Source organism: Streptomyces sp. NPDC048275 (assembly GCF_040652275.1).
GTDB lineage: Bacteria > Actinomycetota > Actinomycetes > Streptomycetales > Streptomycetaceae > Streptomyces.
Map to the genome: position 1 here is coordinate 1 of NZ_JBEZLR010000007.1, position 56235 is coordinate 56235.

At 70.9% G+C, this 56235-nt stretch carries 53 protein-coding genes; 41 read left to right on the forward strand and 12 right to left on the reverse strand.

Going from position 1 to position 56235, the window contains the following annotated elements:
* The 14 genes from AB0D57_RS06600 to AB0D57_RS06665 all read left to right on the forward strand — a co-directional run.
* Window positions 1-1430 (forward strand): biotin/lipoyl-containing protein (locus AB0D57_RS06600; protein WP_362067727.1); only part of this gene is annotated, 1430 nt, incomplete at its 5' end.
* Between the two features lie 186 nt (window positions 1431-1616).
* Window positions 1617-1946, forward strand: a complete 330-nt coding sequence (locus AB0D57_RS06605) for a TcmI family type II polyketide cyclase (protein ID WP_362067729.1) — start codon at window positions 1617-1619, stop codon at window positions 1944-1946.
* A complete protein-coding gene (locus tag AB0D57_RS06610) occupies window positions 1943-3214 on the forward strand; it encodes a beta-ketoacyl-[acyl-carrier-protein] synthase family protein (protein ID WP_362067731.1) in 1272 nt (423 codons plus the stop codon). The genes AB0D57_RS06605 and AB0D57_RS06610 overlap by 4 nt, the downstream gene beginning before the upstream one ends.
* Window positions 3211-4425: a ketosynthase chain-length factor gene (locus AB0D57_RS06615; RefSeq protein WP_362067733.1), complete on the forward strand. Its 1215-nt coding sequence runs from the start codon at window positions 3211-3213 to the stop codon at window positions 4423-4425. The genes AB0D57_RS06610 and AB0D57_RS06615 overlap by 4 nt, the downstream gene beginning before the upstream one ends.
* A 43-nt stretch (window positions 4426-4468) precedes the next feature.
* Window positions 4469-4744, forward strand: a complete 276-nt coding sequence (locus tag AB0D57_RS06620; RefSeq protein ID WP_362067735.1) for an acyl carrier protein — start codon at window positions 4469-4471, stop codon at window positions 4742-4744.
* A gap of 130 nt (window positions 4745-4874) precedes the next feature.
* Window positions 4875-5660 carry a 3-oxoacyl-ACP reductase FabG gene (gene fabG, locus AB0D57_RS06625; protein ID WP_362067737.1) on the forward strand — a complete coding sequence of 262 codons (786 nt, stop codon included), beginning with the start codon at window positions 4875-4877 and terminating at the stop codon, window positions 5658-5660.
* A 64-nt stretch (window positions 5661-5724) separates the two neighbouring features.
* A complete protein-coding gene (locus AB0D57_RS06630) occupies window positions 5725-6660 on the forward strand; it encodes an aromatase/cyclase (protein ID WP_362067739.1) in 936 nt (311 codons plus the stop codon).
* A 2-nt stretch (window positions 6661-6662) separates the two neighbouring features.
* Window positions 6663-8246: an FAD-dependent monooxygenase gene (locus AB0D57_RS06635; RefSeq protein WP_362067741.1), complete on the forward strand. Its 1584-nt coding sequence runs from the start codon at window positions 6663-6665 to the stop codon at window positions 8244-8246.
* Between the two features lie 52 nt (window positions 8247-8298).
* A complete protein-coding gene (locus AB0D57_RS06640; protein WP_362067743.1) occupies window positions 8299-9774 on the forward strand; it encodes an FAD-dependent monooxygenase in 1476 nt (491 codons plus the stop codon).
* A 281-nt stretch (window positions 9775-10055) separates the two neighbouring features.
* The gene (locus AB0D57_RS06645) at window positions 10056-10955 is read left to right on the forward strand and encodes an alpha/beta fold hydrolase (RefSeq protein WP_362068108.1); all 900 of its coding nucleotides are present in this window, start codon (window positions 10056-10058) and stop codon (window positions 10953-10955) included.
* Between the two features lie 4 nt (window positions 10956-10959).
* Entirely contained in the window at window positions 10960-12261 is a 1302-nt protein-coding gene (locus AB0D57_RS06650; protein WP_362067745.1) for an MFS transporter, read from the forward strand.
* Window positions 12258-12572, forward strand: coding sequence for an acyl carrier protein (locus tag AB0D57_RS06655; protein WP_362067747.1), 315 nt, complete (start codon window positions 12258-12260; stop codon window positions 12570-12572). Before AB0D57_RS06650 ends, AB0D57_RS06655 begins: the two co-directional genes overlap by 4 nt.
* Window positions 12573-12617: 45 nt before the next feature.
* Window positions 12618-14186, forward strand: a complete 1569-nt coding sequence (locus tag AB0D57_RS06660; protein ID WP_362067749.1) for an acyl-CoA carboxylase subunit beta — start codon at window positions 12618-12620, stop codon at window positions 14184-14186.
* Between the two features lie 29 nt (window positions 14187-14215).
* A complete protein-coding gene (locus tag AB0D57_RS06665; RefSeq protein ID WP_362067751.1) occupies window positions 14216-14452 on the forward strand; it encodes an acyl-CoA carboxylase subunit epsilon in 237 nt (78 codons plus the stop codon).
* 284 nt (window positions 14453-14736) lie between these two features.
* On the opposite strand, the gene AB0D57_RS06670 is transcribed toward AB0D57_RS06665, so the two are convergent.
* The 3 genes from AB0D57_RS06670 to AB0D57_RS06680 form a co-directional block, all read right to left on the reverse strand.
* Entirely contained in the window at window positions 14737-15543 is an 807-nt protein-coding gene (locus AB0D57_RS06670; RefSeq protein WP_362067753.1) for a 4'-phosphopantetheinyl transferase superfamily protein, read from the reverse strand.
* Window positions 15540-16484: an aromatase/cyclase gene (locus AB0D57_RS06675; RefSeq protein ID WP_362067755.1), complete on the reverse strand. Its 945-nt coding sequence runs from the start codon at window positions 16482-16484 to the stop codon at window positions 15540-15542. The genes AB0D57_RS06670 and AB0D57_RS06675 overlap by 4 nt, the downstream gene beginning before the upstream one ends.
* Window positions 16485-16820: 336 nt before the next feature.
* Complete coding sequence (locus AB0D57_RS06680; protein WP_362067757.1) at window positions 16821-17516, reverse strand: antibiotic biosynthesis monooxygenase; 696 nt, start codon at window positions 17514-17516, stop codon at window positions 16821-16823.
* A gap of 213 nt (window positions 17517-17729) precedes the next feature.
* On the opposite strand from AB0D57_RS06680, the gene AB0D57_RS06685 reads away from it, so the two are divergent.
* The 3 genes from AB0D57_RS06685 (at window position 17730) to AB0D57_RS06695 (ending at window position 20122) form a co-directional block, all read left to right on the forward strand.
* Window positions 17730-18176, forward strand: coding sequence for a nuclear transport factor 2 family protein (locus tag AB0D57_RS06685; protein ID WP_362067759.1), 447 nt, complete (start codon window positions 17730-17732; stop codon window positions 18174-18176).
* Window positions 18173-19519, forward strand: a complete 1347-nt coding sequence (locus AB0D57_RS06690; RefSeq protein ID WP_362067761.1) for a cation:proton antiporter — start codon at window positions 18173-18175, stop codon at window positions 19517-19519. Before AB0D57_RS06685 ends, AB0D57_RS06690 begins: the two co-directional genes overlap by 4 nt.
* Before the next feature lie 69 nt (window positions 19520-19588).
* Window positions 19589-20122: a flavin reductase family protein gene (locus AB0D57_RS06695; protein ID WP_362067763.1), complete on the forward strand. Its 534-nt coding sequence runs from the start codon at window positions 19589-19591 to the stop codon at window positions 20120-20122.
* 14 nt (window positions 20123-20136) lie between these two features.
* Here AB0D57_RS06695 and AB0D57_RS06700 read toward each other — a convergent pair whose 3' ends face one another.
* Window positions 20137-20544 (reverse strand): helix-turn-helix domain-containing protein, encoded by a 408-nt coding sequence (locus tag AB0D57_RS06700; RefSeq protein ID WP_362068111.1) that lies wholly within the window; start codon window positions 20542-20544, stop codon window positions 20137-20139.
* A gap of 205 nt (window positions 20545-20749) precedes the next feature.
* Between AB0D57_RS06700 and AB0D57_RS06705 the strand changes: the two genes are divergently transcribed.
* From AB0D57_RS06705 to AB0D57_RS06725, 5 genes are all read left to right on the forward strand, one after another.
* Window positions 20750-22240, forward strand: coding sequence for an MFS transporter (locus AB0D57_RS06705; RefSeq protein ID WP_362067765.1), 1491 nt, complete (start codon window positions 20750-20752; stop codon window positions 22238-22240).
* 53 nt (window positions 22241-22293) lie between these two features.
* The gene (locus AB0D57_RS06710) at window positions 22294-22689 is read left to right on the forward strand and encodes a TIGR03618 family F420-dependent PPOX class oxidoreductase (protein ID WP_362067767.1); all 396 of its coding nucleotides are present in this window, start codon (window positions 22294-22296) and stop codon (window positions 22687-22689) included.
* 209 nt (window positions 22690-22898) lie between these two features.
* Entirely contained in the window at window positions 22899-24365 is a 1467-nt protein-coding gene (locus tag AB0D57_RS06715; protein ID WP_362067769.1) for an FAD-dependent monooxygenase, read from the forward strand.
* An 85-nt stretch (window positions 24366-24450) separates the two neighbouring features.
* A complete protein-coding gene (locus AB0D57_RS06720) occupies window positions 24451-26151 on the forward strand; it encodes an FAD-dependent monooxygenase (protein WP_362067771.1) in 1701 nt (566 codons plus the stop codon).
* A 164-nt stretch (window positions 26152-26315) separates the two neighbouring features.
* On the forward strand, window positions 26316-27827 hold the full coding sequence (locus AB0D57_RS06725; protein ID WP_362067773.1) for an FAD-dependent oxidoreductase: 1512 nt from the start codon (window positions 26316-26318) through the stop codon (window positions 27825-27827).
* Between the two features lie 77 nt (window positions 27828-27904).
* Here the strand turns inward: AB0D57_RS06725 and AB0D57_RS06730 are convergent, their stop codons facing one another.
* Window positions 27905-28492, reverse strand: a complete 588-nt coding sequence (locus tag AB0D57_RS06730; protein ID WP_362067775.1) for a TIGR03086 family metal-binding protein — start codon at window positions 28490-28492, stop codon at window positions 27905-27907.
* A gap of 146 nt (window positions 28493-28638) precedes the next feature.
* On the opposite strand from AB0D57_RS06730, the gene AB0D57_RS06735 reads away from it, so the two are divergent.
* Together AB0D57_RS06735 and AB0D57_RS06740 are read left to right on the forward strand one after the other, a co-directional pair.
* On the forward strand, window positions 28639-29685 hold the full coding sequence (locus AB0D57_RS06735; protein WP_362067777.1) for a YafY family protein: 1047 nt from the start codon (window positions 28639-28641) through the stop codon (window positions 29683-29685).
* A 103-nt stretch (window positions 29686-29788) separates the two neighbouring features.
* Complete coding sequence (locus AB0D57_RS06740; protein ID WP_362067779.1) at window positions 29789-30634, forward strand: NAD(P)H-binding protein; 846 nt, start codon at window positions 29789-29791, stop codon at window positions 30632-30634.
* A 131-nt stretch (window positions 30635-30765) separates the two neighbouring features.
* Here the strand turns inward: AB0D57_RS06740 and AB0D57_RS06745 are convergent, their stop codons facing one another.
* Complete coding sequence (locus AB0D57_RS06745) at window positions 30766-31419, reverse strand: NAD(P)H-dependent oxidoreductase (protein ID WP_362067781.1); 654 nt, start codon at window positions 31417-31419, stop codon at window positions 30766-30768.
* Between the two features lie 137 nt (window positions 31420-31556).
* Between AB0D57_RS06745 and AB0D57_RS06750 the strand changes: the two genes are divergently transcribed.
* From AB0D57_RS06750 to AB0D57_RS06765, 4 genes are all read left to right on the forward strand, one after another.
* Window positions 31557-31943, forward strand: a complete 387-nt coding sequence (locus tag AB0D57_RS06750; RefSeq protein ID WP_362067783.1) for a helix-turn-helix domain-containing protein — start codon at window positions 31557-31559, stop codon at window positions 31941-31943.
* A 140-nt stretch (window positions 31944-32083) separates the two neighbouring features.
* A complete protein-coding gene (locus tag AB0D57_RS06755; protein ID WP_362067785.1) occupies window positions 32084-33562 on the forward strand; it encodes a DUF2252 domain-containing protein in 1479 nt (492 codons plus the stop codon).
* Window positions 33563-33765: 203 nt separating this feature from the next.
* A complete protein-coding gene (locus AB0D57_RS06760) occupies window positions 33766-34572 on the forward strand; it encodes a hypothetical protein (RefSeq protein ID WP_362068114.1) in 807 nt (268 codons plus the stop codon).
* Window positions 34573-34600: 28 nt separating this feature from the next.
* Window positions 34601-34930 (forward strand): rhodanese-like domain-containing protein, encoded by a 330-nt coding sequence (locus AB0D57_RS06765; RefSeq protein WP_362068117.1) that lies wholly within the window; start codon window positions 34601-34603, stop codon window positions 34928-34930.
* 81 nt (window positions 34931-35011) lie between these two features.
* Here the strand turns inward: AB0D57_RS06765 and AB0D57_RS06770 are convergent, their stop codons facing one another.
* Window positions 35012-36157 carry an acyl-CoA dehydrogenase family protein gene (locus AB0D57_RS06770; RefSeq protein ID WP_362067787.1) on the reverse strand — a complete coding sequence of 382 codons (1146 nt, stop codon included), beginning with the start codon at window positions 36155-36157 and terminating at the stop codon, window positions 35012-35014.
* Window positions 36158-36575: 418 nt separating this feature from the next.
* On the opposite strand from AB0D57_RS06770, the gene AB0D57_RS06775 reads away from it, so the two are divergent.
* The 3 genes from AB0D57_RS06775 to AB0D57_RS06785 are packed head-to-tail and all read left to right on the forward strand — an operon-like array spanning window position 36576 to window position 39510.
* Window positions 36576-37412 (forward strand): DUF5819 family protein, encoded by an 837-nt coding sequence (locus tag AB0D57_RS06775; RefSeq protein WP_362067789.1) that lies wholly within the window; start codon window positions 36576-36578, stop codon window positions 37410-37412.
* Window positions 37409-38755, forward strand: a complete 1347-nt coding sequence (locus AB0D57_RS06780) for an HTTM domain-containing protein (RefSeq protein WP_362067791.1) — start codon at window positions 37409-37411, stop codon at window positions 38753-38755. The genes AB0D57_RS06775 and AB0D57_RS06780 overlap by 4 nt, the downstream gene beginning before the upstream one ends.
* Window positions 38752-39510: a TrmH family RNA methyltransferase gene (locus AB0D57_RS06785; RefSeq protein ID WP_362067793.1), complete on the forward strand. Its 759-nt coding sequence runs from the start codon at window positions 38752-38754 to the stop codon at window positions 39508-39510. Before AB0D57_RS06780 ends, AB0D57_RS06785 begins: the two co-directional genes overlap by 4 nt.
* 15 nt (window positions 39511-39525) lie before the next feature.
* On the opposite strand, the gene paaN is transcribed toward AB0D57_RS06785, so the two are convergent.
* Entirely contained in the window at window positions 39526-41226 is a 1701-nt protein-coding gene (gene paaN, locus AB0D57_RS06790; protein ID WP_362067795.1) for a phenylacetic acid degradation protein PaaN, read from the reverse strand.
* A 148-nt stretch (window positions 41227-41374) separates the two neighbouring features.
* Between paaN and AB0D57_RS06795 the strand changes: the two genes are divergently transcribed.
* Together AB0D57_RS06795 and AB0D57_RS06800 are read left to right on the forward strand one after the other, a co-directional pair.
* Window positions 41375-42889: a 3-hydroxyacyl-CoA dehydrogenase gene (locus AB0D57_RS06795; protein ID WP_362067798.1), complete on the forward strand. Its 1515-nt coding sequence runs from the start codon at window positions 41375-41377 to the stop codon at window positions 42887-42889.
* Window positions 42886-43476: a TetR/AcrR family transcriptional regulator gene (locus AB0D57_RS06800; RefSeq protein WP_362067801.1), complete on the forward strand. Its 591-nt coding sequence runs from the start codon at window positions 42886-42888 to the stop codon at window positions 43474-43476. Before AB0D57_RS06795 ends, AB0D57_RS06800 begins: the two co-directional genes overlap by 4 nt.
* Window positions 43477-43503: 27 nt before the next feature.
* Here the strand turns inward: AB0D57_RS06800 and AB0D57_RS06805 are convergent, their stop codons facing one another.
* On the reverse strand, window positions 43504-44013 hold the full coding sequence (locus tag AB0D57_RS06805; RefSeq protein ID WP_362068120.1) for an Lrp/AsnC family transcriptional regulator: 510 nt from the start codon (window positions 44011-44013) through the stop codon (window positions 43504-43506).
* A gap of 189 nt (window positions 44014-44202) precedes the next feature.
* Here AB0D57_RS06805 and pdhA point away from each other — a divergent pair, with 189 nt between their 5' ends.
* The 6 genes from pdhA to AB0D57_RS06835 are packed head-to-tail and all read left to right on the forward strand — an operon-like array spanning window position 44203 to window position 51340.
* On the forward strand, window positions 44203-45348 hold the full coding sequence (gene pdhA, locus AB0D57_RS06810) for a pyruvate dehydrogenase (acetyl-transferring) E1 component subunit alpha (RefSeq protein ID WP_362067804.1): 1146 nt from the start codon (window positions 44203-44205) through the stop codon (window positions 45346-45348).
* The gene (locus AB0D57_RS06815; RefSeq protein ID WP_362067807.1) at window positions 45345-46349 is read left to right on the forward strand and encodes an alpha-ketoacid dehydrogenase subunit beta; all 1005 of its coding nucleotides are present in this window, start codon (window positions 45345-45347) and stop codon (window positions 46347-46349) included. The genes pdhA and AB0D57_RS06815 overlap by 4 nt, the downstream gene beginning before the upstream one ends.
* Complete coding sequence (locus AB0D57_RS06820; RefSeq protein ID WP_362067810.1) at window positions 46349-47908, forward strand: dihydrolipoamide acetyltransferase family protein; 1560 nt, start codon at window positions 46349-46351, stop codon at window positions 47906-47908. The genes AB0D57_RS06815 and AB0D57_RS06820 overlap by 1 nt, the downstream gene beginning before the upstream one ends.
* Window positions 47909-47933: 25 nt before the next feature.
* The gene (locus AB0D57_RS06825; protein WP_362067813.1) at window positions 47934-48869 is read left to right on the forward strand and encodes a DUF6457 domain-containing protein; all 936 of its coding nucleotides are present in this window, start codon (window positions 47934-47936) and stop codon (window positions 48867-48869) included.
* Window positions 48866-50218 (forward strand): molybdopterin molybdotransferase MoeA, encoded by a 1353-nt coding sequence (locus AB0D57_RS06830; RefSeq protein ID WP_362067816.1) that lies wholly within the window; start codon window positions 48866-48868, stop codon window positions 50216-50218. The genes AB0D57_RS06825 and AB0D57_RS06830 overlap by 4 nt, the downstream gene beginning before the upstream one ends.
* A gap of 54 nt (window positions 50219-50272) precedes the next feature.
* Window positions 50273-51340, forward strand: coding sequence for a potassium channel family protein (locus AB0D57_RS06835; RefSeq protein WP_362067819.1), 1068 nt, complete (start codon window positions 50273-50275; stop codon window positions 51338-51340).
* Between the two features lie 30 nt (window positions 51341-51370).
* Here AB0D57_RS06835 and AB0D57_RS06840 read toward each other — a convergent pair whose 3' ends face one another.
* Together AB0D57_RS06840 and AB0D57_RS06845 are read right to left on the reverse strand one after the other, a co-directional pair.
* Window positions 51371-52219: an ABC transporter permease gene (locus AB0D57_RS06840; RefSeq protein WP_362067822.1), complete on the reverse strand. Its 849-nt coding sequence runs from the start codon at window positions 52217-52219 to the stop codon at window positions 51371-51373.
* Window positions 52216-53265, reverse strand: coding sequence for an ATP-binding cassette domain-containing protein (locus tag AB0D57_RS06845; RefSeq protein WP_362067825.1), 1050 nt, complete (start codon window positions 53263-53265; stop codon window positions 52216-52218). The genes AB0D57_RS06840 and AB0D57_RS06845 overlap by 4 nt, the downstream gene beginning before the upstream one ends.
* 215 nt (window positions 53266-53480) lie before the next feature.
* On the opposite strand from AB0D57_RS06845, the gene AB0D57_RS06850 reads away from it, so the two are divergent.
* Window positions 53481-54461, forward strand: a complete 981-nt coding sequence (locus tag AB0D57_RS06850; RefSeq protein WP_362067829.1) for an NAD(P)H-quinone oxidoreductase — start codon at window positions 53481-53483, stop codon at window positions 54459-54461.
* Window positions 54462-54561: 100 nt separating this feature from the next.
* On the opposite strand, the gene AB0D57_RS06855 is transcribed toward AB0D57_RS06850, so the two are convergent.
* Window positions 54562-54981 (reverse strand): hypothetical protein, encoded by a 420-nt coding sequence (locus AB0D57_RS06855; protein ID WP_362067832.1) that lies wholly within the window; start codon window positions 54979-54981, stop codon window positions 54562-54564.
* A gap of 155 nt (window positions 54982-55136) precedes the next feature.
* On the opposite strand from AB0D57_RS06855, the gene AB0D57_RS06860 reads away from it, so the two are divergent.
* A complete protein-coding gene (locus tag AB0D57_RS06860) occupies window positions 55137-55679 on the forward strand; it encodes a bacterial proteasome activator family protein (protein ID WP_362067835.1) in 543 nt (180 codons plus the stop codon).
* The last annotated feature ends 556 nt before the right edge of the window (window positions 55680-56235 follow it).

Genomic DNA, 56235 nt, shown 5'->3' on the forward strand with positions numbered 1-56235 from the left:
TCGCCGCCCGCCACATCGCCCAGCGCGCCGGCGCGCCGCTCGTCGCGGGCACCCCCGACCCGGTCTCCGGCGCGGACGAGGTCGTCGCGTTCGCCAAGGAACACGGCCTGCCGATCGCGATCAAGGCCGCGTTCGGCGGCGGCGGCCGCGGACTGAAGGTCGCCCGCACCCTCGAAGAGGTCCCCGAGCTGTACGAGTCCGCCGTACGTGAGGCGGTCGCCGCCTTCGGACGCGGCGAGTGCTTCGTCGAGCGCTACCTCGACAAGCCCCGGCACGTGGAGACCCAGTGCCTGGCCGACTCCCACGGCAACGTGGTCGTCGTCTCCACCCGTGACTGCTCACTCCAGCGCCGGCACCAGAAGCTGGTCGAGGAGGCCCCGGCACCGTTCCTGTCCCCGGCGCAGGTCGCCGAGCTGTACGCGTCGTCCAAGGCCATCCTCAAGGAGGCCGGGTACGTCGGTGCGGGCACGGTGGAGTTCCTGGTCGGCATGGACGGCACGATCTCCTTCCTGGAGGTCAACACCCGTCTGCAGGTCGAGCACCCGGTCACCGAGGAGGTCGCCGGGATCGACCTGGTCCGGGAGATGTTCCGCATCGCCGACGGCGAGGAACTCGGCTACGGCGACCCGGAACTGCGCGGCCACTCCTTCGAGTTCCGCATCAACGGCGAGGACCCCGGCCGGGGCTTCCTCCCCGCCCCCGGCACCGTCACCACCTTCGCCCCGCCGTCCGGCCCCGGCGTCCGCCTCGACGCGGGCGTCCAGTGCGGCAGCGTCATCGGCCCGGCCTGGGACTCCCTCCTCGCCAAGCTGATCGTCACCGGCCGTACCCGTGAGGAGGCGCTCCAGCGGGCCGCCCGCGCCCTGGACGAGTTCGAGGTCGGCGGGATGGCCACGGCCCTGCCCTTCCACCGCGCGGTCGTACGGGACCTCGCCTTCGCCCCCGAACTGACCGGCTCCACCGACCCGTTCACCATCCACACCCGCTGGATCGAGACCGAGTTCGTCAACACCGTCCCGGCCTTCGCGAGCCCCGCCGACACCGCCGAGGCGGACGACGAGCAGGTCCGCGAGTCCGTCGTGGTCGAGGTCGGCGGCAAGCGCGTGGAGGTCTCGCTCCCGTCCTCGCTGGGCATGTCCCTGGCCCGCACCGGGCTCGCGGCGGGCGCCAAGCCCAAGCGCCGCGCCGCCAAGAAGTCCGGCCCGGTCGCCTCCGGCGACACCCTCGCCTCACCCATGCAGGGCACCATCGTCAAGGTCGCCGTCGAAGAGGGCCAGGAGGTCAACGAGGGCGACCTCATCGTGGTCCTCGAGGCCATGAAGATGGAACAGCCCCTCAACGCCCACCGCTCCGGGACCATCAAGGGCCTCACCGCCGAAGTCGGCGCGTCCGTCACCTCCGGCGCCGCCATGTGCGAAATCACCAACTGATTCATTAGCTGATTCGTGCGGAATGCGCGATGCGTCAGCCGTGGATTCCCGGAATGCCTGCGGAATTCTGACCGGGTCTGACAATTCCCTGACATGGGGAACATTGAAACCGTCCGGACCGCCCCAGATACTGAATATGAGCTTTCGTCAACTGTCGTGTGGTGGGCCTCTAGGAGAGGGAAACGTATGTTCAGCACGCTGATTGTGGCTCGGTTGGAACCCGGGTCGAGCGTCGATGTCGCCAAGCTTTTCGGTGATTTCGACAACACGGAAATGCCGCACCTCATGGGCACCCGTCGGCGCCAGCTCTTCCAGTACCGAGGTCTGTATTTCCACCTTCAGGACTTCGACGCGGACAACGGCGGCGAGCTGATCCAGAGCGCCCGGCACGACCCGCGCTTCATACAGATCAGTGACGACCTGAAGCCGTTCATCGAGGCCTACGACCCGGCGACATGGCGTTCCCCGGCCGACGCGATGGCGAAGCGCTTCTACAACTGGGAGGCGTCCGCGTGAGCCAACGACGAGTTGTCATCACCGGCATAGAGGTGCTGGCCCCCGGCGGTGTCGGGGCCAAGAACTTCTGGAACCTGCTGAGCGAGGGCCGTACGGCCACCCGCCGCATCACCTTCTTCGACCCCGGCCAGTTCCGCTCCCGGGTCGCCGCAGAGATCGACTTCGATCCCGCGGAGCACGGCCTGAGCCCGCAGGAGATCCGCCGGATGGACCGCGCCGCGCAGTTCGCGGTGGTCGCGGCCCGTGGCGCGGTCGCCGACAGCGGCATCGACATGGAGGCCTACGACCCCTACCGCGTCGGCGTCACCATCGGCAGCGCGGTCGGCGCCACCATGGGTCTCGACGAGGAGTACAACGTCGTCAGCGACGGCGGCCGGCTCCACCTCGTGGACCACGCGTACTCGGCCCCGCACCTGTACAACTACCTGGTCCCCAGCTCCTTCGCGGCCGAGGTCGCATGGACCGTGGGCGCGCAGGGCCCCAACACGGTGGTCTCCACGGGCTGTACGTCCGGCATCGACTCGGTCGGCCACGCGGTGGAACTGCTCCGCGACGGCTCCGCCGATGTCATGATCGCGGGCTCGTCCGACGCCCCGATCTCGCCGATCACGATGGCGTGCTTCGACGCGATCAAGGCGACTACGCCCCGGGACGACGCCCCCGAGCGGGCCTCCCGCCCCTTCGACGGGACCCGCAACGGCTTCGTCCTCGGTGAGGGTGCCGCCGTGTTCGTCCTTGAGGAGCTGGAGAGCGCCAAGCGGCGCGGCGCGCACATCTACGCCGAGATCGCGGGCTATGCGACGCGCTCGAACGCGTACCACATGACGGGTCTGCGGCCGGACGGCGCGGAGATGGCCGAGGCCATCACGGTCGCGCTCGACGAGGCGCGGATGAACCCGACCGAGATCGACTACATCAACGCGCACGGCTCGGGCACCAAGCAGAACGACCGCCACGAGACCGAGGCGTTCAAGCGGAGCCTGGGCGACCACGCCTACCGGACCCCGGTCAGCTCGATCAAATCGATGGTCGGGCACTCGCTCGGCGCGATCGGCTCCATCGAGATCGCCGCGTCCGCGCTGGCGATGGAGAACCACGTCGTGCCGCCCACGGCCAACCTGACCACCCCCGACCCCAAGTGCGACCTCGACTATGTGCCGCTGGTCGCCCGGGAGCAGCTCACCGACGCCGTCCTGACCGTCGGCAGCGGCTTCGGGGGATTCCAGAGCGCCATGGTGCTGGCGCGTCCCGAGAGGAGCGTGGCATGACCACCACGGTGGTAGTGACCGGTCTGGGCATCGCCGCCCCCAACGGCCTGGGCACCCAGGACTTCTGGGCCGCGACCCGCACCGGCAAGAACGGCATCGGACGGGTCACCCGCTTCGACCCGTCCTCCTACCCCTCCACCCTGGCGGGCGAGGTCCCCGGCTTCGTCGCCGAGGACGTGCTGCCGAGCCGGCTGCTGCCGCAGACCGACCACATGACGCGGATGGCGCTGGTCGCCGCCGAGTGGGCGCTCGCCGACGCGGGCATCGACCCCAAGGCGCTGGGCGAGTACGACATGGGCGTCGTCACGGCCAGCTCCTCGGGCGGCTTCGAGTTCGGGCAGGGCGAGCTGGAGAAGCTGTGGAGCCAGGGCAGCCAGTACGTGTCCGCGTACCAGTCCTTCGCCTGGTTCTACGCCGTCAACAGCGGCCAGATCTCCATCCGTAACGGGCTGAAGGGCCCCAGCGGTGTCATCGTCAGCGACGAGGCCGGCGGTCTCGACGCGGTGGCGCACGGGCGGCGGCTCATCCGCAAGGGCACCCCGATGATCGTCTCGGGTGGCGTCGACGCGTCGATCTGTCCCTGGGGCTGGGTGGCGCAGATGGCCGGAGACCGGCTGAGCACCAGCGACGAGCCGACCCGCGCCTACCTTCCCTTCGACGCCGACGCGTCCGGCTATGTGCCGGGCGAGGGCGGCGCCATCCTGATCATGGAGTCGGCCTCGTCGGCCTGCGAGCGCGGCGCCAAGATCTACGGCGTGATCGCCGGCTACGGGTCCACCTTCGACCCCCGGCCCGGCAGCGACCGCGAGCCCGGTCTGCGCAAGGCGATCGAACTCGCCCTGGCCGACGCGGAGGTGGCTCCCGAGGACGTGGACGTGGTCTTCGCGGACGCGGCCGGCGTGCCGGAGCTGGACCGGATCGAGGCCGAGGCGATCTCGGCGGTCTTCGGTGTCCGGGGCGTTCCGGTCACCGCGCCCAAGACGATGACGGGCCGGCTGTACTCCGGCGCTGCCCCGCTCGACGTCGCCACCGCCCTGCTCGCCATGGAAGAGGGGCTGATCCCTCCGACGGTGCACGTCAACCCCGACGAGGAGTACGGCCTCGACCTGGTCCTCAACCAGTCGCGCACCGCCCAGGTGCGCACCGCGCTCGTCCTGGCCCGCGGCTACGGCGGCTTCAACTCCGCCCTCGTCGTCCGCGCCGTCGACTGACCCCCCGCCCCACCGAAACGATCCGACCTGGGAAGGAACCCACGTGTCCACTCCGGAATTCACCCTGGACGACCTGCGCCGCATCCTGCTGGAAGGCGCGGGCGTCGACGAGGGCGTCGACCTCGACGGCGACATCCTCGACGAGGCGTTCGAGGTCCTCGGCTACGAGTCGCTGGCCCTGCTGGAGACCGGCAGCCGTATCGAGCGCGAGTACGGAATCGTCCTCGACGAGGACCTGCTGACCGACGCCGACACCCCGCGCGCCCTCATCGAGGCCGTGAACCAGCAGTTCGCCTCCGACGAGCCCGCCGCCGCCTGACGTTCCGTACGTTCTGTCGGCTTCCCCGGGCCGGGCGAAACCTTTCATCGCATCCGAGGGGGTCTCGTCCGGCCCGGGCCCGCCGCGGCCGCAGCCGTCGCAGATCACCAGCCACAGGGAGAGGAAGAACATGTCAACGCAGGAGAAGCGGGTCGCTCTCATCAGCGGTGCCACCAGCGGCATCGGTCTCGCGGCCGCCCGCGCGCTGGCCGCCGGCGGTCACCGTGTCTTCATCGGCGCGCGCAACGCCGACCACGTCGCCGAGACCGTCAAGGCGCTCCAGGAGGAGGGCATCGAGGCCGACGGCACGGTCCTCGACGTCCGCGACTCCGCGTCGGCCGCCGCCTTCGTGCAGGCCGCCGTCGACCGCTTCGGCACCGTCGACGTCCTGGTCAACAACGCCGGCCGGTCCGGTGGCGGCGTCACCGCCGACATCGAGGACGAGCTGTGGACCGATGTCATCGACACCAACCTCAACAGCGTCTTCCGGCTGACCCGGGAGGTCCTCAACACCGGCGGCATGCGCCACAAGAGTCGCGGCCGGATCATCAACATCGCCTCCACCGCGGGCAAGCAGGGCGTCGTCCTGGGTGCCCCCTACTCCGCCTCCAAGCACGGCGTGGTCGGTTTCACCAAGGCCCTCGGCAATGAGCTGGCCCCCACCGGCATCACCGTGAACGCCGTCTGCCCCGGCTATGTCGAGACGCCGATGGCGCAGCGCGTGCGCGCCGGATACGCCGCCGCGTACGACACCTCCGAGGACGCCATCCTCGAGAAGTTCCAGGCCAAGATCCCGCTCGGCCGCTACTCCACCCCCGAGGAGGTCGCCGGCATGGTCGCCTATCTCGCCTCCGACACGGCCGCCTCGGTCACCGCGCAGGCCATCAACGTGTGCGGCGGACTCGGCAACTTCTGAGCAGGCCCCCGCACGCCGCCCGACTGTCGGCAGCCCGTACCCAGCCATGGAAGAAGAAAGCGTCATGACGACCCGTGAGGTAGAGCACGAGATCACGATCGCCGCGCCCGCACCGGCCGTGTACCGGCTGCTGGCGGAGGTCACCAACTGGCCGCGGATCTTCCCGCCCACCATCCACGTGGACCGGGTGGAGCACGACGGATCGCAGGAGCGGATACAGATCTGGGCCACCGCCAACGGCGAGGCCAAGAACTGGACCTCGCGCCGCGAACTGGACCCCGAGGCCCTACGCATCACCTTCCGCCAGGAGGTGACCGCCCCGCCGGTCGCCGCGATGGGCGGCACCTGGGTCATCGAGCCGCTCGGCGAGAACGAGTCCCGGGTACGGCTGCTGCACGACTACCGTGCCATCGACGACGACCCGCACGACCTGATCTGGATCGACGCGGCCGTCGACAAGAACAGCCGCTCCGAGCTGGCCGCGCTGAAACAGAACGTCGAGCTCGCGCACGCCGCGGAGGAAGTGACGTTCTCCTTCGAGGACACGGTCTACATCGACGGCGCGGCAAAGGACGTGTACGCCTTCATCAACGAGGCGCACCTGTGGTCCGAGCGCCTGCCGCACGTGGCGACGGTCCGCCTCGACGAGGACACCCCCGGCCTGCAGACCCTGGAGATGGACACCCGGGCCAAGGACGGCTCCGTGCACACCACCAAGTCGTACCGCGTCACGTTCCCGCACGAGCGCATCGCGTACAAGCAGGTCACCCTGCCCGCCCTGATGACGCTGCACACCGGCCACTGGACCTTCCAGGACACCGACCAGGGCGTCGCGGCGACCTCCCAGCACACGGTCACCCTCAACACGGACAACATCGAGAGCATCCTCGGCTGCGGAGCCACCGTCGCCGACGCCCGCGAGTACGTCCACACCGCGCTGTCCACCAACAGCCGCGCCACTCTCACCCACGCCAAGGCCTTCGCAGAGAACAGGCGTTGACGATGACGACGGACCATCAGGACACCGACACGACCACCCTGGACACCGACGTCCTCGTGGTCGGAGCGGGCCCCGCCGGACTGATGCTCGCCACCGAGCTGAGGCTCGGCGGCGCCGAGGTGGTCGTCGTCGACCAGCGCCCCGGCCCGACCACCGAATCCCGGGCCTCCACCCTGCACGCCCGCACGATGGAGATCCTCGACTCCCGCGGACTGCTGGACCAGCTCGGTACGCCGCCGTGCGAGCCGCGCGGCCACTTCGGCGGCGTACCGCTGGACCTGACGCTGCCCAGCCCGTACCCCGGGCAGTGGAAGGTCGCCCAGACCCGCACCGAGGAGCTTCTGCAGCAGCGGGCCGCCGAACTCGGCGCCGAACTGCGGCGCCGGCACCAGTTGCTGTCGGTCACCACCGAGGACACGGCGGTCGAGGCCGAGGCCATCGGCCCGTACGGTCCCGTCCACATCCGCGCCCGCTATCTGGTCGGCTGCGACGGCGAGGACAGCACCGTACGGCGGCTGGTCCGGGCCCCCTTCCCGGGCCGGGACGCCACGCGCGAGCTGCTGCGCGCCGATGTCTCCGGGGTCGCCGTGGCCGACCGGCGTTTCCATCGCCTCGAGCGCGGGCTCGCCATCGCCGCCACCCGGAACGGAGTGACCCGGGTGATGGTCCACGAGTTCGGGCGGCCCCCCGGTGAACGCGGCGGCGCCGAACCGGACTTCACGGAGGTCACCGACGTCTGGAAGCGCGTCACCGGCGAGGACATCAGCCACGGCACCCCGCTGTGGGTCAACGCCTTCGGCGACGCCGACCGGCAGCTCGCCCACTACCGGCACGGCCGTGTGCTGTTCGCCGGGGACGCCGCGCACCGGCAGATGCCCAGTGGCGGCCAGGCCCTCAACCTGGGCGTCCAGGACGCCTTCAACCTCGGTTGGAAGCTCGCCGCCGTGATCCGCGGCAGCGCCCCCGAAGACCTCCTCGACACCTACCACCGCGAGCGCCACACCGTGGGCCGCCAGGTCCTCGCCAACATCCGGGCCCAGGTGGAACTCCTCCTCGGCGGCCCGGAGGTCGAACCCACCCGCGCCCTGCTCACCGAACTCGTCACCCTGGACGGCGTACGACAGCACCTCGCCGGGATGATCAGCGGCCTCGGCATCCGGTACGACGTCGAGGGCGACGGGCGCGACGGAGATCAAGACTTCGGGGTCGGCGTCGCCAACGGCGTCGGTGTCGGCTCCGAAACCCGCCCCGAGGCCCATCCCCTGCTCGGGCGGCGGCTGCCGGACGCATGGCTGGAGCCGGTGGAAGGTGGCGCGCGGCGCCGTACGACCGAACTGTTGCGCACGGGTCGCGGGCTGCTGTTGTCCCTGGACGGGGACGGTGCCCGGGCGCTGCGCGCCGCGACGGCCCCCTGGTCGGACCGGGTCACCTTCGCTGAGGGACGCCCCGCCTCCGGGGGCCCGATACCGGCAGGCCGAGCCCTTCTCGTACGCCCCGACGGTTACGTCGCCTGGACCGGCTCGGCCCCGGACGGTCTGCCCGAGGCCCTGACCCGCTGGTTCGGTGCCCCGGCCGACGGCAGCTGAGCACGACCGCACGCCCACCCACCGAAAGAGCGAGGAAAGGACACCGACACCCATGGACGTGCAGAGGGACGCGGACGTCATCGTCGTCGGCGCCGGCCCGGCCGGGCTGATGCTGGCCGGGGAACTGCGGCTGGGCGGCGTGAGCGTGATCGTCGCCGAGCGGCTGACGCAGCCCACCGGACAGTCGCGCGGACTCGGGTTCACCGCCCGCGCGCTGGAGTCGTTCGACCAGCGCGGACTGGTACCGCGCTTCGGCGGGCTGCAGACCAGCCCGATGGGCCACTTCGGCGGGGTGCAGTTCGACTACACCGTGCTGCGGGACGCCCACTTTGGGGCCCGCGGCATCCCGCAGTCCCAGACGGAGGCGGTGCTGGAGGAGTGGGCCCGGGAGGTGGGCGCCGACATCCGGCGGGGCTGGGAGTTCCTGGCGCTGGAGCAGGACGAGGACGGGGTCACCGTCACCGTGTCCGCCCCGGACGGCGAGCGCACCCTGCGTGCCGCGTACCTCGTGGGCGCCGACGGCGGACACAGCCCGGTGCGCAAGGCCGCGGGCTTCGACTTCCCCGGCACCGACGCCACCCGCGGCATGTACCTCGCCGACGTGGTGGGCTGCGCGGTCAAGCCGCGGTTCCTGGGCGAGCGGCTGCCCGGCGGCATGATCATGGCCGCACCGCTGGCCGAGGGCGTGGACCGGATCATCGTGTGCGAGCACGGCACCCCGCCGGCGGACCGCAGCGAGACCCCGGAGTTCGCCGAAGTGGCGGCGGCCTGGGAGCGGCTGACGGGCGAGGACATCTCCGGCGGCGGCGCGGACTGGGTCAGCTCCTTCACCGACGCCACCCGTCAGGTCAGCGAGTACCGGCGCGGACGGGTGCTGCTGGTCGGCGACGCGGCGCACATCCACCTTCCGGCGGGCGGCCAGGGGCTGAGCACCGGCGTCCAGGACGCGGTCAACCTCGGCTGGAAGCTTGCCGCGACCGTGCAGGGCCGGGCGCCCGAAGGCCTCCTCGACACCTACCACGACGAGCGCCACGCGGTCGGCGCGCGGCTGCTGATGAACACCCGCGCCCAGGGCACGGTCTTCCTCGGCGGGCCCGAGTCCCAGCCGCTGCGCGATCTGTTCGCCGAGCTGATCGGCCTCGACGAGGTCAAGCGGCATCTGGCCGGGGTGGTCAGCCACCTCGACGTCCACTACGACCTCGGGGAGGGCGGCCACCCGCTGGTCGGGCGCCGGCTGCCGCCGCGGGCGCTGGGCACCGACGCCGGGGAGGTCCGTACGCCGGAGCTGCTGCACGCGGCCCAGGGCGTACTGCTCGACCTCGCCGACGACTCCGTGCTGCGTGCCGCCGCGGCCGGCTGGAAGGACCGCGTCACCACCGTCACCGGCACCCCGCAGGACCCGGACGCCTTCGACGGCGCCACCGCGCTGCTGGTCCGCCCCGACGGCTACGTCGTCTGGGCCGACACCGACGCGACGGAGCTGTCCGCCACGCTGCACCGCTGGTTCGGCGCGCCGGAGGGCGAGTGAGGACCGGAGCGCGCCGACCACGAAGGAGGACCGGCACCGGCCCGCGCTGACCGAGAAGAACCGGCGCGGCATGGGAGGACCAGCGAAGGGCCGGTGCCGGCATTCGTCGACCACGAAGGACGGGCGTCGGCGGCGAGGACCAGCGAAGGGCCGGTGCCGCCGTTCGTCGACCACGAAGGACCGGCACCGGCATGCGTCGACCACGAAAGGGAGTACCCCCAGTGAGCGTTTCCACGGTCGAGTCGAACCCCTCGTCCGTACCGTCCGCACCCGGTTCCGGCATGCCCCCCATGTCACCGGGCGTCCGCCCCGTCGCCCTGGCCGCCGGGGACGTCACGCTCTCCGCGCTGATCGCCCAGCCGGCCGGGCCACCGCGGGCCACGGTCGTCGCGGTGCACGGGGGAGGCATGAGCGCGGGGTACTTCGACGGACAGGCCCACCCCGACGTCTCGCTGCTCGCCCTCGGCGCCCGGCTCGGCTACACCATGGTCGCCGTCGACCGGCCCGGCTACGGGCTGTCCGCCGCGGACGCCCCGAGCGGACAGACCCTGGCCGAGCAGTCCGCCTCGCTGCACGCGGCGGTGCGGCATCTGGCCGGGCGCTGCGAGACCGGCGCCGGGGTGTTCCTGCTCGCGCATTCCTTCGGCGGCAAACTGGCCCTGACCTACGCCGCCTCCCAGGCCGGCGATCCGGACCCGGCCCTGCCGCCGCTGCTCGGGCTCGACATCTCCGGCCTCGGCCGGGACTACGCGGTCGACCCGGGCAGCGCCCTGCCCGACCCGCGCGGGCACCAGCACTGGAAGCGCAACTGGGGTGCCCTGCGCTTCTATCCGCCGAACACGTTCCGCGCGGCGGAGTCCCTGGTCGCGCCGATGCCGGTGCGCGAGCGGGCGGAGGCCCGCTGGTGGCCGCGCCGGTTCGCGGTCGCGGCCGCGGCGGTGCAGGTACCGGTGCGGCTGACGTTCGCCGAGCAGGAGCACTGGTGGCACCACGACGAGGAGACCGTCGCCGACCTCACCGCGCACTTCGCCTCGGCGCCGTACACCTCCGTCGACCGCCAGCCCGGCGCGGGGCACAACATCAGCCTGGGCTGGGCCGCCCGGACCTACCACCTGCGCGCGTTCGCGTTCTTCGAGGAGTGCCTCGCGCGCCGGGCCGCGGGCGCGTCCTTGACGCCCTGATGCCATGACGACCACGAGGCTCGACGCCATGGACCGCACACGGCGTACGCCGTTCCGCTCCCTGGCGGTGCGCAACTTCCGGCTCTTCGCGGCCGGCCAGGTCGTCTCGGTCGCGGGCACCTGGATGATGGTCACCGCCCAGGACTGGCTGGTGCTCTCCCTGACGGGGGACTCCGGCACAGCTCTGGGCACGGTGACCGCGCTCCAGTTCACGCCGCTGCTGCTGTTCACGCTGTACGGCGGCCGGCTCGCCGACCGCCACGACAAACGGCTGCTGCTCACCGCCGCCAACCTGGTCTCCGGCGCCCTCGCCCTGGCGCTTGCCGTGCTCGTACTGGCCGGAGACGTCGAGCTGTGGCACCTGTACCTGTTCGCGCTGGGCCTGGGCACCGTCAACGCGGTCGAGGTGCCCACCCGGATGGCCTTCGTCAGCGAGATGGTCGGCCCCGAACTGCTGCCCAACGCCTCGGCCCTCAGCGCCGCCTACTTCAACACCGCCCGTGTGGTGGGCCCCACGCTGGCCGGGCTGCTCATCAGCGCGGTGGGCGCGGGGACGGCGATGCTGCTCAACGCGGTCAGCTATCTGGCCACGGTGACGGGGCTGCGCATGATGCGGCCCGAGGAACTCGTGCGGACGGCCCCGCCCACGCACGGCGCCCGGGTGGTGGACGGGCTGCGGTACGTCCGTGGCCGCCCCGACCTGTTCGTGCCGCTGGCGCTGGTCGCCGCGGTCGGCCTGTTCGGCTTCAACTTCCAGCTCACCCTGCCGCTGCTCGCCAAGACGGTCTTCCACTCGGGGGCGACCGCGTTCGGGCTGCTGACCACCGTGTTCGCCGCCGGTTCGCTGCTCGCCGCGTTCGTCACCACCGCCCGCAGCGGGCGCCCGTCGGCCCGTACGGTCACCGGGGCCGCCATGGCGTTCGGGCTTTTCGAGACGGCGGCCGGCTGGTCGCCCACCTACGCGTGGGCGGCCGTCCTGCTGTTTCTGACCGGCTTCGCCACCATCTACTTCGCCCAGGCCGCCAACCACCGCATCCAGCTGGGCAGCGACGCCGCCTACCGCGGCCGGGTGATGGCGCTCTACACGCTCATCCTGCAAGGACTCACCCCGCTCGGCGCCCTCTTCGTGGGCTGGCTCAGCGTCCATCACGGTGCGCGCTCCGGCCTGTACGTGGGAGGGCTCGCCTCGTCGGCGGCGGCGCTCGCGGTGCTGCTCGCGGGGCGGACACGTCGTTTCTTCCTCGGCCACCGGCCGACGCCGGCATCCCGTCGGACCCGGCCTCACCCACGAAAGGCAGCCCCATGAGTTCCACGCATGAAGACTCCCCGTGCAGTTGGCTGGACCGGCTCCCGGACCCGGTCCAGCTGCGCGCCATGACTCCCGACGCGCGCGCCCGTGCCATCGGCCACTGCCTCCGTCTCGAGCTCCAGGACCTGCTCGCGGTCCCGCCGGGCCACCGGCTCTCGCCCGGCCTGCCGCTGCGCGGCCAGGGCCTGGACCCCCTCGACGCCCTGCACCTGGGGCGCCGTATCCGGCGCGCACTCGACGCCGAGGTGCCCGCCGAGGTGCTGCGGGAGAGCACCGTCGGCGAGCTGACCGCGCTGCTCGCCCGCTGACCGACCGGACGTACGTCTCAAGCCACTTGAAGGGGAGATCCCTAGATGGAGCCCGCAATACCCATCGAGCTCAACGGCCGGCTGACGGAGCTGGCCGAACGCAAGGACATCGCCCGCGCAGGACAGGACCCGAAAGCCACCGAACGCCAGCACGCCAAGGGCAAGCTGACCGCGCACGAGCGCATCGAACTACTGCTGGACAAGGGCAGCTTCCAGGAGGTCGAACCGCTGCGCCGACACCGGGCCACCGGCTTCGGCCTGGAGGCGAAGAAGCCGTACGGCGACGGTGTGATCACCGGCTGGGGCACGGTCGAGGGCCGTACGGTCTTCGTCTACGCGCACGACTTCCGTGTCTTCGGCGGCGCGCTGGGCGAGGCCCACGCCTGCAAGATCCACAAAATCATGGACATGGCCATCGCGGCCGGTGCTCCGCTGGTGTCCCTGAACGACGGTGCCGGCGCCCGTATCCAGGAGGGTGTCAGCGCGCTGGCCGGTTACGGCGGCATCTTCCAGCGCAACACCCGGGCGAGCGGGGTGATCCCGCAGATCAGCGTCATGCTCGGCCCGTGCGCGGGCGGCGCCGCGTACTCGCCCGCCCTGACCGACTTCGTCTTCACCGTCCGGGACATCTCGCAGATGTTCATCACCGGGCCCGACGTGGTCCGTGCGGTCACCGGTGAGGAGATCAGCCAGAACGGCCTCGGCGGCGCCGATGTGCACGGCGCGGTCTCGGGCGTGGCCCACTTCGTTCACGACGACGAGGAGAGCTGCCTCGCCGAAGTGCGCTACCTGCTGTCGCTGCTGCCGTCCAACAACCGGGAGCTGCCACCGCGCCACGTCAGCGGTGACCCGGGCGACCGGTCCGGTGACGTACTGCTCGACCTGGTGCCGCACGACGGCAACCGCTCGTACGACATCCGCGGGGTCGTCGAGGAACTCGTCGACGACGGCGACTACATGGAGGTGCACGCGGGCTGGGCGCCGAACATCGTCTGCGCGCTGGCCCGTATCGACGGCCACTCCGTCGGCATCATCGCCAACCAGCCGGCCGCCATGGCGGGTGTCCTGGACATCAAGGCGAGCGAAAAGGCCGCGCGGTTCGTGCAGTTCTGCGACTCCTTCAACATTCCGCTGGTCACGCTGGTCGACGTACCCGGCTTCCTGCCGGGCGTGGACCAGGAGCACGACGGCATCATCCGGCGCGGCGCGAAACTGCTCTACGCGTACTGCAACGCGACCGTGCCGCGCGTCTCCGTGGTGCTGCGCAAGGCGTACGGCGGCGCGTACATCGTGATGGACTCCCGCTCCATCGGCGCGGACATCGCGCTGGCCTGGCCGACCAACGAGATCGCGGTCATGGGTGCGGAGGGCGCCGCCAACGTGGTCTTCCGGCGGGAGATCGCCGCCGCCGACGATCCCGACGCGATGCGTCAAGAGAAAATCGACCAGTACAAGGAGGAGTTGGTCCACCCTTACTACGCCGCCGAACGCGGACTGGTCGACGACGTCATCGACCCGCGCGAGACCCGGGCGGTGCTCGCCCGCTCACTCTCCATGCTCGCCGCCAAGCACGCCGAACTGCCCCGCCGCAAGCACGGCAACCCGCCCCAGTGAGCGAGGCCTCAGTGCGCAAGGGAGGATCCATGACCACGCAAGACCCCACCCCTGACCCCGCGGCCGGTCCGCTTTTCCGGATCGAGCGCGGCAGTCTCTCGCCCGAGGAACTGGCCGCGCTGACCGCGGTACTGATGGCCGTCACCGCCGGCCCCGGCGTCAAGCCCGACGACGTGGCCCGCAGGCACCAGGTCGTCGCCCTGTGGCGCCGCCCCGAACGCATCACCGGCTTCGACGGCCCCCGCACCTGGCGAGCGGCGGCCTGAGCCCGCCACCAGAACAACACCAAGAAGGGGCCGGAGAGTTCACCAGAACTCTCCGGCCCCTTCGCTGTGCAGGGGGTCCCATTTGCCAGGGGCCCACTGCAGAGCGCCCCATAGGGGCGCGGGGCTGTGACATGTGCGGCTCCGCCGCGTGGGCGCGACGGCCAGGACAGTGTCTTCGCTGTGTGGGGGGATCCATGTGCCAGGGGACCCTGCAGCGCGCCCCATAGGGGCGCGGGGAACTGCGCGACCAGCCATGAACGGCCCGCAGCTCCCCACCGGCCTCCTCAGCGCTCGAGATCCTCACGCTGCGCGGGATCCCGAAGCATCGAACGCAAACCGGGCTCCATTTCCACCATGCGGGCCACCGCATCAGGGGCGTACAGATACGAGGTAGGCACGGCGCGAACAGCGACGGGCCGATCCCCCGCCCCCGCCAGAGCCACCGCGGCGATGTGGGTGGAACAGAGGGGAAGGTTCCCCACCACCCACCCCGTCGGCCGCTCGGCCAGCCCCACCTCGCCCAGATAGTCGAGGTCGGCCCCCCGGGTCAGCCCCGTGCCCAGCCCTTTCAGATACGCCTCCTTCCGGGTCCACAGCCGGCCGAAGGCCATGGTCCGCTCGGTCTCGGGAAGCTTCCCGAGCTCCTCCTGCTCGGCCGGATGCAGCGCCGGCAGGCACGCCTCGGCGGTCGCGGCCGACGGCAACCGCTGTACGTCCGCCCCCACCCGCACTTCCGCCACCACCACGATCGCCAGGCCGTGGCTGTGCGAGAGCGAGAACTGGGGGGCGCCGCCGGGCACGCCGAGCACGACGGGACGTCCGTGCCGTTCACCGTTGCCGTTGTACCGCTCGCCGGCGAGGTGGAGCCGGCTCGGTTCGATGCCGGTGTACCCGGCGAGAACCCGGCGCAGTCCCACGTGCGCCGCGGCGTACATCTGACGGTCGTCGGGCCGACGGTAGGAGTCGGCCCGCCCCCTCTCGTACGCGTCGAGCTCGCCGTACGGGACGTCACGCGGAGAGTCGGGCGGCGGCAGCAGCCACACGTCCAACTCTCCCCGTGCTACAGCGAGCCGGCGCACCGTCGGGGTCAACGGCGGCCCTCCGCATGAGCCTTGGCATGGTTCAGGGTGGCGCGGCTGTTGGTGGACAGGGCGGTGTGGACGTACTCGCGGGCGTCGGCGACGGTGGCGGCGGCGCCGAGGATCTTCTCTATGTTCGCGGTGTTGAGGGTGACCGTGTGCTGGGAGGCCGCCGCGACGCCCTGGTCGGTGTCCTGGAAGGTCCAGTGGCCGGTGTGCAGGATCATCAGGGCGGGCAGGGTGACCTGCTTGTACGCGATGTGATGGTGCGCGAAGGTGACCCGGTACGACTTGGTGGTGTGCACGGAGCCGTCCTTGGCCCGGGTGTCCATCTCCAGGGTCTGCAGGCCGGGGGTGTCCTCGTCGAGGCGGACCGTCGCCACGTGCGGCAGGCGCTCGGACCACAGGTGCGCTTCGTTGATGAAGGCATACATGTCCTTGACCGACCCGTCGACGTAGACGGTGTCCTCGAAGGAGAACGTCAACTCGGAGTCGGCGTATTCGCGTTCGGCGTTCTCCTTCAGCGCGGCGAGCTCGGCCAGGGCGTTCCGGTCGACCTCCGCGCCGATCCGGTCCAGCGCCCCGGGGTCGTCTCCCTCGGCCCGGAACTCGTGCAGCAGCCGCACCCGGGAGGAGTTCTCCCCGAGCGGCTCGACGAGCCAGGCGCCGCCGAGCCCGGCGACGGGTGTCTCGGTGACCAGGTGCTGGAAGTTGATCCGCAGTGCGGCGGGCTCGACGATCCGGCGCAGCGGACGGCAGCGCGGCTCACCGGCCGCCGTGTCCCAGATCCGCAGCCGCTCCTCGCCCTCGGGGGCCTCCTCGTACTCGACGTGGACGACCGAGGGGAAGATCCGTGGCCAGTTCCCCACCTCGGCGATCAACCGGTGGACCGTGTCCGCCGGGACCGCGACGTTGATTTCGTGCGCGACTTGGCGCATGCCCGGGTGTTCCATGTGTGCTCTCTCCTCGTCCTGGTGTGGTGCGCTGGGACGGGACGGGAACGGTGACGGACAGAAAAGCCGCTGCCGGGTGGGGGATTCCCGACAGCGGCCAGCCAGTGGGGGTGGGAACGCGCCCGTGCGTCCGCGTCCGTGCGCGATCTGCCGTGCGTGGTGCTGCTGGGTGTGGTGCTGCTGTACGTGCGTCTGCCGTGCGTGGTGCGGCCGTGCGGGTGGGGCTGGTGGGCGGTGTTTCACGTGAAACATCGGTCGGCGTGCGATGCCGAGCCGTGGTTCAGACCCGGCGGCGGGCCGTCTGCCGCCCGACCGGACGGCCCGCCGCCGGGTGGCTCACTCGCCCGCGGCGCGGGTGTGCACCACGCGGTAGGTGTTCTCGTCCTGCCAGGTCTGCAGCGCGGCGACGCGGGCGTCGACCTTCTGGCGCTCCGGGGAACGCTCCCCCTGCGGCACGGCGCGGAAGGCGTCGTACGCCTCCTTGCTGTCCCACTGGGAGTAGACGACGACGAACTTGCCCTCGAGGCCGCGGGCGCGCAGGCCGCGCAGCACCGTGTGGGTGCGGTAGCCGGGGACGTCGACCAGCCACGTCTGGGACTCGCCCAGGGCGTCGATCAGGTCCTCCTGGCCCTCCGGCAGCACACCGAACAGTTCGATGGACGTGTAGTCGTCGCGGTCCGGGGAGATCTCCGTGACGCCGTCGAGCTCCGGCTTCTGCTGCGTGAACACGATCTCGTTCTGGAGCAGCCGGATCGAGGTGGTGATTTCGCCGAAGAGCGGGAGGGTGCGGTGCTTGAACTCCTCACCGGCGTAACGGCTCTCGAGGTCCTCGGTGCTGCGCCACTGAATGAAGTTGGCCGTTCCCGGCTTGTCCTGCCCGGCGTGGACCGTGCTGGATATCCAGCCCTCGTAGGCCGCCGTGTCGACGATCTCGCGCATCGCGGCGAGCAGCTTGACCTGCTTCTCGGCGGCGTCGGTCGAGAACAGGTTGAGAACGGTCAGGTGCTGACCATCGGCTGCGATCTTCGGCATTCTCTCGTCTCTTCCGTTCGAGGAAATGGGAGGTGTGAATGGAGGTACGAATGCAGCATGGCAAGGAGATCCGCCCCTGTGAAAGGCCCTGCTGTTCAGGGGAATTGGCTCTTTTGTCAATTGTTTGAGGGCGGTGTCAGATCTTTCTCAACTTCGTCAGGGATATGAAAAGCGGCCTTGGTCGCCGATTGGCAGGGGCGCCATGCTCGGGTAATGCATCCAGGCCCGGAAGTATCAGAGATATCCACTCTCCTGGACCGTTACCTCATCGGTCTCGACGACGAAGAACTCGACGACGTGTGGGCACGGGGCCTCTTCACGAAGGACGCCCTGGTCGAGTTCCCCATGAGCCGGCACGAGGGCCTCGACGGACTCGCCGGATACCACCGTGACGCGTTGGCGGCCTTCGCCGCCACCCAGCACCTGGGCTCACCCGCGGTCGTCGATCTCGACGACTCCGCCGAGCGGGCCGTACTGCGCGCGAACCTCGTCTCGACGCACGTCCACCACCCCGGTGCGGCGGACGAGCCCCTGTTTCAGGTCGGCACCCTGGCGACCGGCGAGGCCCGCCGCGCCGCCGAGGGCTGGCGGCTCTCCTCCCTGACCTTCCGCGTGCTGTGGACCCGCGGTACCCCGCCCCGACCCCGGGAGCCTCAATGACGACTCTTGCGGCGGCCAACGCCCAGGACATGAAACTCGCGATCATGCTCGTCGACATCGGCCTGGTGCTGGTGGTCGGCGCCGCGCTCGGCCGGCTCGCCCAGAAGCTGCGCCAGCCGATCGTGGTCGGTGAGATCACCGCGGGCATCCTGCTCGGTCCCAGCGTGCTCGGCCTGCTGCCGGGGAACCTGACCGAGCACATCTTCCCCGCCGACGTGCGGCCGCTGCTGTCCGCGGTGTCCCAGGTCGGGCTCATCCTGTTCATGTTCGTGGTCGGCTGGGAGTTCGAGAAGCGGCTGATCAGGCCGCACGCCCGGCTCGCCGCGGGCGTCTCCCTCTCGTCGATCGCGGTGGCCTTCGGCCTGGGGGTGGCCCTGGCACCGTTCCTGTACGACGAGCACTCCACCGTGGCCGGGCACCACATCTCCTTCGTCGCGTTCGCCACCTTCATGGGCACCGCGATGTCGGTGACCGCCTTCCCGGTGCTGGCCCGCATCCTCACCGAGAACAAGCTCCTGGACACCCGGGCCGGTTCGCTCTCGCTGGCCAGCGCCGCCATCGACGACCTGCTCGCCTGGTGCCTGCTGGCGTATGTCTCGGCCCTGGTCACGGCGAACGGCGACTACTCCGACCTCGCCGACATCGGGCTGTACAGCGTGGCTTACGTGGCCGGGATGTTCCTGGTCGTACGGCCCTTGGTGGCCCGTCTGGTGTGGCGCTGGGCCGCGACCGAGCGGTGGTCCGCACTGCTCGCGGTGCTCTGCGCGGGCGCGCTCACCTCGGCCTGGCTGACCACCTGGATCGGCATCCACGCCATCTTCGGGGCGTTCCTGTTCGGGTTCGTGATGCCCCGTGAGCCCGCCATGGTCCTGGCGGAGCACCTGCGCAAGCCCATGGACCACGTCAGCGTCGTGCTGCTTCCGGTCTTCTTCATCGTCACCGGGCTCGGCGTGGACCTCGGCGCGCTCACCTCCGGTGACTTCGTCGCGCTCGCCGCGATCATCGCCGTGGCCTGCACCGGCAAGCTGGTCGGCGCGATCGTCCCGGCGCGGCTGGCCGGATTCTCCTGGCGGGAGGCGAAGGACCTGGGGCTGTTGATGAACACCCGGGGCCTGACCGAACTCATCATCCTCAATGCCGCGGTCACCCTGGGCGTGCTCGACGGACGCATGTTCACGATGCTCGTGATCATGGCCCTCGTCACCACGGCGATGGCGGGTCCACTGCTCTCCCGTCCCCGCCCGGAGCAGGCCGACGTGCCCGAGCCGGCCGAGGGGGTCGTGGCATCGGCGCCGCCGCACGCCTCGGAACCCGACGTGGACTTCATCCGGCCGCGCACCTGATCAAGAACGCCCGCGTAACCCCGTACGTCCGCAACCCCGTACCCCGTACCCGAGAACGAGAGGGCTGTCGTGATCCCCGTTTCGCAAGCCATTCCCGAGCAGCTCGGTCCGGTCGACGGCCGTGCGCTGCGCACCGTGTGCGGGCACTTCGCCACCGGTGTCACGGTCATCACCTCGGGCAGCGGCGAGAACGCCACGGGCGCCACGGTGAACTCCTTCACCTCGGTCTCCCTGGAGCCGGCTTTGGTGCTCATCTGCCTGCACGACAACTCCCGGCTGCTGCCGGTGGTCCAGGAGTCCGGCGGCTTCGTCGTCAACTTACTGACCCAGCGACAGGAGCCCATCGCCTGGGCGTTCGCCGGCCGGCGGACCGCCCGGATCGACGAGGTGCCGCACCACAGGTCCGCCCTTGACCTGCCGGTGCTCAGCGAGGCGCTGGCGCACCTGGAGTGCCGACTGGTCACCGAGTACGACGGCGGAGACCACACCATCCTGCTCGGCGAGGTCGTCGGACTCGGCGCGCCCGCCGAGGAGGAGCCGTTGATCTTCTTCCAGGGCGCCATGCGAGAGCTCGGCGACGACCCGGTTCTGCCGCGCCGCTGATGTCGCGACGACCGTTACCGGTTCCGGGCGGCGGCCTGCTCCTCCGCCGCGTCGAACTCCTGCCGTGCCTGCTCCACCAGCGGCAGGTGGCCGGTCGACCAGTCGAAGAGCGAGGCGAACAGCGGGGCCAGGCTGCTGCCCAGCTCGCTGATCTGGTACTCCACCCGGGGCGGCACCTCCGGGTAGTACGTGCGGATCACCAGTCCGTCGCGCTCCAGCTGACGCAGCCGCTGGGTCAGCACCTTCGGCGTGATGCCGCCGATGTTGCGGTGCAGCTCCACGAAGCGCTGGGTGCCGAAGGCGTGGAGCGTCCACAGGATCGGCGTGGTCCAACGACTGAAGACGATGTCGAGGACCGGGGCGATCGGGCACGCCTGCCGGGAGCCGGCGCCTGCCGCGTGCGCGGCTTCGGGGCTGGTCATGACCAGGGTGCCGACCGGACTGCCGGTCGTCGCGGCCGTAGGGCTGCCGCCGCCCGCGGTGCTCTTCATTCAGATCATCACCTTTCGGGAAGTCACTTTCCTCTAGGTACCTACTTTACTCAGGATGCTAGCTTCCGAGAAGCCAGCGATACCAGTACCTCCCTGCACGTCCCCGTCCGAGATCCTCATGCTCCTAGGGAGTGACATGTCCATCCAAGAGTCCACCCACAGCCCCGCCGCGGCGGGCGAGTCGGGGCCGGTCCGCCGCCCCGGACTCATCCTGGCCTTCCTCTGCCTGGCCGGCTTCATGACCTTCCTCGACGTGTCGATCGTGAACGTCGCCCTGCCGACCATCGAGGACGAGCTCAACATCTCCACCACGTCCCTGCAGTACGTCGTCACCACCTACGGCATGATCCTCGGCGGCTTCCTGCTGCTGACCGGCCGGCTCGCCGACACCCTCGGCCGCCGCCGGATGCTGCAGACCGGCCTGCTCCTGTTCGCCGGTGCCTCCCTGGTCGCCGGGGTCGCCCAGAACGCCGCGATGCTGATCGGCTCCCGCGGCGCCCAGGGCCTCGGTGCCGCGTTCATCGCCACCGCCGCGCTGAGCCTGCTGACCAACAACTTCGAAGAGGGCGCGGCCCGCAACAAGGCGCTCGGCGCCTGGGGCGCGCTCAGCGGTCTCGCCGCCGTCGCCGGCGTCACCCTCGGCGGTCTGCTCACGGATGGACCCGGCTGGCGCTGGATCTTCTTCATCAACGTCCCGATCGGCGTCATCGGCGCCCTGATCGCCCCGATGATCGTCGGCGAGAGCCGCTCCGCCGAGCGCAGCAAGTCCTTCGACGTCGCGGGTGCCGTCGTCCTCACGGCCGGCCTGATCCTGCTGATCTTCACCCTCGGCCAGACCGTCTCCGACTCCGACGTTCCGATGGACCGGGTCTACGGCGGCTTCGCGCTCTCCGCGGTGCTGCTCGCCTCCTTCGTCCTCATCGAGCGTCGCGCCAGGGAGCCGCTGATGCCGCTCGGCATCTTCCGCCGCCCCTCACTGCGCGCCGCCAACGTCATCGCCGTCCTGCTGCTCGGCACCTGCGTCACGCTGTTCTTCTTCGCCAGCCTCTTCATGCAGCAGGTCCTGGACTACTCCGCCGTCAAGACCGGCTTCGCGTACGTGCCGCTGGCCGTGCTCACCGCCGTCGGTGCGGGTGTCGCCTCCCAGATCGTCACCAAGGTCGCCGCCAAGCCCGTCCTGCTGGTCGGTCTCTCGCTCGCCGCGACCGGCATGATGCTGCTGTGGCGCGCCCCGTCCGACGCGTCGTACCTGGTCGACGTGCTGCCGGCCTTCGCCCTGATGGGCCTCGGCCTCGGTATGTCCTTCGTCCCGCTCCAGGTGTCCGCGTTCGCCGGGATCGAGGAGCGCGAGTCGGGTCTGGCCGCCGGTCTCATCAACACCGCCCAGGAAGTCGGCGGCGCGCTCGGCCTCGCGGTCGCGGCGACCTACGCCTTCCGCCGGGTCGCCGAGCTGACGGAGCAGGCGGGCGGCGATCCCGCCCTGGTCAACGAAGCCCGTACGACCGTCTTCCACGACGCGTTCCTCGTGGGCGCCGGCTTCGCCGCGGCCGCCTTACTGGTGACCCTGGCGCTGCTGCCGCTGACCAAGTCCTCCGAGCAGTCCGCGGCCGTCCCCGCGCACGCCTGACGGACGACACACGGTCATAGACGACACACGGTGAGAGAAGGACGGACCCGGCCATGCCCAAGCACCTGCCCCTGTCCGCAGCGGCCGAGGAATTCCTCGCCGAGAACGCTCTGTGCACCCTGACCACCCTGCGCCCGGACGGCACGCCGCACGTCGCGCCCGTACGGTTCACCTGGGACGGTGAGGCGGGCCTGGCCCGGGTGATGACCACGGTGCACCGCCGCAAGTCCCGCAATCTGCTGGCCACGACGGGTGCTCGCGCCGCCGTGTGTCAGCTGGTGGGACCGCGCTGGATCACCCTGGAGGGCCCGGCGACCGTCTCCACCGACCCGCCCCGGGTGGTGGAGGGGATGCGCCGCTACGCCAAGCGGTACTGGTCCCAGCCGCCGCAGCCGCCCGGCCTGGCGGTGATCGAGATCGCGGTGGACCGGGTGATGGGCTTGTACTGAGCTCTCGTACCAAGAAAATCCAGAGGGTGCCGGAAGACGCTTCCGGCACCCTCTCGCATGCTCCCGCTGTACTGGCCGACCGGACAGGTCCTGGTACCGCCCGGTAGCTGCCGGGCCTCTGACGAACTTGTCAGAGTCCTGTATCGGCGGCCATTCAGCTTCCCGGGAGCCCTCGGAATACTGGAGAAAACACCAGCGGGAGAGGGAATATGGACGCTTTCAACGCCGATGTGATCGTTGCCGGTGCAGGACCCTCGGGGCTCATGCTCGCAGGGGAACTCCGCCTCTCGGGTCTCTCGGTCATCGTGCTCGACCGGCTGGAACAGCCGATGCAGCAGTCCCGTGCCCTGGGATTCTCGGCCCGCACGATCGAGGAATTCGGCCAGCGCGGACTTCTCGAGGAATTCGGCCAGCTGGAAACCATACCCGGCGGCCATTTCGGTGGACTTCCCATCGACTACCGCATTGTCGAGGGCGGTAACTTCGGTGTCCGCGGAGTTCCGCAGTCGCGTACCGAGGCCATCATCACCAAGTGGGCCACGGGCCTGGGCGCAGACATCCGCCGGGGCCACGAGGTCATCGGCCTGTCGCAGGACGACAGCGGCGTCCAGGTCGAGGTCGCGGGCCCCGAGGGCCTCGAGACCCTGCGTGCCGCCTACGTCGTCGGCTGCGACGGCGCCCGCAGCACCGTCCGTCACCTGGCCGGGATCGACTTCCCCGGCGTCAGCGCCACCATCGAGATGAAGATGACCGACGTCGTGGGCGTGCAGCTGCGGCTGCGTCCCACCGGCGAGGTCGGCGAGGCCGGCATGGTCGTCGTGCTGCCGCTCGGCCCCGGGGCCACCCGCGTGGTGGTCTTCGAGCGCGGCGCCGGCGTCCGCCCCACCCAGGAGCCGCCCACCTTCGAGGAGGTGGCCGCCGCCTTCCAGCGGGTGACCGGCGAGGACATCAGCGGCGCCAAGTCGCTGTGGACCAGCTACTTCACCGATGCCAGCCGCCAGGCCGCCGAGTACCGCAAGGGCCGTGTCTTTCTCGCGGGCGACGCCGCGCACATCCATCTGCCGATCGGTGCCCAGGGCATCAGCGCCGGCGTGGGCGACGTGGTCAACCTCGGCTGGAAGCTCGCCGCCACGGTCAAGGGGCACGCCCCGGAGGGCCTGCTCGACACCTACCACTCCGAGCGCCACCCGGTCGGCGCCCGCATCGTCTACAACACCCTCGTCCAGCGCACCCTGTACCTCGGCGGCCCCGAGGCGCAGCCGCTGCGCGACCTGTTCGCCGAACTCGTCCAGATCGAGGACGTACGACGTCACCTCGTCGGCCTGGTCACCGGCCTCGACATCACCTACGGCGCCACCGGCGACCACCCGCTGCTCGGCCGCCGGCTGCCCGACCAGGAGCTGCTGGCCGGCGACGAGAAGACCACCACGTACGAACTGCTGCACGCGGGCCGTCCGGTCCTGCTCGACCTGCACGACAGTGCCGCACTGCGCGAGGCCGCGGCCGGCTGGGCGGACCGCGTCGACATCGTCACCGCGAGCCGCGCGGACGCGACCGCCCCGGCCTCCGACCTGCTGGTCCGCCCCGACGGCTATGTCGCCTGGGTGAGCGCCGACGGCTCCGTCGAGGGACTGACCGAGGCGCTCGGACAGTGGTTCGGCGAGGCCCGGCACTGACTCGCTTTTCCAGAACGCGCCCCACCCAGCCGACCTGTCCGAGAAATCCCGTCCGAGAAAGCGTCTGAAACAAAGGAGTGCGGTCTTGCCCACCAAGGCTGAGGAAGCGAAGAAGGCCGACAAGGCCGCCGACTGGATCGAATGCGACGTAGCCATTCTGGGTTCGGGCCTCGCGGGCTCGATCATGGGAGCGATCCTGGCCCGTCAGGGCGCCGACGTGGTACTCATCGACGCGGGCCAGCACCCCCGGTTCGCCGTCGGTGAGTCCCAGAACCCACAGCTCGTCGAATGGCTGCACATTCTCGCCGTGCGCTACGACGTCCCCGAGATCAAGCACATGCTGGACGTGAAGGCGGTCACCGAGCACATCGGCCCCAGCCACGGCCGCAAGCAGAGCTTCGGCTTCGTCTCGCACCGGCCGAACCGGGAGCCGGACCCGCGCGAGGCGACGATGTTCGTCATCCCGAAGATGCTCACCGAGGCGGTGCACCTCTTCCGCCAGGACACGGACTCGCACTACCTGAACGTCGCCGCCAAGTACGGCTGCACGCTCCGCCAGAACTGGTTCGCCACCGACCTCGACGTCGACGACGACGGTGTCACGGTCACGGGGAAGAACGGCGAGGTGTTCCGCGCCAAGTACCTCATCGACGCGAGCGGCTTCCGCTCCCCGCTGGCACAGAAGTTCGACCTGCGGGAGAACCCGCCGCGGCACAAGCACCACGCCCGCTCGCTGTTCACGCACTACGTCGGCATCAAGCCGTACGACGACGTGTGCAACTACCCGGAGGCGCTGCGCCCGCCGGCCGAGTCGCCCTTCCATGGTGGCACCCTGCACCACCTCATCGAGCGCGGCTGGTTCTGGATCATCCCGTTCGACAACTACAAGGACTCCAAGAACCCGGCGTGCAGCGTCGGTCTGACCTTCGACGAGCGGCTGTACCCCAAGCCGAAGGACATGACGCCGGAGCAGGAGTTCAACCACTACCTCGACAAGTACCCGGCCGTGAAGCGCCAGTTCGAGGGTGCCAAGCGGATCCGCGAGTGGGTCTCCACCGACCGTCTCCAGTACTCCTCCAAGCGCACCATCGGCGCCCGCTGGTGCCTGATGTCGCACGCGGCCGGCTTCATCGACCCGCTGTACTCGCGCGGTCTGTCCAACACCTTCGAGGTCGTCGACGCCCTCGCCTACCGGGTCCTGGACGCCCTGCGCGAGAACGACTTCACCGAGGAGCGCTTCGAGTACGTCGAGCGCCTGGAGCAGGGGCTGCTGGAGTACAACGACAAGATCGTCAACAGCTCGTACATCGCCTTCAGCCACTTCCGGCTGTGGAACGCGGTGTTCCGGGTGTGGGCGTGCTTCACCACCCCGGCCACCATGCGCCAGATCATGGCCCGCCAGAACTTCCAGCTCGACGGTGACGACCGGCACTTCCGCGAGATGGAGAAGGCGCCGTACACAGGCCTGTGGTGGCCGGACAGCCACGCCTTCAAGGTCCTGTTCGACATCACCGCCGAGACCTGCGAGCGGTACGAAGCGGGCGAGATCGACGGCGACAAGGCCGCCGACATCGTCTTCGAGGCGATCCGCGACTGCGAGTCCGTCAACACGCCGTTCGGCTGGAAGGGCCCCGAGGACCTCCGGTTCTTCCGGGCCACCACCCCCACGATGATGAAGTTCATGTGGTGGGCGAGCACGTCCGGCCCCAAGGAGATGCGCGACCTCGGCCGTTCGATGCTGGCCGGAGTCGTCAAGCAGGGCGTGCGCGGCCGCAAGGTGTCCTGACCTCGCCGCCACCTCCCGACTCCGGGAAGTCCCCCCTCCCGGATCCGGCGCCGGGCCCACCCTCCCCCCGTGGGTCCGGCGCCGCCCCCTTACCCCTTTACCCCTTACCCCCCTCCTCCCTTTTGTTCCGCTGTCCACCGTTTCCTTGAACCCTTGGGACATCCGTGATCACTCGTAGAGCATTGATCGGTGCGGGAACCGCCGCCGCCGGCCTGGCCGTCCTGCCCCACACTCCCGTCGCCGCGGGCACCGGCGCCCCCTGGAGCACGCTCGCGGGCAAGCTCCAGGGGCAGTTGGTGCTGCCGACCGACTCCGCCTACGCCGTGGCCAAGCAGCTGGAACTCGCCCAGTTCGACTCGGTCAACCCGCGGGCCGTCGCGTACTGCGTCAGCTCCTCCGACGTCTCCCTCGCCCTGCGCTTCGCCCAGGACCACGGCCTGCCGTCCGCCGTCCGCAGCGGCGGCCACAGCTACGCGGGCTACTCGACCACCCCCGGCCTGATCATCGACGTCTCGCGGCTCAACGCGATCACCGTCGGCAATGGCACCGTCGACATCGGTCCCGGCGCCAAGAACGTCGAGATACTCAACGCCCTCGCCCCGCACGGCCTGGTGGTCAGCGAGGGCGGCTGTCCCACCGTGTCGGCCGGCGGCTTCCTCCAGGGCGGCGGCTTCGGCTTCCTGACCCGCCCGATGGGCATGGCCTGTGACGCGGTCACCTCGGCCGAGGTGGTCCTCGCTGACGGCCGCGTGGTGACCGCCTCGCCGACCAGCTACAGCGACCTGTTCTGGGCGATCCGCGGCGGCGGTGGCGGCAACTTCGGCGTCGTCACCCGCTTCTCGGTCACCCCGCACGAGGGCGACCAGATGGCCATCAGCAACCTGATCTTCCCGTACGACCGCGCGGCCGACGTGCTGCACGGCGTCGGCCAGTGGCTGGTGGACGCCCCCCGCACCATCGGCGGCGGCGCGTACCTCGTCCAGCCCGACGCCGCGCCCGGCACGGTCCCCGCGCTCAACGTCTTCCTCGCCTCCCGGGGCACCCCGGCCGAACTGGCCTCGGAGGCGGCGCGGCTGCTCTCGCTGACGGGTGCGGTGACGGCCCGCCAGGATGCGGTGATGACGTACCAGCAGGTCATGATGATGATCTTCGGCTGCGCCACGCTGAGCCAGGACCAGTGCCAGCGCTCCGAGAAGTCCCCGAGCGGTGTGCTCACCCGGCCGGCCTTCGGTCTGGAGCGGACCCGGATGGGCTCCGAGCCGTACGCGCAGAGCGACTGGGCGGACGTACTGACGGCCTTCGACGCCAATCGCAGCGCCGGGCAGTCCCGCTATCTCGACTTCCACTTCTTCGGCGGCGCGGCCAACGACCTGGCCCGCACGGACACGGCGTACGTGCACCGCGACTCGCTCTTCTCCGTCAACTACCGGGTCCTCATCAACGACCCGGCGCAGTCCACGGCCGCCGCCCGGGCCGTCGCCACGACCTGGGTGGACAACGGCTTCGACACCATCGACCCGCTGTCGAACGGCGAGACGTACCAAAACTGGATGGACGCGGAGCTGACGGACTGGCGACAGTCGTACTACGCCGAGAACTACGCACGACTGGCGGTCGTCAAGGCCAAGTACGACCCCCGCAGGTACTTCAAGTTCGCTCAGGGCATCGGCGCCTGACGGTACGTCAGCGTGAGTCCCGACAACGCGGAAGGGCCGCCGGACCGATGTCCGGCGGCCGCCCGCTCCGTCGCCCGTCAGGGACGACGGCCGTACCAGCCGACCAGCTTGTCGATGTCAGGAGCGTCCTCGTGCACCTCCACCACCGGGCCGAAGGGCACCTGGCCGCCGCGGGGTTCCGCGGGCACGGCCCGGCGCATGTTGGCCAGCGGCGCCGCCAGCATCTCCGGGTCCCACTCGGGGGTCTGACCGGTGGCCTTGGCGAGGTCCCAGGCGTGCAGCACGAACTCATTGGTGTAGATCACCGAGGCGATCACGCCCGGAACCGGGCCCCAGGGCAGGCCGATCTGGCGCCCCAGCACCGCCGGGTCCGACCAGACGGTGTCGAACTCCTTCGTCGCCGTCGCCCATGCCTTGGCCCAGTCGCCGTCGGCGACGTCCTCGGCGAAGTGCGGAACGCTCATGAAGGAGCCGCCGGCGCCCATGACGGCGACCCGGCGCAGCACCGACACCACGTGGTTGGCCATGTCGCGGACCGAGTAGTCGGGACACGGGGTGATGGTGTCGTACTGCTCGGGGCGCAGTGCGGCGAGCGTACGTCCGGTGAGGTCAACGGCCTTGAACAGGCCTCCGCGGGGGTCGACTTGAGTCATGTCTTGAGTCATGTGTTCATCGTCGACGTCAAACAGGTCATCTTGTGGCCTATTAGGGGGACCATATCAACATTGCCTAAAAATGACGTACTGGCTGAAAATATGCCAAAAGTGAAGGGGAGGGCGAAGGGGAGGGCGGGGACGGAGGGTGGGGCGTCGTGAAGGCTGATCGTCTGGTGGCGACCCTGCTGCTGCTCCAGGCGCGCGGGCGGGTGACCGTACGCGAGGTGGCCCAGGAGCTGGAGGTCTCCGAGCGCACCGCGCGCCGCGACCTGGAGGCCCTCACCACCGCCGGTGTCCCCGTCTACTCGCAGCGCGGCCGGGGCGGCGGCTGGAGCCTGGTCGGCGGTGCCCGCACCGATCTGACCGGCTTCACCTCGCGCGAGGTCGGAGCACTGTTCCTGGCGGCGGGCCCGCTGTCGGCCTCGCCGGAACTGCGGGCGGCATTACGCAAGTTGATGCGGGCCGTGCCCGCGCCGATGCGACCGCACGCCGAGGCGGCCTCCAAGGCCATCCTCATCGACGGGGTCGACTGGTCGCGTACGGCGGCGGGCGGCAGCGGCCCCCACCAGCACGCCCTGGAGCGGGCGGTGCTGGACGGCGAGCGGGTCCGCCTCGGGTACGCGCACCCCGACCGGGCGCCCGGTGAGCGGACCGTGCATCCGCTCGGGCTGGTCTCCAAGGCCGGTCGCTGGTACCTGGTGGCCGGCACCGAGGAGGGGCTGCGTACCTTCCGGATCGGCCGCGTCACCTCCGTGACACCGACCGGTGAGCCCGTACAGCGCCCCGAAGGCTTTGAACTCGCGGCGGCCTGGCGGGAGTTGTCGGCCGAGGTGGAACAGAAGCTGTCCGCGGCGACCGTACGGGCCCGGGCCGACCGCGACGCTCTGCCGGTGCTGCGGCAACTGCTCGGCGGTCGGCTCCGCGCGGGAGAGGTCCAGTCCGACGGGCGGGTCGAGTTCACGGCCGACGGCCCGTCCGTGCAGGTACTCGCCGCGCAGCTGGCGGGCCTCGGTGGCCGTGTCGAGGTGCTCGATCCGCCGGAGGCGCGGGAGTCGCTCGTACGTCTGGGCGAATCGCTGACAGCGGTCTACGGCGCGCCGGGCGGCGCCCATCGTGACGCCCGCCGAAGCGATAGTCACTTTCCTCTAGGTACCTACTATACGGAGGATGCTAGCGTCCCGGTCATGGCCGCCCGCCACTGACGGCCGTTCGCCGACTCAATGTCCCAACTCAATGTCCACGTCCACGTCTGCGGATCAATGAGTACTGATCAATGACTACTGATTACCGATTAGGGAGCTGTTCATGATTGTCGTCACGGGAGCCACCGGAAATGTCGGGCGGCCGCTGATCGAGGCGCTCGTCGAGGCGGGCGAACAGGTCGTGGCGGTGTCGCGCCGCCCGCTGCCCGCCAATCCGGCGGAGGGTGTCCGCCATGCCCAGGCCGACCTCGGCAGCGCCGAGAGCATGCGGCCGGTCCTCGAAGGCGTCGACGCCTTCTTCATCCTGTTGGCCGGCGAACTGCTCGGCTATGGCGAGGCCGCGACCGAGCTGCTGGACGCGGCGAAGGCCGCCGGGGTCAAGCGGGTCGTCCTGCTCTCCTCGCAGATCAACGCCACCCGCCCCGGCTCCGCCTCGCACGGCCGACTGCGCGAGTTCGAGGACGCCGTACGCGGATCAGGGCTGCCCTTCACGATCCTGCGCGCCGGCGGATTCGCCTCCAACGCCTTCGCCTGGGCCGAGTCGGTCCGCGCCGACCGCACGGTCTTCGCCCCGTTCGGTGACGTGGCCCTGCCGGTCGTCGACCCGGCCGACATCGCCGCGGTCGCCGCGGTGGTCCTGCGCGAGGACGGCCACGCCGGCCGTACGTACGAGCTGACCGGACCCGAGGCGGTGAGCCCGCGCCACCAGGCCGAGGCGATCTCCCAGGCCCTCGGCGAAAAGGTGACCTTCGTGGAACTGACCCGCGAGGACGCTCACGCGCACATGGCCCAGTTCATGCCCGAGGACGTCATCCCCGGCACCTTGGACATCCTCGGCGCCCCTCTCTCCGCCGAACAGCAGGTCAGCCCGCATGTCGAGGAGATCCTGTCCCGCCCGGCCACGCCGTTCTCCGGCTGGGTGACGCGCAGCCTTCCGGCCTTCAAGTAGCCCCGGACCGCCGCCGGATGCCCGCTGTGTTCGTTCCCCCGCGGCAGCGGGCATCCGGCGGCCCATGACAGGTTGAGCCTCCTCAGGTCCAGATCTGAGGAGGCTCAACCTGTCTGCCCTGCCCCGGAGAGCTACGCGGCGAGGCGCTCGGCGAATTCCTTGGCCTTGGTGGCCGCCTCGTCGTGAGCCTTCGCGCGGGAGGCCTCGAAGAGGGGGACCAGCTCGGCCATCGCCGGGTTGTGCGGGGCCATCGTGAGCTCCGGGACGATGAAGTGGAGGTCCAGTCCGAGGGTGTCGCGCAGGACGGCCTCCAGGTAGTTCTGGACGTACTCGTACGACTCGCGCGGCGTGCCCGGCGCGTACGAGCCGCCGCGGCTGGCGACGACCGTGACCGGGGTGCCCTTGACCTTCGAGTCCTCGGTCATGGCGGTGCGGCCCATGAGGATCACGCTGTCGAGCCATGCCTTGAGGGTCGACGGGATCGCGAAGTTGTACATCGGCGCGCCGATCACGATCGCGTCCGCCTGCTCCAGTTCCGCTATCAGCTTCTCGCGCGCGGCGAAGGCGGCGGCCTGCTCCGGCGTGTGTGCGTCCGCGGGGGCGAAACCGGCGGTGTGGGCGTCGGCCGTGATGTGCGGTACCGGGTCCGTGGCGAGGTCGCGGTAGATCACGGTGCCCTGCGGGTGCTGCTCCTCCCAGGCCTTGCGGAAGGCGTCCGTGACGGTGCGGGAGGCGGAGGCGGAGCCCGGGAAAACGGACGAGTCGATGTGAAGGAGGGTGGCCATGAGGATCTCCAAGAGGGGACGGCTGCCCGAGCCCGAGGGGCTTGGGCGAGAGCAAGCTTCTTTTTCGTACCCGACTAGAGATAACACAGCTACTTACTTTTTTTCATCCCCGCACGGCAGCGCAGTACCCTGGACTCATGCCAGAGCCAGAGCCGGGGACTCGCGGGACGCACGAGGCAGGGCCGTGTCAGCAGGTCGACGACGGCATGACCCGGGTCTTCCAACTGTTGGGAAAGCGCTGGACCGGCCTCATCGTCGCCGTGCTGCTCCAGCACCCCGTCCACTTCGCCGACCTGCGCCGGGCGATCCCCGGCATCAGCGAACGGATGCTCTCCGACCGCCTCACCGAACTCGGCGCGGCGGGACTGCTCGTGCGCCAGGTGGACGAAGGCCCCCCGCTGCGGGTCTCGTACGGCCTGACGGAGGCGGGCGCCGCGCTGGAGCCCGCCCTCGACGAGCTCGGCACCTGGGCGGAGAAGTACCTGCCGGGGACCCCGCCGTGCCCGGGGCATCCGCGGGAGTAGCGACCTCGTAGGCGGCCCTGTCGCGCAGTTGTCCACAAGGGCTGGGTTGTCCACAGGGTCTGACGCGTCTCAGTGACCGGCGGTACGGTCATCACGAGTTGATGTTCGTCCGGTGTGCGTGCACGGGGGAGGCGGTCGTCGTGACCGAGGTCGGTACAGGAGTTGTGGGTACGGCGGTTCAGGGGCCCTTGGCGCCCAGGATCTCCGGGGTCCTGGCGGTGCCGGGATTCGCGGGGTGGTCCGAGCCGGGCGCGCCCACGGACAAGGACCCCCAGTCCTCCCAGTCCCCCAAGGAAGCCGGCAAGGCGCTGCGCGAGCGGGTGCCGCGCGAGGCGCACGCCGAGCTGACCTTCGACACCGACAGGCCGGACGCGATGGCCGCGGTCGAGGAGTCCAGCCTCGGCAGGATCCCGGGGCTCACTCCGCTGCGGATCGGCAGGATGGCGGCCAGCCCCTTCGCCTTCCTGCGAGGCTCGGCCGGCCTCATGGCGTACGACCTCGCGCGCACCCCCATGACCGGCATCGGCGCGCAGATCTGCGGCGACGCCCACGCGGCCAACTTCGGCCTGTACGCGGACGCGCGGGGCGGCCTCGTCATCGATCTGAACGACTTCGACGAGACGGTCCACGGCCCCTGGGAGTGGGACCTCAAGCGCCTCGCCACCTCGCTCGTGCTCGCGGGCCGGGAGGCCGGGGCGGACGAGGACATGTGCCGCAAGGCGGCCCAGGACACGGCCGGTGCCTACCGACGCACGATGCGCCTGCTCGCGAGGCTCCCGGTGCTGGACGCGTGGAACGCCATCGCGGACGAGGCGCTCGTCTCGCACACCGACGCCCACGACCTGCTCGGCACCCTGGAGCGAGTCTCGGAGAAGGCGCGGGCCAACACCAGCGGGCGGTTCGCGGCCAAGTCGACGGAGGCGGTCGAGGGCGGCGGGCGGCGTTTCGTCGACGCCTCGCCGGTGCTGCGCCGGGTACCCGACGTGGAGGCGGCAGCGGTCGCGGCCTCGCTGGAGCAGTACCTGACGACCCTCCCGGAGGACCGTCTCCCCCTTCTCGCCCGGTACGCGGTGCACGACGTCGCCTTCCGCGTCGTCGGCACAGGCAGCGTCGGCACGCGCTCGTACGTCGTGCTGCTCCTGGACCACCGTGGCGAGGCCCTCGTCCTGCAGGTGAAGGAGGCGCGTCCCTCGGCGCTGCTCCCGCACCTGGCGACGGCCGGCCACGCCATACCCGAGGTGCCGCACGAGGGCCGTCGCGTCGTCCTCGGCCAGAAGCGCATGCAGGTGGTCAGCGACATCCTGCTGGGCTGGACGACGGTCGACGGCCGCCCCTTCCAGGTGCGCCAGTTCCGCAACCGCAAGGGCAGCGTCGACCCCGCGGCCCTCGCCGCCGACCAGGTCGACGACTACGCCCGGATGACCGGCGCCCTCCTCGCCCGCGCCCACGCCCACAGCGCGGACCCCCGCCTCGTCGCCGGTTACTGCGGGAAGAGCGAGGAGCTGGACGAGGCGATCGCTTCGTTCGCCCTGTCCTACGCGGACCGCACGGAGGCGGACCACGCGGAACTGGTGACGGCGGTCAGGGAGGGGCGGGTGGCGGCGGAACTGGGCGTTTGAGCGCTACGAAGGCGGTAAGGCGGGAGGTGCGGGCCGGTGGTCTTGAGCGTGTCCCGTGAGCCGTGGCCTAGGCTGGGCGGGTGACGACCCCGGAAGCCGAGCACAGCCAGTCCGAGCAGAGCCAGTCCGACCACATCGAGGCCGAGGATGCCCGGCCCGACGCCGATTCGGCCTCGGGTCCCGCGGACGCGGTCGGTGCGGGTGTGGCCGGTGAAGGTGACGGATCTCAAGGCGCGGCTCGGCCCGAGGAGCGGCTGGAGCGGGCGGTGCGGGCGGCCGAGCAGGCGCTGATCGAGTTCGAGATCGCGGTGGAGACCTTCCGCGTCGAGGTCGAGAACTTCTCGCGGTTGCACCACCAGAAGCTCGGCCCGATGTACTCCCGCCTCGACGAGCTGGACGCGCAGATCGCCGAGGCGCGGGCCGCGCGCACCGGGGACCCGGAGGACATACGCCAGGCGGACGAGGCGCGGGCGCGGGTCATGCCGATGCCCGGGGTCGAGGAGCTGTTCCACGGGTGGATGGACTCGGACGGCCTGTTCCCCGAGGCCGTGGCGATGCTGACGGACCAGCCCGTGCGGCCCCCGCAGCGGGTGCGCCCCAGTGACGAGGCCCGCAAGCTCTACCGCGAGCTGGCCCGCAAGGCTCACCCCGACCTGGCGCAGGACGAGGACGAGCGCAGGCGGCGCGGCGAGTTCATCGCCCGCGTCAACGCCGCGTACGGCCGGGGCGACGAAGCGCTGCTGCGGGAGCTCTCCGAGGAGTGGGCCGCGGGCCCGGTGCCCGAGGAGTGGAAGCCGAGCCGCAGCGAGGAGCTCTACGCCCGGCTCGAATGGCTTGCCCAGCGCAAGGAAATGCTCACCCTCGTCGCCCGTGAGCTGGAAGAGGGCGCCATCGGCGCGATGCTCAAGCTGGCCCCGGACGACCCTGACCGGCTCCTCGAGGAGATCGCCGAACAGCTGTTGGCTCAGGTCGCCGAGCGCGAGGCGGAGCTGGCCCGGATGGTCGGGTAGCGTCGGAGGCATGTCATTTGTTTCTGGTGTGCCCACAGTCGAGGTCGGGGATCTCGCGGACGGAGACTTCCTGCTGGACGTCCGGGAGGACGACGAGTGGCAGGCGGGTCACGCCGCGGGGGCGCTGCACATCCCGATCAGTGAGTTCGTAGCCCGCTACGGCGAGCTGACCGAGGCGGCCCCGCAGGACGGCAGGGTCCATGTGATCTGCCGCTCCGGCGGCCGTTCCGCGCAGGTCGCGATGTATCTGGTCCAGCAGGGCATCGACGCCGTGAACGTCGACGGCGGCATGCAGGTCTGGGCGGCCACCGGCCGCCCGGTCGTGGACGACAAGGGCGGGTCCGGCTTCGTGCTGTAGGCGTGCTGCGTGTTGTAGGCGGCTGGGCTCGGCCCACGCCCGCCCCGCGCGTGCAGGTGCGCGTGGGGCGGTGTGGCTTGCTCAGCCCAGGGGATGGGCGGCGAGCAGATCGCCCAGCGCCTCCTCGTGCGCCGCCGCCGGTCCGAGCGACAGCTCCAGCTGCTTGGCCCAGGCGTGGTACCGGTGCAGCGGGTACTCGACGTCGGCGCCGAACCCCCCGTGCAGATGCTGCGCGGTCTGCACGACCCGCCGTACGCCTTCCGACGCCCAGATCTTGGCGACGGCCACGTCCCCGGACACCGGAAGCGGACCTCCCGCACCCTCCGTACTGCCCGCACTGATCCGCCACGCGGCCTGCCACAGCGTCGCCTCCATCGCGCGCAGGTCGATATAACGGTCGGCGGCCTGCACGGCGACGGCCTGGAACGTGGCGATCGGGAACCCGAACTGCTCCCGTCGGCCGGCGTACGCACTCGTCATCCCGAGCACCCCCTCGCCGAGCCCGAGCGCCAGCGCGCACGTCCCGGTGGCCAGCAGCTCCCGCAGCCACTCCCACGCCCCGTCCGCGTCGATGACATCCCGGGCGTCGATCCGCGTGGACTCCAGGCGCAGCTCACCGAGCCGCTCACCGGTCGTGGAGATCTGCTCACCGAGGCCGACCCCCTCGTGAACCCGGGGCACGAGGGCGAGGACGGTCCGGTCGGCGTCCGTGTGCGCCGGTACGAGGATGAAGTCGGCGTTCTGCGCCCAGGGAACCGCCGTCTGCACCCCGTCCAGCAGCCACGCGGCACCGTCGCGCCGTGCGGTCACGGCGAGTTCGGCGGGGTCGTGCCCGGTCCGGCCGTTCGCCGCGACGCTCAGCACGACTTCGCCCCGGCCCGTCCGCGCGAGCAGCTCCGCCTTCAGCCGCTCGCCGCCGTAGGCCTGTACGGTCGCCGCCGCCGCGCTGCTCTCCAGCAACGGGACCCGGGCCAGCACCTTCGCCGACTCGCGCAGCACCAGGCACAGTGCGATCGCGTCCAGGCCGGCCCCGCCGTACTTGGCGTCGAGCAGCAGGCTCAGCAGGTCCGCGTCGGCGAGCCGCGCCCACAGGGCCCGGTCGAAGTCCTCGGCGACGGCGCCCGCGGTGAGCGCGGGACTGGGCACCGCGTCCGGCACGACGCCGCCGAACACCGCCCTCGCCGCCTCGACCGCCGCCTGCTGCTCCTCGGTGAAGGTGAAGTCCACGGCCTGTCCTCCCACGCACCCGGCCCACCGACCAGGCCGGACGCCTGATCTGACGGAGCGTCAAGATAGAACAGGTTCTACGAGAAGGGAACGGATCGGCCGCGCCCCGCGGAAATGAACGCACCCTCCCCCCTCTCCAGTCGATCGATCGTTCGGTTGTCCTGATCCGAGGGTGGGAGGGGCACCGTAAGGTGTCCAACGCTGTGGATAACCTCGGGGTCGCCGCTGTGGGCGCTGTGGGCACGGTGGCCGCTCCGGCTGCTGCTGCCGCCGGCGCCGCTGTGGCCGTTGGGGCTGTGCCGGGCGGTCGGGCCTGAGTACCGTTCCGGTGCGCGCGCCGCGGCGTGGTGCGCGCGGGCGGTACGGCATCGCACGGCCCGGCGGCGGGAATCGGACCGGGATCGGGAATGGGGGCGGAATGGACGCGCACGACGAGGGCTCACCCGCCCGGCGCAGGCCGGCCGAGCCCGGCGGCCCGGCGCCCGAGGGCCCCGGCCCCCTCCCCGACAGCCCTCCGCCTCCCGGCCTGGAACCCCCTGACCAGGGTCGGACCGACCAGGGACTGATCGACCAGGCGCCCCCCGACCAACCGCTCACCGGCATAGCCGCGCTCTCCCTGCGCTACCAGATCGCCGCGGCCCTGGCCCTCGCGGTCATAGCGGTCACCGCCTGTGTGCACCTCGGGATGGTGTTCCTGCACGTCGCACCCTCGAACACCGTCACCAAGCAGCACGGCCGGGCGATCGACGACTGGATCTACCCCGAGTTCGAGCAGAACTGGAAGCTCTTCGCCCCCAACCCGCTGCAGCAGAACATCGACGTCCAGGTCCGCGCCCAGGTCCGCACCGCGGACGGCAGCATCAGCGAGACCGGCTGGTACGACCTGTCCGCGCTCGACGGCGTGGCCATAGACGGCAATCTGCTGCCGAGCCACACCCAGCAGAACGAACTGCGCCGGGCCTGGGACTTCTACATCAACACGCACGACAACGAGAACCGTCCGGCGGACCTGCGCGGCGACCTCTCCGAACGCTATCTGCGCCGCGTCGTCGTGCTGCGTCTCGACCGCGAACGGGCGGGCGGCACCGGCGCCGTCGTCGAACGCGTCCAGGTCCGCTCCCGTACCACCAACGTACGGCCCCCCGAGTGGAGCGAGGAGAAGGTGTCCGACAAACCCATCCTCCGAGAGCTGCCCTGGTGGACCGTGCCCGAGGAGGACCTGAAGGACGCGTGGACGGAGGCGAGTGCCCGATGAACGGATTCGCCCTGTCGGTCTCGCGCGGCATCGCCCGTGTCACCGACACCGCCCTCGGCCCGTACCAGACCGCCGTGATCCGCATCGGCTTCGCCGCCACCTGGCTGCTGTTCCTGCTGCGCGAGATCCCGCACCGCCAGGAGATGTACGGCCCCGACGGACCATGGAGCTGGGACCTCGCCCAGGGGCTCATCGCGGAAAACCACGCTTTCACGATCCTGATGTGGTCGGACAGCCAGCTGTGGTTCGAGATCGTCTACGCCCTCGCCGTCCTGTCCAGCGCCCTGCTGCTGGTGGGCTGGCGCACCCGCACGATGTCCGTGCTCTTCATGATCGGCGTGCTCTCGCTGCAGAACCGCAACGTCTTCATGGGGGACGGTGGCGACAACGTCATCCACCTGATGGCGATGTACCTGGTGTTCACGCGCTGCGGCCAGGTGTGGTCGCTGGACGCCCGGCGGGCCCGGCTCGCGCGGGAGGCACGCGCGCGGGGCGACCTCTCCCGGGCCGAGGGCCCGGACCGGGCCGGCCTCGCCCTGTGGGCCGTGCTCGGACTCGTGCTGGCGGCGGCGACGGGCGCGGGCAAGATCGACGGCGGCTGGATGGGCGGCTGGCTCACGATCTTTTGGGGACTGTGGGCGGTGCCTGCCCTGTGGTGGGTCGTCGGCCGCCGCGCGCGCGGCGCGGAGCCGCGGATCCTGCTGGACGTCGTCGCCAACATCGTGCACAACGCGGCCCTGCTCACGATCATGGCCGAGGCGTGTCTGATCTACGCGACCGCCGGCTGGTACAAGATCCAGGGCTCGCGCTGGCAGGACGGCACCGCGGTCTACTACCCGCTCCACCTGGATTCCTTCTCGCCCTGGCCCGCCCTGTCCGACCTGTTGTCCGCGCACGGCACGATCGTGCTGCTGGTGACTTACGGGACGGTCGCCGTGCAGGTCGCCTTCCCCTTCACCCTGTTCAACCGGCGGGTCAAGAACGTCCTGCTGGCGGCCATGATGACCGAGCACGCCGTGATCGCGGTGGTCCTCGGGCTGCCGTTCTTCTCGCTCGCGATGATCGCCGCCGACGCGGTGTTCCTGCCGACGTCCTTCCTGCGACGCCTCGGTGGGTGGGCCACACGCGCGCGTGGACGGCGGTTCCCGAGCGGCGTCCGCAAACTGCCGAGGCAGCGTGTACCGGATCCACACGCACTGGATGCACCCGTACCGGATCCACAAGCACGGGATCCCCACGCACTGGATGCACCCGTACCGGATCCACAAGCACGGGATCCCCACGCACCGGATCCACGCACCCCGGAGACCGCCGAGGACCCACCCGTAGGCTTCACAGCATGAAGGACCCCGTAAGCGACCGCCCGCAGGACCCCGTCAGCACCTGGCACCGGCTCGCCGACACCTCCGTCCTGCTCGACGGCTTCCACGCCCTCAAGCACGCGGTGCGCTTCCACGCCGAGGTCCCGGTGGCGGTCACCAGCGACCGGCGGGCGGCGCTCGCTCTCGCCGACGAGCTGGCCCCGGACGTACGGGACACCCTGGACGGACTGCTGACGGAGGTCCCGGAGGCCACGTACGAGTCGCTCGTGCCGCGTCCGCACCCCACCGCGGTGGCCGCTTTGGCGGTACGACCCTCCCGCGACGCCAATCTGCGGGCGCTGGCCCGCACACCCCGCACCGCGCCCGTGGTCGTCCTCGACCATCCGCGCAACCTCGGGAACGCCGGCGCGGTGATCCGGCTCGCGGCCGGCTTCGGCGCGACCGGTGTCGTCACGACGGGCACCCTCGACCCCTGGCACCCCACCGTCGTGCGCGGCGGGGCGGGCCTGCACTTCGCCACCGCCGTGGAACGGCTGACGGTGGCGGAGCTGCCGTCCGGGCCGATGTTCGCCCTCGACCCGGAGGGCGAGGACATCCGGGCGCTGAAGCTCCCGGACGACGCCGTCCTCGCCTTCGGCTCCGAGCGCAGCGGCCTTTCCCCCGACCTGCGCGCCCGCGCCGACCACTTGGTGTCGCTCCCGATGCGCCCCCAGGTCTCGAGCTACAACCTGGCAACCAGTGTCGCCATGACCCTGTTCCACTGGAGCGCCCCTTAAGGCGCGGGGCTGGGCTTACCGCCGAACCTCCACCACTCGGAACCGATTGGCCACAAACGCCCCATCACACAACGCGGCGTTCGCCGCCGGATTCCCACCCGACCCATGGAAGTCGGAGAACGCCGCCGTCTGATTGACGTACACCCCACCCGTCAGATTCAGCGACAGCTGCGCACACTCCTCCAGGCAGGCCTCCTGAACGGCCCGCTCGACCTCCCCGTCAGTGGTGTACGCCCCGACGGTCATCGCCCCCTTGTCCCGGACGGTCCGCCGCAGCAGCTCCACCGCGTCCGCCGCCGAGTCGACCGCGACGGCGAAGGAGACCGGCCCGAAGCACTCGCTCAGGTAGGGGGCCTCGTCGTCGGCCCCTTCCCAGTACTTGCGCGCGCCGTCGAGCTTCACGATCACCGGCGTGCGGACCACGGCGTCGGGGAACTCCGGGTTGCTGATCTCCCGCGAGGCGAGGGCGACCTCGCCGAGCCCCGCCGCGGCCTCCAGCCGCGCCTTCACGTCCGGGTTCACGATCGCGCCCAGCAGCCCGCCCGCGCGCGCGTCGTCCCCGAGGAGTCCGCCGACCGACTTGGCGAGGTCGGCGACCACCTCGTCGTACGACTTGGGACCCTCCTCCGTACGGATGCCGTCGCGGGGGACGAGGAGGTTCTGCGGGGTCGTGCACATCTGGCCGCTGTACAGGGACAGGGAGAAGGCCAGGTTGGACAGCATGCCCTTGTAGTCGTCGGTGGACTCCACGATCACCGTGTTGACGCCGGCCTTCTCCGTGTAGACCTGCGCCTGGCGGGCGTGGGTCTCCAGCCAGTCGCCGAACGCCGTCGACCCGGTGTAGTCGATGATCCGGATCTCGGGGCGCACGGCCAGGGTCTTGGCGATGCCCTCGCCGGGGCGTTCGCCGGCCAGCGCAACCAAGTTCGGGTCGAAGCCCGCCTCCATGAGCACCTCGCGCGCGACCTGGACGGTGAGCGCGAGCGGCAGCACCGCGCGCGGGTGGGGCTTCACGAGCACCGCGTTGCCGGTGGCCAGGGAGGCGAACAGGCCCGGATAGCCGTTCCACGTCGGGAAGGTGTTGCAGCCGATGACGAGGGCGATGCCGCGCGGCACCGGGGTGAACTGCTTGGTCAGCGTGAGCGGGTCGCGCTTGCCCTGGGGCTTGGTCCACTCCGCGGTGTCCGGGGTGCGGACCTGCTCCGCGTACGCGTACGCCACCGCCTCCAGGCCGCGGTCCTGCGCGTGCGGGCCGCCCGCCTGGAACGCCATCATGAAGGCCTGGCCGCTGGTGTGCATGACCGCGTGCGCGAACTCGTGCGTGCGGTCGCTGATCCGCTTGAGGATCTCCAGGCAGACCATGGCACGCGCCTGAGCGCCCGCGTCGCGCCAGGCCCGCTGTCCGGCCCGCATGGCGGGCAGCAGCACGTCGATGTCCGCGTGCGGGTACGTGACGCCCAGCTCGATGCCGTACGGGGAGACCTCGCCGCCCACCCAGTCGTCGGTGCCGGGCTGGTCGAGGTCGAGACGGGTGCCGAGCACGGCGTCGAAGGCGGCCTTGCCCTCCGCCATGCCCAGGCTGCCGTTCTCCCCGTACGCCTTGGGGTGTTCGGGGTGCGGGGACCAGTACGCGCGCGTGCGGATCGCTTCCAGCGCCTGGTCGAGGGTGGGCCGGTGTTGGGCGATCAGCTGGTGCGCGGAGAGTTCGGCGGCCATCAGGGACCAACTCCTCGTCTCAGGGGTGCGTCATTGCACCCGCGAGCTGGGCAGGAATGGACATACAGAGTTAGAGTAACCGAACGATCGGTCGGGACAAGGGGGACCGCCGCATCTGTGGAAAACCCCGTGCGGGAGGATCGCGCACATGACAGCAATCGACCTCAACAGCCCCGTGGCCGTCGTCGGCACCGGCACCATGGGCCAGGGCATCGCCCAGGTCGCGCTGGTAGCGGGCCACCTCGTGCGGCTCTACGACGTCATCCCGGGCCGTGCCGACGCGGCGGCCGAAGCGATCGGCGCCCGTCTCGACCGGCTCGTGGAGAAGGACCGGCTCAGCGGCTCCGACCGGGACGCCGCACGCTCTCGTCTGCACCCGGCCGGGAGCCTCACCGACCTCGCGGACTGCGCGCTGGTCGTCGAGGCGGTGCGCGAACAACTCGACGTGAAACAGCAGCTGTTCCGCGAGCTCGAGGACATCGTCGAGGACGACTGTCTGCTCGCCACCAACACCTCGTCCCTGTCCGTCACGGCCATCGGCGGCACCCTGCGCAACCCCGGCCGCCTCGTCGGACTGCACTTCTTCAACCCCGCGCCGGTGCTGCCCCTGGTGGAGGTCGTCTCCGGGTACGCGAGCGACTTCTCGTCGGCCACGCGCGCGTACGAGACGGCACGCTCCTGGGGCAAGACCCCGGTCGCCTGCGCCGACACCCCCGGCTTCATCGTCAACCGGATCGCGCGGCCCTTCTACGCCGAAGCGTTCGCGGTGTACGAGGCGCAGGCCGCCGACCCCGCCACCATCGACGCGATCCTGCGCGAATGCGGCGGCTTCCGGATGGGCGCCTTCGAGCTGACCGACCTGATCGGCCAGGACGTCAACGAATCCGTCACGCACTCCGTGTGGCAGGCCTTCTTCCAGGACGTGCGCTTCACGCCCTCGCTCGCCCAGCGACGGCTCGTCGAGTCGGGCCGGCACGGCCGCAAGACGGGCCACGGCTGGTACGACTACGGGGAGGACGCCGAGCGCCCCGAGCCGCACGTCGCGGAGCAGGCACAGCCGCCCGCGTACGTCGTCGCCGAGGGTGATCTGGGCCCGGCCTCCGACCTGCTCGCCCTGATCCGCGAGGCGGGCATCCAGGTCCGCGACGACGAGGAGGACCACGGCACCCGCCTGGTGCTGCCCAGCGGCGGCCAACTGGTCCTGGCCGACGGCCAGACCTCGGTCGAGTTCCGCGACGTCGTCTACTTCGACCTGGCGCTCGACTACCGCCGGGCGACCCGGATCGCGCTGTCGGCCTCCCAGGACACCGCCCCCCAGACCCTCGCCGAGGCCGTCGGCCTCTTCCAGGCGCTCGGCAAGACCGTCAGCGTCATCGGCGACGTCCCCGGCATGATCGTCGCCCGGACCGTGGCCCGGATCGTCGACCTGGCGCACGACGCCGTCGCCAAGGGAGTCGCCACCGAGGAGGACATCGACACGGCGATGCGGCTCGGCGTCAACTACCCGCTGGGCCCCTTCGAATGGAGCCGCAGGCTCGGCAGGAGCTGGGCGTGCTCCCTCCTGGACGATCTGCACCAGCGCGACCCCTCCGGACGCTACGCGCCCTCCCTCGCGCTCTACCGGCACGCGTACGCCACCGAGAAGCGGGAGGGCACCCCATGACCACCGCCAAGCGCGACACCTACACCCCGGAGACCCTGCTCTCGGTCGCCGTCCAGGTCTTCAACGAGCGCGGCTACGACGGCACTTCCATGGAGCACCTCTCCAAGGCGGCGGGCATCTCCAAGTCGTCGATATACCACCACGTCACGGGCAAGGAGGAGCTGCTGCGCCGGGCCGTCAGCCGAGCGCTCGACGAGCTCTTCGGGATCCTCGACGAGGAGCACGCGCGCGTGGGACGTGCCGAGGAGCGCCTGGAGTACGTCGTACGGCGCATGGTCGAGGTGCTCACCGCCGAACTGCCGTACGTGACCCTGCTGCTGCGGGTGCGCGGCAACACGGACACCGAGCGCTGGGCCCTGGAGCGGCGCCGCGACTTCGACCACCGGGTGGCCGACCTGCTGAAGTCCGCCGCCGCCGAGGGGGGCGTACGCGGCGACGTGGAGGTCCGGCTCGCGACCCGGCTGGTCTTCGGGATGATCAACTCGATCGTGGAGTGGTACCGGCCGGACGGACGGGGCACGGGCGCCCGGGAAGTCGCGGACGCCGTCGTGCACCTGGTCTTCTCGGGGCTCCGCAGCGAGCGCTGAGCCCGGGTGCGTCGGAGCGCGCCGAGTTCATCCCTCCGGTTCCAGGTCCTCCTCCTCGAACACCAGCAGCGTCCGCGTGCTGAGCACCTCCGGGATGGCCTGGAGGCGGGTGAGGACGAGCTCGCGCAGCGCCCTGTTGTCCGGTGTGTGCACCAGCAGCAGTACGTCGAAGTCGCCGCCCACCAGCGCGATGTGGGAGGCCCCGGGGAGCACCCTCAGCTGCTCGCGGACCGTGCGCCAGGAGTTCTGCACGATCTTGAGAGTGATGTAGGCCGAGGTGCCCTGCCCGGCGCGTTCGTGGTCGACGCGCGCCCCGAAACCACGGATCACACCGTCGTCGATGAGGCGGTTGATCCGCGCGTAGGCGTTGGCCCGTGACACATGGACCCGTTCGGCCACGGAGCGTATCGAGGCGCGGCCATCCGCCTGGAGCATCTGCAGGATGTCCTGATCGATGGCGTCGAGCGGGCGGGCCGGCGGAGGGACGGGCGGTGGGGCGGGCTGCTGGACGGGGCCGGCCTCCGACGGTTCGGCCATTTGTTCAGGTGCCATGTCCCCCCGCCTCCCTACCATGGACGTACTGCATCCATCTCAGGTTGTGCAGAACCGTTTGTCCACAGCCTGGCGGTGCCTGTAGCCAAAATGTGCCGACGACCGAACAATCGGTAGGTGAGGCGCGCCACATCCGTGGGGCGTCCTGAGCCACTCCCACGAGGAGGTGCCGTCATGACGGTCATGGAGCAGCGAGGCGCTTACCGGCCGACCCCGCCGCCCGCCTGGCAGCCCCGCACCGACCCCGCGCCGCTGCTGCCCGACGCGCTGCCCCACCGCGTCCTCGGCACCGAAGCGGCCGCGCGGGTCGACCCGGGCCTGCTGCACCGTCTGTACGCGGAGCTGGTGCGCGGCCGCCGCTACAACGCCCAGGCCACCGCCCTCACCAAGCAGGGCCGCCTCGCCGTCTACCCCTCCAGCACCGGCCAGGAGGCCTGCCAGGTCGCCGCCGCGCTCGTCCTTCAGGAGCGCGACTGGCTCTTCCCCAGCTATCGGGACACCCTCGCTGCCGTCGCCCGCGGCCTCGACCCCGTCCAGGCCCTCACCCTCCTGCGCGGCGACTGGCACACCGGGTACAACCCGCACGAGCACCGCATAGCGCCCCTGTGCACCCCCCTCGCCACCCAGCTCCCGCACGCCGTGGGTCTCGCGCACGCCGCCCGCCTCAAGGGCGACGACGTGGTCGCCCTCGCCCTGGTCGGCGACGGCGGCACCAGCGAGGGCGACTTCCACGAGGCACTGAACTTCGCCGCCGTATGGCAGGCCCCCGTCGTCTTCCTCGTCCAGAACAACGGCTTCGCCATCTCCGTCCCGCTCGCCAAGCAGACCGCCGCCCCCTCCCTGGCCCACAAGGCCGTCGGCTACGGCATGCCCGGGCGTCTGGTCGACGGCAACGACGCGGCCGCCGTGCACGAGGTGCTGAGCGACGCCGTGCGCCACGCGCGCGCGGGAGGCGGTCCGACACTCGTCGAGGCCGTCACGTACCGCATCGAGGCCCACACCAACGCCGACGACGCCACCCGCTACCGCGGTGCCTCCGAGGTCGAGACCTGGCGCGCGCACGACCCGATCGCCCTCCTGGAACACGAGTTGACCGAACGCGGCCTGCTCGACGACGACGGCGTACGGGCCGCCCGCGACGCCGCCGAGACGATGGCCGCCGACCTGCGCGAGCGCATGAACCAGGACCCGGTGCTCGACCCCATGGACCTGTTCGCCCACGTGTATGCCGAGCCCACACCGCAACTGCGCGAACAGGAGGCGCAATTGCGCGCGGAGCTGGAAGCCGAGGCTCACGGGCCGGAAGGAGCAGGGCGATGACCACGGTTGCCCTGAAACCGGCCACCATGGCGCAGGCCCTCACGCGCGCGCTGCGCGACTCCATGGCCGCCGACCCGACCGTCCATGTCATGGGCGAGGACGTCGGCACCCTCGGCGGCGTCTTCCGGGTCACCGACGGGCTCGCCAAGGAGTTCGGCGAGGACCGTTGCACCGACACCCCGCTCGCCGAGGCGGGCATCCTCGGGACGGCCGTCGGCATGGCCATGTACGGCCTGCGGCCGGTCGTGGAGATGCAGTTCGACGCGTTCGCCTACCCGGCGTTCGAGCAGCTGATCTCCCACGTCGCACGGATGCGCAACCGCACCCGCGGCGCCATGCCGCTGCCGCTCACCATCCGCGTCCCGTACGGCGGCGGCATCGGCGGAGTCGAACACCACAGCGACTCCTCCGAGGCGTACTACATGGCGACTCCGGGGCTCCATGTCGTCACGCCCGCGACGGTCGCCGACGCCTACGGGCTGCTGCGCGCGGCCATCGCCTCCGACGACCCGGTCGTCTTCCTGGAGCCCAAGCGTCTGTACTGGTCGAAGGATTCCTGGAACCCGGACGAACCGGGGACCGTTGAACCGATAGGCCGCGCGGTGGTGCGGCGATCGGGCCGCAGCGCCACGCTCATCACGTACGGCCCGTCCCTGCCCGTCTGCCTGGAGGCGGCCGAGGCGGCGCGGGCCGAGGGCTGGGACCTCGAAGTCGTCGACCTGCGCTCGCTCGTGCCGTTCGACGACGAGACGGTGAGCGCGTCGGTGCGGCGGACCGGCCGCGCTATCGTCGTGCACGAGTCGGGGGGGTACGGCGGGCCCGGCGGGGAGATCGCGGCCCGCGTCACCGAGCGCTGCTTCCACCACCTGGAGGCGCCGGTGCTGCGCGTGGCCGGGTTCGACATCCCGTATCCGCCGCCGATGCTGGAGCGGCACCACCTGCCCGGTGTCGACCGGATCCTGGACGCCGTGGGGCGTCTGCAGTGGGAGGCGGACAGCTGATGGCCCAAGTGCTGGAGTTCAAGCTCCCCGACCTCGGGGAGGGCCTCACCGAGGCGCTGATCGTCCGTTGGCTGGTGGAGGTCGGGGACGTCGTCACCGTCGACCAGCCCGTCGTCGAGGTCGAGACCGCCAAGGCGATGGTCGACGTCCCCTGCCCGTACGGGGGTGTGGTCACCGCCCGCTTTGGCGAGGAGGGCACGGAACTGCCCGTGGGTTCCCCCCTGCTGACGGTCGCCGTCGGCGCGTCGGCCTCCGGCGATGACGACGGGGGATCCGGCAACGTACTGGTGGGCTACGGCACGGGGGCGCCTCCGGCGCGGCGCAGAAGGGTCCGGCCGGCCCCTGGGACGGTGGGGTCCGGAGCGGTGGCGCCCGGCACGGTGGCGCCCGGCACGGTGGCGCCCGGGCGACGCCCGTCGAGCGTTCCGCCGCGGGACGGTGACACGACGGGAGGAGGCGGGGTCGGCGGCGAGCACGGCACGGCGGTCGCCCCGACTGGGTGGCGTGGGCCGGCGCAGCCGCATGGGCGCGGCCTTGCCGTGTCCTCCGTCACCGTGCCCCCCGTCATCGGTGAAGGGGTGATCGCCGAGGGCGGCGACACCCCGGCAAGCGCCGTCACCGCGGTGCGCGGCGAGGGTCCCGTACCCGTCATCTCCCCGCTCGTCCGCCGGCTCGCCCGCGAGAACGGTCTGGATCTGCGGGAGTTGGCGGGCTCCGGGCCCGACGGGCTGATCCTGCGGGCGGACGTCGAGTACGCGCTGCGCGCGGCCGCCTCCGCGCCGACGCCCGCCTCCGCGCTCGCCGGGGCCTCGCAGGACGCGTCCGTCGCTCCTGCCGCACCCAGGCCCACGCAGCCGGCCTCTCCCAGCCAGGGCACCCGCATCCCCCTGCGCGGTCTCCGCGGTGTCGTCGCCGACAAACTCTCCCGCAGCCGCCGGGAGATTCCCGACGCGACCTGCTGGGTGGACGCCGACGCGACGGAACTCCTGCACGCGCGCGCGGCGATGAATGCCGTCGGCGGCCCGAAGATCTCCCTGCTCGCGCTGCTCGCCAGGATCTGCACCGCCGCGCTGACCCGCCACCCGGAGCTCAACTCGACGGTCGACATGGACGCCCGCGAGATCGTGCGACTCGACCAGGTGCACCTGGGCTTCGCGGCGCAGACCGAGCGGGGTCTGGTCGTACCGGTCGTACGGGACGCGCACGCACGCGACGCGGAGTCGCTGAGCGCGGAGTTCGCCCGGCTGACCGAGGCCGCGCGGACCGGGACGCTCACACCGGCAGAACTCACGGGCGGCACCTTCACGTTGAACAACTACGGAGTGTTCGGCGTCGACGGCTCCACGCCGATCATCAACCACCCCGAGGCGGCCATGCTCGGCGTCGGCCGGATCGTCCCCAAGCCCTGGGTGCACGAGGGCGAGCTGGCGGTGCGACAGGTCGTCCAGCTCTCGCTCACCTTCGACCACCGGGTGTGCGACGGCGGCACGGCGGGTGGCTTCCTGCGTCATGTGGCGGACTGCGTCGAGCAGCCGGCGGTGCTCCTGCGTTCCCTGTGATCGTGGCGGCACGCATACTCGGGGGATGACCGCGTACGAGCCACCGGGCACCCCCGGCACCGATGCCCCGTACGACGCCGTGGTGCTTGCCGGAGGCGCCGCCCGGCGGCTGGGCGGCGCCGACAAGCCCGGCGTGCGGGTGGGCGGGCGTGCGCTGCTCGACCGGGTGCTGGCCGCCTGCGCCGACGCCGGGACCACGGTGGTCGTCGCCGAACCCAGGACGACCGCGCGCCCCGTGGCGTGGGCCCGCGAGGACCCGCCCGGCGGAGGCCCGGTGGCCGCCCTGGACGCCGGGCTGCGGCACACCACCGCCCCGTATGTCGTCGTGTTCTCGGCCGACCTGCCGTTCCTGGACGAGGGGACGGTACGGCGCCTGCTGGCCCCCCTTCGGGAGAGCGGCCCCCCGCACGACCCGGCGAAACCCGAAGGCGTACGCGAAGGTGTGCCCGACGGCGTGCTGCTCACCGACCCCGACGGCCGCGATCAGCCGCTCGTGGCCGCATACCGTGCGGCGGCTCTGCGCCGGGAGCTGTCCGCGCTCGCCGCCGCACCGGGCGGACTCACCGGTCTGCCCCTGCGACGGCTCACCGCCGCGCTGGACCTCACCCGCATTTCCGACCCCGTCGCGTCCTTCGACTGCGACACCTGGGACGACATCGCCGCCGCCCGGGCACGTATCAGGGAGCATGGGCACGTGTTGGACGAATGGATTTCCGCAGTCAAGGACGAGCTGGGCATCGACCTGGAGGTCGACACCGGCGTCCTGCTGGACCTGGCCCGCGACGCCGCGCACGGTGTGGCCCGGCCCGCGGCACCGCTGACCACGTTCCTCGTGGGGTACGCGGCCGCGCGGGCCGAGGGAGGCCCCGAGGCCGTGGCCGAAGCCGCCCGCAAGGCCACGGCGCTGGCGCTCCGCTGGGCGGCCGAGAACGCCCCCGACGCCAAGCCGGACGCCGGATGACCGCGCCGGGTGCCCGCGTAGGACAGGACGCCGACGAATTCGACGTGGAGGAGGCCCTGGCCTTGGTCAAGGACCCTCGCGGACACGGCCACGACACCCCCGCCGACCCCGCACCGGACGGCGCGGGCCACGCCCCCACGGGCAAGGACAGCAGGCGGCACCACAAGGCCACCCCCTGGCAGCAGGCCCGCGCCACCGCCGAGCGGGCCGCCCGTTCGATGCCGCGCCGCGCTCACGTCTCCGTGCCCCTCGACACCGCTCTCGGCCTGGTCCTCGCCGCCCCCCTCACCGCGCTCACCGACCTCCCCTCCTTCGACACCTCCGCGATGGACGGCTGGGCGGTCGCCGGGCCCGGCCCCTGGGACCTGCGCGAGGAACGGGTGCTCGCGGGCCACGCGCGGCCCCACACGCTCACCGACGGCGAGGCGGTGCGGATCGCCACCGGCGCGCGCATCCCGCAGGACGCCACCGCCGTACTGCGCAGCGAGCACGGACAGCTCGACGACAAGGGCAGGCTGCACGCGACGCGCGACGTCCTGCACGGTCAGGACATCCGCCCGCGCGGCCAGGAGTGCCGCAGTGGCGACCAACTCCTGTCGGCCGGCGCCCTGGTCACTCCCCCCGTGCTGGGCCTCGCCGCGGCCGCCGGGTACGACACGCTCGCCGCCGTCCCCCGGCCCCGCGCGGAAGTCCTCGTCCTCGGCGACGAGTTGCTCACCGCGGGGCTCCCTCAGGACGGCCTGATCCGGGACGCGCTCGGCCCGATGCTGCCGCCCTGGCTGCGCGCGCTCGGCGCCGAGGTCGTCGCGGTGCGCAGGCTCGGTGACGACGCCAAGGCCCTGCGCAAGGCGATCGCCGGCTCCGACGCCGACCTGATCGTCACGACCGGCGGTACCGCCGCGGGCCCCGTCGACCACGTCCACCCCACCCTGAGCCGCCTCGGCGCCCACCTCCTCGTGGACGGCGTCACGGTCCGCCCAGGCCATCCCATGCTCCTGGCCCGCACCAAGGAGAACCAGCACCTCGTCGGCCTGCCCGGCAACCCCCTGGCGGCCGTCTCCGGCCTGCTCACGCTCGCGGAGCCCGTCCTGCGCATCCTCGCGGGACGCACGGCCCAGGAGCCGTACACGCTGCCTCTCATGGACGCGGTGCACGGGCACCCGCACGACACCCGGCTCATCCCCGTCGTCCTGCGCGCCGACCGGGCCGTTCCGCTGCACTACAACGGTCCGGCCATGCTGCGTGGCATCGCCGTGGCCGACGCCCTCGCGGTCGTGCCTCCTGGCGGCGCCCGCCCGGGCCAGGAGCTGGAACTTCTCGATCTGCCCTGGGCTTTGGCGGGGGCATGAGCGCATGAACCAGGGTGGGAACCGGACGGCGAGCCGGATCGGGGAGTGTTTCACGTGAAACTTCCGGGCCATGACGCGATCGCCCGCCAGGCGGACGAGCATCTCGTGCCCCATCGGGTGAAACTCCCGAGGAAAGCGGTGGAGCACCCCCTCCGTCAGGTCGCCAAACGACTGGCGATGGCCCTGTTCGTGCTCGCCGTGACCGCCTTCGTCGTCTGGCTCGACCGCGACGGCTACAACGACAACGCGGGTGACGGCGTAGACCTCCTCGACTCCCTCTACTACGCGACCGTCACCCTCTCCACCACCGGCTACGGCGACATCACCCCGGTCAGCGACGCCGCCCGGCTCACCAACATCTTCGTCATCACCCCCCTGCGCGTGCTGTTCCTGATCATCCTGGTCGGCACCACCCTCGAGGTCCTCACGGAACGCACCCGGGAGGAATGGAACATCAACCGCTGGAGATCCACAGTGCGCGATCACACCGTCGTCATCGGCTTCGGCACGAAGGGGCGGTCGGCGATCGAGACCGTCCTCGCGACAGGGCCCAGGACAGGGGCGAAGAAGGAGCAGGTCGTCGTGGTCGACCTCAGTTCGAAGGTGATCGACGCCGTGACCGCCGAGGGCTACGTGGGTGTGGCCGGGGACGCGACGCGCAGCGATGTGCTGATGCGGGCCGAGGTGGACAAGGCGCGGCAGATCATCATCGCGACGCAGCGCGACGACACGGCCGTCCTGGTGACACTGACCGCACGGCAGCTCAACCGCAGCGCGAAGATCGTGGCCGCGGTGCGCGAGGAGGAGAACGCGCCGCTGTTGCGCCAGTCCGGCGCCGACGCCGTCATCACCAGCGCCAGCGCCGCCGGCCGCCTGCTCGGCCTCTCCGTGCTCAGCCCCGCCGCCGGGATGGTCATGGAGGACCTCATCCAGCAGGGCAGCGGGCTCGACATCGTCGAACGGCCGGTCGTCAAGGCCGAGGTGGGCAAGGGCCCGCGCGAGACCGACGACCTGGTGCTGAGCGTCGTACGAGGGCATCGGGTGCTCGGATACGACGATCCGGCCGTCGCCAGGCTCCAGTTGACGGACCGGCTGATCACGATCGTACGGTCGTCGCCCTGACGCGCGGGCAGGTCTGCGCCTGTCGCGGGCCTACTTGCGGTTGTACAGCCGCATCGTGATCGGCCCGAAGACCAGCACGAACAGGCCCGACCAGCCCAGGGACCAGGCGATCTCGGCCGTCGGCCACTCGCCCGCCATCAACTCGCGGACCGCCGAAGCGAGATGGGTGATCGGGCTGTTGTTGACGAACGCCTGGAGCCAGCCGGGCATGGTCTTCGGGTCGACGAACACGTTGGACAGGAAGGTGAGCGGGAAGATCACCATCATGCTGACGCCCATCACCGACTTCTCGGTGCGCAGCATCAGCCCGAACATCGTCCAGATCCACGAGAACGCGAACGAGAACACGACCAGCAGCGCGATTCCGGCGATCACGCCCACCGCGCCGCCGTCCGGGCGGTAGCCGAGGATCACGCCGACGGTGAGCATCACCACGGACGCCATCGTGTAGCGCAGGGCGTCGCCGAGGAGATAGCCGACCATCGTCGACGGCCGCCAGATCGGCAGGGTGCGGAAGCGGTCGAAGACGCCCTTCTCGATGTCCGTGTTCACCGAGACGCCCGTGTACATCGTGATCATCACGACCGACATCACCAGGATGCCCGGCAGCAGGAACTGGATGTACTCCGTCGGCGAACCGGCCAGCGCCCCGCCGAACAGGTACGTGTACATCAGCACCATCATGATCGGGAAGGCGGTGACGTCGAAGAGTTGCTCAGGTACGTGCTTGATCTTGAGGATCGCCCGCCAGCCGAAGGTCAGCGAGGCCGACAGAGCGCTGGGCCGCGGCGGGCGCTCCCCGGCGACGAGCAGCGCGGCGAGCGACTCGGCGCTGACAGGGGCGAGTTCCTTGTTCTCGGTGTTGGTCGCGGTGCTCATGCGGCCGCCTCGTCCTTCGTGTCGTGGCCCTGTGAGCCGCCGTCGGACGAGCCGTCCTCGGCTGAGTCGTCCTTGGTGTCGTGTCCGGTGAGGGCGAGGAAGACCTCGTCCAGGCTGGGCTGGCCCAGGGAGAAGTTGTCGACGGTGATGCCGCTGCGGGCCAGCTCGGCGAGCGCGCGGGCCGCCTGCTCGGCGGCTCCCCGGCCGTTGACGGCGTCCATGCCGACGCGCGCCGTCAGCGCCACCGGATCCGGTTCCCGCTGCACCTGCGCGTCGAGCGCGATCCGCAGCACCTCCTCCGCCTCCGGCCGCTGCGCGGGATCCCGCAGCCGCAGATGTACGGAACCGGCGCCGACGGACGCCTTCAGCTCGCCCTTCGTGCCCTCCGCGATCACCTTGCCGTGGTCGATGACGGCGATCCGGGAGGCCAGTTGGTCGGCCTCGTCCAGATACTGCGTGGTCAGCAGCACGGTCGTGCCCTGGGCGACGACGGCGCGCACGATGTCCCACACCTGGTTGCGGCTGCGCGGGTCGAGGCCGGTGGTCGGCTCGTCGAGGAAGAGCAACTCGGGAGTGTTCAGGATGGACGCGGCGATGTCGACGCGCCGCCGCATGCCGCCGGAGTAGTGCTTGACCTGCTTGCCCGCCGCCTCCGTGAGCCCGAAGGCCTCCAGGAGCTGCGCGGCGCGCTCCCGCGCGGCCTTCTTGCCGTGCCCGAGGAGTCGGCCCAGCAGGACCAGGTTCTCGGTGCCGGTGAGGTCCTCGTCCACCGACGCGTACTGGCCGGTCAGGCTGACCCGGCCGCGCACCTCGTCGGCCTCGCGGACGACGTCGTAGCCGAAGACGTGCGCCTGTCCGCCGTCCGGCCGCAGCAAGGTGGCGAGCATCTTGACCGTGGTGGTCTTGCCGGCGCCGTTCGGACCGAGGACGCCGTAGACCGTGCCCGTGGGCACGGCCAGGTCGACGCCGTCGACGGCCCTGGTCTCGCCGAACGTCTTCACCAGGCCCGCGGTCTCGATGGCCAGGCCGGAGGTCTGCTGGCTCATGGTGGGTTTCCTTCCGCGTACGTGGGTTACGCATGGGGAGACCTTTACCGTCGCTCACATTCATCGGTCGCGCACAGGAATTTTTCGGAGGATCGGCCCAGTGGCCGAAGGGCATCCGTCCGGGGACTGAAACAGAGAGCGAACGATCTGATTCGAGCAACAACGCTCACGAAGTAGGAACGCTCAACGAGGTGCGAAGCAGTAGCGTCCCCCTCATGTATGCGATCACGATTCCTGAACCTGGTGGGCCCGAGGCGCTGGTGTGGGACGAGGTCCCGGATCCCGTACCAGGAGAGGGCGAAGTCCTCGTCGAGGTGGTGGCGAGCGCCGTCAACCGCGCCGATCTGCTGCAACGCCAGGGCCTCTACAACCCACCGCCCGGCGCGTCCCCCTACCCCGGTCTCGAGTGCTCGGGGCGCATCGTCGAGATCGGCCCCGGTGTCTCCGGTTGGGCCGTCGGCGACGAGGTCTGCGCGCTGCTCGCGGGCGGCGGATACGCCGAGAAGGTCGCGGTCCCGGCCGGGCAGCTGCTGCCGGTTCCCGCGGGCCTGGACGTCAAGCAGGCGGCCGCGCTGCCCGAGGTGACCTGCACCGTCTGGTCGAACGTCTTCATGGTGTCCCACCTGCGCCCCGGCGAGACGCTGCTCGTGCACGGCGGCTCCAGCGGCATCGGCACCATGGCGATCCAGCTCGCCAAGGCCGTGGGCGCGAAGGTCGCCGTGACGGCGGGCAGCAAGGACAAGCTGGAGTTCTGCGGCGAGCTCGGCGCGGACATTCTCATCAACTACCGCGAGCAGGACTTCGTCGAGGAGCTCAAGCGGGCCACGGACGGCGCGGGCGCCGACGTCATCCTCGACAACATGGGTGCCAAGTACCTCGACCGGAACGTCCAGACCCTCGCGGTCAACGGACGGCTCGCGATCATCGGCATGCAGGGCGGCGTCAAGGGCGAACTGAACATCGCCACGCTCCTCAACAAGCGCGCCGCGATCAGCGCGACCTCCCTGCGCGCCCGTCCGCTCGGCGAGAAGGCGGCGATCGTCGCGGCCGTACGAGAGCACGTGTGGCCGTTGATCGACTCCGGGCATGTCCGTCCGATCGTCGACCGAGAGCTGCCGATGAGTGACGCCGCGACGGCACACCGGCTCCTGGAGGAGAGCGGTCACATCGGCAAGGTGCTGCTCGAGGTTCCTTAGAGCCTGTCGTCACATTCCCGTCGTCCGCCCGGGAGATAGGCGGGAATGTGACGGCAGGGCCTGGCCGATCCCGAGGTTCCCCGGCCGACGCGGTTCGGCCTCAGCCGCGCCGGACGCGCAGGGCGAAGAACGTCAGCGCCAGACCCAGGCCGATGAGGATCAGCCCGCTGCCCAGGGGCAGGATCTGCAGCACCGGTTCCGGACCGGTTCCGGGGCGGACGACGCCCTGCCCGACGGGGGCGGGGGTGCTCGACGGCTCGGGGGCGACAGTGGCTTCCGGGCTGTCGACGGCGGCGGGGATGCGATCCTCGTCGGCCGGTGCCGTGTCCTCCTCGTCGGGCTCCTCCTCCGGCGGGGGCACCTCGCGGCCCGGTCGCGCACGGCCCTCGCCCGCGACGCTCCCCGCCCGGGAGGAGTCGGCGCTCGGGGCGGGCTCGACGGCGTACGCGGGGTGTACGGCACCGGTCGCCAGGACCAGCAGCAGTCCGGCCGCGCGCAGTGCCCTGAACCATGGAGTCACACCGGTGACCCCCTCCCGATGAGGAGTCCCATGATCAATGGGGCAAGCCTCACATGCCTCCTTTGTCCTGGCATCTCGGGGCCGTCCGCACGGTGGATCACCTATCACGGGGGGCACCACCGTGATGGGGTGTACGAGTGCGAGACAATGGCGGCATGGAGATGCCGAGGAGCGAAAGGTCGCCGGAGAACCCTCAGATCCTGGTCGTGGGCCAGGACGGGATGGCTCTCGGCGGCACCGGTGACGAGGACTCCCGCGAGGTCCCGGTGACAGATATGGTCGAACAGCCCGCCAAGGTCATGCGTATCGGGAGCATGATCAAGCAACTTCTCGAAGAGGTGCGCGCCGCACCTCTGGACGAGGCGAGCCGGGTCAGGCTCAAGGAGATCCACGCCAGCTCCGTCAAGGAGCTGGAGGACGGCCTGGCGCCCGAGCTGGTCGAGGAGCTGGAGCGGCTCTCGCTGCCCTTCACGCACGACGCGACCCCCAGCGACGCCGAACTGCGCATCGCGCAGGCTCAGCTGGTGGGCTGGCTCGAGGGCCTCTTCCACGGGATCCAGACGACCCTCTTCGCCCAGCAGATGGCGGCCAGGGCCCAGCTGGAGCAGATGCGCCGCGCCCTCCCGCCGGGCGTCGGCGGTGTGGACGGCGACGAGGACCCGCGCGCGGGCGGCCGCTCCGGCGGACCGTACCTGTAGCCCTGGTAGCTGTAGCGCCAGACGACACCCCATACGCAACGGGCCCGGCACGAAAGTGCCGGGCCCGCCCCTATGCCGTCCCTGTCAACGTGTGTGCGTGAGCTTCGCCACCGAGGCCATGCCGCCCTCGCCGAGCAGATCGCTCAGTTGACAGCGCCCGCCGGCGACCGCGCGCCCCGCGTACCGGCCGTGTGCGCCGTCCTGGCCCCTGTTCTGCGTCCCCCATCGGCGCCGCGGCAGCGGCTGGTTGCTCCCGCGGTCCGGCGTCGATCGATCTGTGTTCGGTGATCGATTGGCTGATCACCGGCCAAGTCTGCCCCAGGGCAGATACACGTCAAGCTCGGTGCCCGTTCCGTGCCCGTACGCGAAAGAAGCGTCGCGCAAGCGTTACAGGTGCCGTGCGGGCGGTACACAGAATTTGCACGCGAGCACCTGCGACGGGTTTGATGGCCCGTCCCATCCCACTACGGTCTCGGACCGACGCCTTGCGGGGAGCCTGTAGCGTGGCCCGACGGAGACCGTAACAACCACCGCGCAGACCGCGGGCAGAAACGAC

What these genes read in the sequence shown, in the direction of transcription:
- AB0D57_RS06825 (WP_362067813.1), top strand. Translation starts at nt 47,934, where the DNA reads ATGACCGCGTACGAGCCACCGGGCACCCCCGGCACCGATGCCCCGTAC.
- AB0D57_RS06700 (WP_362068111.1), bottom strand. Translation starts at nt 20,544, where the DNA reads ATGACCAGCCCCGAAGCCGCGCACGCGGCAGGCGCCGGCTCCCGGCAG.
- AB0D57_RS06845 (WP_362067825.1), bottom strand. Translation starts at nt 53,265, where the DNA reads ATGAGCCAGCAGACCTCCGGCCTGGCCATCGAGACCGCGGGCCTGGTG.
- AB0D57_RS06730 (WP_362067775.1), bottom strand. Translation starts at nt 28,492, where the DNA reads ATGACTCAAGACATGACTCAAGTCGACCCCCGCGGAGGCCTGTTCAAG.
- AB0D57_RS06705 (WP_362067765.1), top strand. Translation starts at nt 20,750, where the DNA reads ATGTCCATCCAAGAGTCCACCCACAGCCCCGCCGCGGCGGGCGAGTCG.
- AB0D57_RS06780 (WP_362067791.1), top strand. Translation starts at nt 37,409, where the DNA reads ATGAACGGATTCGCCCTGTCGGTCTCGCGCGGCATCGCCCGTGTCACC.
- AB0D57_RS06820 (WP_362067810.1), top strand. Translation starts at nt 46,349, where the DNA reads ATGGCCCAAGTGCTGGAGTTCAAGCTCCCCGACCTCGGGGAGGGCCTC.
- AB0D57_RS06830 (WP_362067816.1), top strand. Translation starts at nt 48,866, where the DNA reads ATGACCGCGCCGGGTGCCCGCGTAGGACAGGACGCCGACGAATTCGAC.
- AB0D57_RS06840 (WP_362067822.1), bottom strand. Translation starts at nt 52,219, where the DNA reads ATGAGCACCGCGACCAACACCGAGAACAAGGAACTCGCCCCTGTCAGC.
- AB0D57_RS06655 (WP_362067747.1), top strand. Translation starts at nt 12,258, where the DNA reads ATGAGTTCCACGCATGAAGACTCCCCGTGCAGTTGGCTGGACCGGCTC.
- AB0D57_RS06715 (WP_362067769.1), top strand. Translation starts at nt 22,899, where the DNA reads ATGGACGCTTTCAACGCCGATGTGATCGTTGCCGGTGCAGGACCCTCG.
- AB0D57_RS06785 (WP_362067793.1), top strand. Translation starts at nt 38,752, where the DNA reads ATGAAGGACCCCGTAAGCGACCGCCCGCAGGACCCCGTCAGCACCTGG.
- AB0D57_RS06850 (WP_362067829.1), top strand. Translation starts at nt 53,481, where the DNA reads ATGTATGCGATCACGATTCCTGAACCTGGTGGGCCCGAGGCGCTGGTG.
- pdhA (WP_362067804.1), top strand. Translation starts at nt 44,203, where the DNA reads ATGACGGTCATGGAGCAGCGAGGCGCTTACCGGCCGACCCCGCCGCCC.
- AB0D57_RS06650 (WP_362067745.1), top strand. Translation starts at nt 10,960, where the DNA reads ATGACGACCACGAGGCTCGACGCCATGGACCGCACACGGCGTACGCCG.
- AB0D57_RS06605 (WP_362067729.1), top strand. Translation starts at nt 1,617, where the DNA reads ATGTTCAGCACGCTGATTGTGGCTCGGTTGGAACCCGGGTCGAGCGTC.
- AB0D57_RS06645 (WP_362068108.1), top strand. Translation starts at nt 10,056, where the DNA reads ATGCCCCCCATGTCACCGGGCGTCCGCCCCGTCGCCCTGGCCGCCGGG.
- AB0D57_RS06860 (WP_362067835.1), top strand. Translation starts at nt 55,137, where the DNA reads ATGGAGATGCCGAGGAGCGAAAGGTCGCCGGAGAACCCTCAGATCCTG.
- AB0D57_RS06815 (WP_362067807.1), top strand. Translation starts at nt 45,345, where the DNA reads ATGACCACGGTTGCCCTGAAACCGGCCACCATGGCGCAGGCCCTCACG.
- AB0D57_RS06660 (WP_362067749.1), top strand. Translation starts at nt 12,618, where the DNA reads ATGGAGCCCGCAATACCCATCGAGCTCAACGGCCGGCTGACGGAGCTG.
- AB0D57_RS06675 (WP_362067755.1), bottom strand. Translation starts at nt 16,484, where the DNA reads ATGGAACACCCGGGCATGCGCCAAGTCGCGCACGAAATCAACGTCGCG.
- AB0D57_RS06805 (WP_362068120.1), bottom strand. Translation starts at nt 44,013, where the DNA reads ATGGCCGAACCGTCGGAGGCCGGCCCCGTCCAGCAGCCCGCCCCACCG.
- AB0D57_RS06750 (WP_362067783.1), top strand. Translation starts at nt 31,557, where the DNA reads ATGCCAGAGCCAGAGCCGGGGACTCGCGGGACGCACGAGGCAGGGCCG.
- AB0D57_RS06800 (WP_362067801.1), top strand. Translation starts at nt 42,886, where the DNA reads ATGACCACCGCCAAGCGCGACACCTACACCCCGGAGACCCTGCTCTCG.
- AB0D57_RS06635 (WP_362067741.1), top strand. Translation starts at nt 6,663, where the DNA reads ATGACGACGGACCATCAGGACACCGACACGACCACCCTGGACACCGAC.
- fabG (WP_362067737.1), top strand. Translation starts at nt 4,875, where the DNA reads ATGTCAACGCAGGAGAAGCGGGTCGCTCTCATCAGCGGTGCCACCAGC.
- AB0D57_RS06630 (WP_362067739.1), top strand. Translation starts at nt 5,725, where the DNA reads ATGACGACCCGTGAGGTAGAGCACGAGATCACGATCGCCGCGCCCGCA.
- AB0D57_RS06740 (WP_362067779.1), top strand. Translation starts at nt 29,789, where the DNA reads ATGATTGTCGTCACGGGAGCCACCGGAAATGTCGGGCGGCCGCTGATC.
- AB0D57_RS06690 (WP_362067761.1), top strand. Translation starts at nt 18,173, where the DNA reads ATGACGACTCTTGCGGCGGCCAACGCCCAGGACATGAAACTCGCGATC.
- AB0D57_RS06775 (WP_362067789.1), top strand. Translation starts at nt 36,576, where the DNA reads ATGGACGCGCACGACGAGGGCTCACCCGCCCGGCGCAGGCCGGCCGAG.
- AB0D57_RS06615 (WP_362067733.1), top strand. Translation starts at nt 3,211, where the DNA reads ATGACCACCACGGTGGTAGTGACCGGTCTGGGCATCGCCGCCCCCAAC.
- AB0D57_RS06745 (WP_362067781.1), bottom strand. Translation starts at nt 31,419, where the DNA reads ATGGCCACCCTCCTTCACATCGACTCGTCCGTTTTCCCGGGCTCCGCC.
- AB0D57_RS06795 (WP_362067798.1), top strand. Translation starts at nt 41,375, where the DNA reads ATGACAGCAATCGACCTCAACAGCCCCGTGGCCGTCGTCGGCACCGGC.
- AB0D57_RS06665 (WP_362067751.1), top strand. Translation starts at nt 14,216, where the DNA reads ATGACCACGCAAGACCCCACCCCTGACCCCGCGGCCGGTCCGCTTTTC.
- AB0D57_RS06680 (WP_362067757.1), bottom strand. Translation starts at nt 17,516, where the DNA reads ATGCCGAAGATCGCAGCCGATGGTCAGCACCTGACCGTTCTCAACCTG.
- AB0D57_RS06640 (WP_362067743.1), top strand. Translation starts at nt 8,299, where the DNA reads ATGGACGTGCAGAGGGACGCGGACGTCATCGTCGTCGGCGCCGGCCCG.
- AB0D57_RS06685 (WP_362067759.1), top strand. Translation starts at nt 17,730, where the DNA reads ATGCATCCAGGCCCGGAAGTATCAGAGATATCCACTCTCCTGGACCGT.
- paaN (WP_362067795.1), bottom strand. Translation starts at nt 41,226, where the DNA reads ATGGCCGCCGAACTCTCCGCGCACCAGCTGATCGCCCAACACCGGCCC.
- AB0D57_RS06710 (WP_362067767.1), top strand. Translation starts at nt 22,294, where the DNA reads ATGCCCAAGCACCTGCCCCTGTCCGCAGCGGCCGAGGAATTCCTCGCC.